A 53,816-nucleotide genomic window follows, 5' to 3' on the forward strand; every position below is an offset into this window, starting at 1 on the left:
ATTATATTTTTCAAGATTCAACAGAAGGACCTTTGGCATGGGTTGGTAGAGTTGCACCCGAAAAAGGTTTAGAGGATGCAGTTTATGTGGCAAATGAACTTGGCGAAAAACTAAATGTTTGGGGTTTTATGGAAGATGAGAGTTATGCTTTAAAGATAGAACAATCTTTTCCCCAAAGAACTATAAATTGGATGGGTTTTTTAGCAACTGAAAAATTACAAAAAGAACTTGGTAAATGTAGAGCGTTGTTAAATACTCCGAAATGGAATGAGGCATATGGAAATGTTGTTGTTGAAGCTTTGGCTTGTGGAGTTCCTGTTGTGGCCTATAAAAGAGGAGGACCAAGTGAAATAATTATGCATGGGGAAACAGGATATCTTGTAGAGCCTGATGATAAAAAAGCTCTAATTTCTTATTTGGAGATTATTTCAAAAATAAAACGTAAAAATTGTAGAGCTTGGGTAGAAAAAAATGCCTCTACAAATATATTTGCTAAGAAGGTTGTGAACTGGCTTAATGAGGTAATAAACGAATATAAGAAAAATTGATATTTAGTAGATGATTCTTTTAAATTCTAAAAATAGGCTAATTACCTTATTGATAGTATTAGTTTCTGGAATCATTATATTTACTCTAGGTTTAGGGACAACTGGACTAGTTGATGAAACTCCTCCTCTATTTGCCGCTGCAGCGCGATCAATGAGTGAATCTGGCGATTGGATAACTCCGAAAGTAAATGGAATATTTCGTTTTGATAAGCCTCCACTCATATATTGGCTAATGGGCTTTTTTTACTCACTACCAAAAAATGAGATTTGGGATAGTTTGGGGACAATATCAGCGAGGCTTCCATCAGCTTTGGGATCATTATTTTTAATGATGATGATTGCAGACACTTTGTTTCTTTGGCCTCAACAAGGGAATAGGCAATTTCTTACTCCAATAATTGCTGCACTTAGTTTTGCTTTATCACCACTAATAATTATTTGGAGTAGGACTGCTGTGAGTGATGCTCTTCTAACTGGAACTTTAGGGATTAGTTTGCTTTTGTTTTGGAGAAGAATGGCAAGTGAAAATAATGTTCAATGCATTTCAGCATGGGTTTTTTTGGGTTTTGCAATTTTAGCTAAAGGACCTGTTGCACTTGTTTTGGCAACATTTACTATTACATCTTTTTTATTTATTCAGAAGGATTGGAGAAGTTTGCTTTGTAAGATAAATCCAAAAAAAGGTTTTTTTTTAACGCTTCTTGTAAGTCTTCCATGGTATTTATTAGAACTCATAAAAGAAGGAAAGCCTTTTTGGGATAATTTCTTTGGATATCATAATTTTCAACGATATACATCAGTTGTAAATAATCATGTAGAACCGTTTTGGTTTTTTCTTTACATAATGGTACTGGCTTCATTACCATTCACCCCTTTTCTATACCACGGAATTTTTAGAACATTAAGAGATTTTCTACACAGCAAAAATCAAAGATTCAAGTTTTCCGAAACCCTACATATATATTCTCTTTGTTGGTTTATGTCTGTTTTAATTTTTTTTAGTATTTCTGCAACTAAATTACCAAGCTATTGGTTGCCAGCAATTCCAGCTGCAGCAATCTTAATTAGCAATAGCTTTATAAGTTTAAAAAATCCAAACAAAACTTATGCATTTTTATGGTTTTTTAACATCTTAATAATGTTCGGATTGTCTTTAGCATTCTTTTTCTCAAATATTTGGCTGGGTTCTATAAATGATCCTGAAATGCCTAATCTCGCATCAGAACTAATAAGCTCTAGGATAATTTTCAAAGCTAAATTTATCTTCTCTTCACTCACAATTTTTGCAATAATTTTATTTTGTCTAAAATCAAAAAATATATTTCTTTATCTCCAAATTTTTCTCTTAATTGGACAAATTTTTTTGATGTCGCCAATTAGAAAACTAGCTGATACTTCAAGGCAATTACCCTTGAGGAATATCTCAAAATTGATTTTAAGTGCTCGTGAAGGGAAGGAAACTTTAGCAATGATTGGGATAAGAAAACCTTCTTTACATTTTTATTCGAGACAGATTGTTTTTTATGAACCAAATACCAAAGAAGGGCTAATTAACCTTTCGGAGAGACTAAATACTGATAGGAGAAAAAATCATTTAGATCAACCTAATTATGAATACAAATCTTTATTGGTCGTGATAGATGAATACTCTTCGCGGAAATTGCATTGGTCAAATATCAATCATCAAAAAATAGGCGAATATGGGATTTATAATTTATGGCGTATTCAAAAAAGTGATTTAAATAAGTATTCAGAATTTTTAATTAATAGCGGTTATTCATCAGACTGGAAAAATAGAAAAGTTGAAAAGTTTTAACAAAGCTTTTTTTTAAGTATTGCGTTTTTCAAGTCATCGATGCTGCACTTATTAGGTATCTCAATTTTATTTAAATCTTCGAGTAACTCAAGATCAACTACTGAATCTTCAGCCAAAAAACTAAATACTTCATTAATGCTTATCCCCATGTCTTCAGCCATCTCTGAGATAAGTCTTAAGGTATCCCTCCTCACAGAAATCCTGAGATCTAACGGGATATATTCATTTTCAGGGTTTGCTGACTTCATATCCTAAATCTTAAGACATTATTTAGTTATCCGGACAATATCTTTACAATAATCATTAATCATGCGTTGGGATTAATATGATATTCTTCAAGGCTTTTAATTAAATGAATACATTAGAATTTTTAGAAGAGGAATTGTTAGTATTGAAATTAAAGTTGTGGTAAAAAGAATTTTTGAAGCGATCTTTTGATTCACTCCATAAGCTTCTGCCATTAAAATTGTAGATATTGCTGTTGGGGTTCCTGCTTGAAGAATTAAAGCTGACGATTCATAGAAGTCAAAATTTAAAAATTTGCTTACTAAAAAGACTATAAAAGGAAAGATAGATAATTTTAATAATATTGAGAATTTAATTTCTTCATTAAGATCAAAAATTTTACTTTTTTGATTTGTTATTAATCCAAGTCTTGTCCCTACAACTACTATTGCTAAACCAATCACTATTCTTGCAGGTATCCATAGATAATTGCCTAATATCCTATCTATTTTGAAAAGGTATACTATAAGTACACCAATGATCCCCCTTGATGCAGGACTATTTATTAATGCATTTAATAATCCTTTGATATTTGGGAAGCTTTTGTTTTGGGATTTATTTTGGAGAAGAAAAGGTCCAAATATCCAAGCAAAAAGTGTCGTTCCTAAATCAAATCCTATAGTTAAGTTAATTGTCTCTGAGGGGAGAATGGCTATTGCTATTGGTATACCAAGAAAAGATGTATTGCCTATTAGACCTGCCAGCTGCAACGTATAATTTGGAAGTCTGTTTCTAAAAATTGGTGATAAATTTATTAAAACTATTAAAAATCCTATAAGGGAGAATGCTAGGGATGCACTTTTAATAAGGTTTATATCTATGCCTTCTTTTAATAAGAGACCCATTACACTTAGTGGGATACCAAATCTTATTAAAGGTCTTGAAATATATTCTGATATTTTTGGTTTCCTTTTCCCAAGAAAAAAACCAAAAATTAAGAAAGGAATAATATTTATAAAAAGAGAGTAGATGGTATTTGTTGGTTACTTTACAGAGCAATATTAACTTGCTGGCGCATAGTCAAAGGGTTTTTTAATTAACTTTGAATAATTTAAATTATTTTCCAAATTGCGTTTTGTGGAATTAAAGGAGATTTGTTTAAATCTTCTGGTTCTGTAGTCACTACTCTCCAATTTGGAACTCTACAAGTTACGTAAGCAGGACTTTCTATCAAGACCCCTGGCTTCTCGTCAAAAGTACATGTAAAACCTTCTTTCCAAAAACCTCTATTATTAAGGCTACCCTTAAACCAAACCCAGCATTTTGAAGTTCTCAAGATTAGTAATATTTAAACTTATAATAATCAATAAATATTATTTCATCATAAATTTAATACTATTGAGCTATAAATCTTCTTTTTCAGTTATTTGAAAATATATTTTTGAAATTAATATCAAGAGATTTAGGACTAAGGTAATTAAATTAGCTATCAATATTGGCATAGACGAAATTTTGTAACCGTAAATAATCCAAGAAAAAACTCCGATAATAAACATTATTAAAGTTGTTAAAGAGACATCATCTGCTTTTTTTGTTTTTAAAGTTTTTATCAATTGGGGAAGAAATGCGGCAGTTGTTAAAATTGCTGCAAAATATCCGAATATGTCTATTTTCATATAAAGATTTAAAAACTATTTTTTTATAAAATCAGATAAAAATCTTAAAGGCTCCCTCATGTTTGATGAATATCCAAGTACATCTCTTGGAAAAAATTTATAAATCACTTTATTCTTATTATCTAAGATAAAAGAAGCCCCCCTTTGTGGAAGATATTTTTCATTAAGTATATAATCATTCCAATTTTGTATAATTTCATTCATATTATTTAATCTAAATGTTGCTAGTTCAAAGGGTCTTAAATAACCTTCCCCAAAAACCTTTTTGAAAGAACTACCTGAAAATTTGAGAAATTTTAAAACTTCAATTTTTTTAAATTCTGAATAAATTTGATTTGATTCACGATCTCCTGTATAACCTCTAATAACCTCTTTGATTGTCTTAAAAGAATTTATTCCAGAAAGCATCAACAACATATTGATCCATCCACCAAAACCTATATCTAATCCTCTGGAAACTTTTAAATTATTATGAATCTGGTTATCAGAAACAATTTCTAAATTTTCTTCTCTAAAACCAGTAAAGTTGCAGAATTTCTTTTTCCCATTTTTGTTTCCAATAGCAATTGCGAAAATATCTAAATTTGCATCTGGATTATTATCGATAAAATTTTTCAGATTTATTGCATATTCAAAGCTATCAAAATCACCTAATAAACCAAATAAAACAATTAATTTTAATTTTTTTTCACCTTTAAAGTTAAATTCTTTAACGAGATAATCGATTTTATTTTGCAATTTGTCAGTCACGATTTTTAAAATGTTTTTAAAGATTATTCCCAAAAAATTTTTCTTACCTTAATTAGTATAAAATTTTACATGAAAAGGTTTTTAAAGAAATTAATTTATTGTTTCTAGATTTTATTATCTTAATGTAAACATTTTGAAGTTATGACTGTAGGAATTTATTACGCGACTACAACTGGAAAAACTGAAGACGTTGCTGATCGTCTTCACAACTTTATTTCTTCAGCAGAGGCACCTAAAGATGTATCTGATGTGGATGATCTTTCAGAATTTGAAGGTCTTGATGGAATTATCTGCGGTATACCTACTTGGAACACTGGAGCAGATGAAGAAAGATCAGGAACTGCATGGGATTCAATCTTAGAGGATATTGGTGAACTTAGTTTATCAGGAAAAAAAGTTGCAATTTTTGGTTTAGGAGATTCTTCTACTTACACGGAAAATTATTGTGATGCTATGGAAGAACTACATAGCTACTTCTCTAAAGCAGGCGCCGAAATGGTCGGTTATGTAGATAAATCTTCTTACACATTTGATGAGTCTAAAAGTGTCATTGGAGAAAGCTTTTGTGGATTACCTCTTGATGAGGATAGTGAATCTGATTTGACCGATTCTCGTCTTGAAACATGGGCTTCTCAACTAAAGAGCGAAATCCCTTCATTGGCGTAATCTTTAAAGATATTTCTTCCTCTATTTTGTAACATTTGTTCTTTCTCAATATGTTTTTTTTACATAAGTAATTAAATCTGTAAAGAACATGTAAAAACAATACTGATAAGCAATATGCTCAATTTGCTGTTTACTTAAATCAAGTGTTACAAACTTACGGAAAATCTGATGTCACCTATGACTGGTATGCAGGGAATTCTGGTGTTGTTGGCCGTTCAGGTAAATTCATAGCTGCTCATGCTGCTCATGCAGGTCTAATGATGTTCTGGGCAGGAGCTTTTGGATTATTTGAATTGGCTCGTTATGACGCCAGTATTCCAATGGGTGCACAGAAAGCAATTGTTTTGCCTCACCTAGCAGGTATTGGAATTGGTGGTATTGAAAATGGTGTTATTACAGAACCATATGGAATTGTTGTAATTTGTACATTACATCTAATTTTCTCAGCAGTATTAGGTGCTGGAGGATTATTACATTCCAACAAATTTGCAGGTGATCTTGGAGACTACCCAGAAAATAGTAAGCCACAAAAATTTGATTTTGAATGGGATGACCCAGATAAATTAACTTTTATTCTTGGCCATCATTTAATCTTTCTTGGGCTTGGAGCAATTATGTTCGTTGAATGGGCTCGTATTCATGGAATTTATGACCCAGCAATAGGATCTACAAGACAAGTTATTTACAATTTAGATATTGCCGCTATTTGGAATCATCAATTTGATTTTTTAAAAATAGATAGTCTAGAAGATGTTATGGGAGGACATGCCTTTCTAGCTTTCCTCGAAATAATTGGGGGGGTTTTCCATATTTGTACTAAGCAATTTGGAGAATATACAGAATTTAAAGGCAAAGGATTACTTGGAGCTGAGGCAATTCTGTCATACTCAGTTGTAGGTGTTTCTTATATGGCTTTTGTTGCTGCTTTTTGGTGTGCTTCAAATACAACCATATATCCAGTTGATCTATATGGAGAACCCTTAAAGCTTCAATTTGAATTTGCTCCTTATTTTACTGATACAGTAGATTTAGGCTCAGGAGCATACAGCTCAAGAGCTTGGCTTGCAAATACACATTTCTACTTGGGTTTCTTTTTCTTACAAGGTCATCTTTGGCACGCACTAAGAGCAATGGGATTTGACTTTAAGAAAATTGGTCAAGCTTTTGACAACATTGAAAATACAAAAATTACCCAAAACTAGTTTAATCTAATAAAAAACCTCTCCTTTAACAGGGAGGTTTTTTTTTGTAGAATTATTTCAAATATTCACAAAATTAATGGATAATTTAAAAGAAATTAATTGTAAGGAGATTTTCAGAAAGGCTTATGAAAATCGGTACACCTGGAAAAATGATTTTCATGGTTACCGAGGAAGATGTATTTTTTTGACTGATAATAATATTCATAAAGGTAACTTTGTATTGGGTAAGGACTTTAAACCAAATATCCAAAAAATAGAAGATGAGAAAGTTGTTAAAAGTATTGCTTCTCAGTTATTTGAAGTGTGTATACATAGGGTAAAAAGAGACTTCGAATTAGTGCACTCAGAAAATAACTTTAATTTACTGAAAAATTCTGAAAATGGGATTGAAATGAGTGTTTCAGGTAAGAATCACGGCGATAAATATAGAGTTAAAAATAACTGTATTAATATGGTCTACAGAAAAATTCATGGAATTATAATTGAAATTTTTGTTGAAGAATTTTTAGATACTGGAACCGGTTCCCTTAGCAAAAAATACAGTAGTCAACAAATTAATCCAGATACATTTGAGGTAAATTCTCAAAAATTGGAATATGAGGATGAATTTCTAAATATTGGTAAAGACGATTATTGGATATTAAATTCGAGGACAATAAAATATATAAACCAAAATCAAGAAGAAGAAACACAAAAGTTTGTTTTCGAGGATCTATGCTTATTAAATTAGGGTTTTTTATTCAACCAATCTAAAACCTTTATCAAGTAGTTTTTGATAAAGGAGTCTTGCTCTAAAAGCAAGAATTTGCTCCTCATTTTCATTACTAATTACATGAAAATAATTATTATCTAATTTGTTTTTGCTAAAGCATACATTTGCTTCCCCTAATCTTAAAGTCCAGTTCTCTTCTTTGGCTAAATGTTGATTAGGCCCAAGATCCCAAGGACATTTTTCAGGATATTTTTCTCTTTTAGAACCCATATAGATAATTTTAACTACCCAATATTAGTAAAAATTTAAAAGTATGGCTATGGAGACTTTTTTCTAAATTTGTTAGCAAATGTGTAAAGGAATAATTTACTCTTTAGTCGCAATTAAGCAATAAAAAGGATCTTTTTTAAAAAAATTTAAGATATTAAGAGGTGGTTGATTAAACTTTTTAATTATTTTAGGTTCACTAAATCCGTTCGTGATTAAAACTTTTCTCACATATTTGACTCTCTCTTCCTCAGTAGAAGAAATCCATATATTAGGAGCTTTATGCCAAAACGCTCTATTAGAAAAAGCGATTAAAAACTTTCCTTGATTACTTAAAATCCTTGCTATTTCTCTAGTTAACTTTTCTGGATATTGTAAATATTGCCATGCTGCAACCATTAAACAATAATCAACACTTTTACTTGCAAGAGGAATTACTTGATTTGAATTGAAATTTTGTATCCAATAAGTATTAAAAATTTTGTTTTTTTCAAGTTCTTGTTTGTTCAATCCATGCCCAATTACCTTTTTATATTTTTTCTCTTCAGGTAAATAACTATCCCAACTAGACATTAAATCAAGAACAGTTGAATTATTTGCAATTTCATTTTTATATATATTTGATAAATATTGCCTAAAATTTTCATCTAAATGATAAACAAATTTTGGATCAGAATAAAATTCCTCATCGTTACTCTCATCAAGTTTTTTTCTTTGATAATTATTTAAAACTTCCAAAAGAATTCCTAATCAATACACTTTAAATTTAGTAAATGTATAATCATATTGTGTTTTAAATATTTATTTCGTTTTGCATTAATAAAAATTTTTAAAAAACCTAGACATATATTCAAAAAAAGTTAAATTATTAATTAATAATTTAATTAAAATGATTGGATTCAAAAAGGGTAAAAAAAATAGGTCTAAAAATTCCCTTTTCAATCCCTATAAAAACGGAATAAGTCCTTACGACATGGCATACCTTTCATCAAAAAAAGTTATAAAAACAAAATCTAATAATATTAAAAGTGATACTCAAAAAGATTATTTGGCTGCATAAATATGCCTTACATTAATTTATCCACTTCAATAAAAGTAGATGATAAGGAAAAATTACTTAAAGAAATTTCAATATTAGTTTCATCTTTAACAAATAAATCAGAAAAATTTGTTATGGCAAAATTAGAGGATGAAACCAAGATGTTTTTCGGAGATGAAAGCCCATGTTGCTTTTTAGAGATAAAGTCGATAGGTTCGATAAACCCTTCAGAAATGGCTAACCCAATATCTAATTTTGTATATGAGAAAATGGGAATTCCAATAGATAAGATTTATATTTCATTCGAGGATCTTCCAGCTTCAATGTGGGCTTGGAATGGAAGACCCTTTGGTTGAGAATTATTTTTTAGGTTATTAATTTAATGGAAATAAATAAGTTAGTCGATTTCAACATTTTTAGAACGGCTCCTGAATTAACTAAGAGTCAAGTAAAAACACTATTAGCAGAACTTGAAGTTAAGGTTTATAAAGCTGATTGGATCACAATTGGAATAATGGCACCTAGTGATACCAGGGCTAAAGAAGCATTGAAATCAATTTCTAGAAAATATTCTTCAATTAAATTTGGGAATTTAGATTCTATCTATGCTGATGGGAGTGTTTTTTTAAAAGGTAATCAAAAAACTGGTAATGTTTTTATTAGATCTGAAAATGGTCTTGGAGAAGGTATTTTAATAACATGTCAGTATGATGCAGACTCAGAAGAATCTAATACTTTTGGACCATTGCCGTTAGACTTTTTTACATAAAAATTTCAAATTTATGTCTTTATATTTGATTTAATTTATTTCAGCTTTTTACTAAGTAACACTTTGCAGAAATTAGATTTGAATTGTTTTTTAAAGCTTTGTTATTATATTTATCGGCATTGATCTAAATTTTCCCACTTTGTAAAATTTGATGTTTTTTCAGGATATAATTAAAAATCTAAATAATTTTTGGTCCAAAGAAGGTTGTTTGATTATGCAGCCTTACGATACAGAAAAAGGTGCTGGTACAATGAACCCTCATACTTTTTTGAGGGCCATTGGCCCTGAACCATGGTCGGTTGCATATGTTGAGCCTTGTAGAAGACCCACAGATGGAAGATTTGGGGATAATCCGAATCGTGCGCAACATTATTTTCAATATCAAGTAATAATTAAGCCTTCCCCGGATGAGATTCAAGAAAAATATTTAAAATCTCTGGAGTCTCTTGGAATAGATCCTAAAAATCATGACATAAGATTTGTTGAAGATAATTGGGAGTCACCAACTCTCGGAGCTTGGGGCGTAGGCTGGGAAGTCTGGTTGGATGGAATGGAAGTTACCCAATTTACTTATTTCCAACAATGCGGAGGATTAGATTGTAATCCAATTCCCATCGAGATCACTTATGGATTAGAGCGTATTGGAATGTTCTTACAGGACAAAGAAAGTATTTGGGACTTAAATTGGAACGACTCTTTGAAATATAGTGATATTTGGCTTCAATTTGAGAAAAGTCAATGTTCATATAATTTTAATGAATCTAGTCCTGATAATCTCAGGAAATTATTTGTAATTTACCAAGATGAATCACTTAATTTAATCGAAAAGAAATTAACTTACCCTGCACTTGATTATGTTCTGAAATGTAGTCATATATTTAATTTGCTTGATGCGAGAGGAGTTATTTCAGTTACAGATCGTGCTCAATTTATTGAGAAGATTCGAAACTTAGCGAGAGATGTCGCATCATCTTGGATCGAGGGAAGAGAATTCTTGGGATATCCATTAACAAAAAAATAAATTTAATTTTAAGAAATTTACCCCCACTTTATAAGCGACATTTTTGAGTATCAAAAGTTACACCTTATTGAAACTTTTATCCCAATTCCAATTGGATACATCCGATACAGTATAAATATCCCATTTAATGGGTTTTTTTCAGTGTGAGGTAAAATGAAACTCTTCCAACAAATGTTGGTGGCAGGAACGGCTTTGAGCTTGATAGCTCCAATTGCTGCTCAAGCTTCCGACTTTGTCAATATTGAAGAAATGAGCAGCTACATTCGTAGCAAAAAAAAATCTTCAAGACTTGACAGTAAATCATTCACTAACAAAGTTAGTGCAAATATTGAAAACCCTAAAGGAGGTTTTGATAGCCTTCAGGTTAAACCAAATCAATTTGAGGCCGGCGGCTTTTCAGATACTACTACCCTAGACGGGAAAGCAGTTATGTGGATAGGAGCTGTTGATGGAGCTGATGAAATAGGTGAAAGTGAAGCTTTATCGACAGGTTATACATACACAATGAACTTGAATACAAGTTTCACAGGTGATGATAATCTTTATATTCGACTTAAATCTGGTGCCAATGCTGATGTATGGGATGAAAGGTCTACTTACCATATAGAAACCAAAGATAACAATGATCAATTTAGGCTCGATAAAATGTGGTATACATTTCCTGTGGGCGACAAAATTACTGCTTTCGTTGGTCCAAGGATTGAAAACTATTACATGTACATCACTCCTTCTATATACAAACCAGGTGCACTAAAATCATTTAAGCTTGGTGGAAATAGCAACTTTGGAGCAAGTACTGACGTAGGTTTTGGATTTAAGTATGAGACCGATGGAGGATTTGGTTTTGCTTCCAATTTGGTTGATAAGGGTGCTGATGATCCTACTCAGGGTATGTTAACTCAAGAAACCGTGAGAAAATGGGATACACAAATTGCCTATACTGCTGATAGATGGCATATTTCAGCATTTGTATCAGATGAACAAAACTGGTCTTCGCATTCATACAACGCTACTACACTAGCTAGGCAAGTAGCTACAGACTCAATCGGATATTCTCTAAGAGGATATTGGATGCCAGAGGAATCAGGAACTGCCGTACCCGAAATCACTGTTGGTTATGATGTTAAATCTTATGATGATGTAGTTGCTCCAAACACCGTGACAGAAGCAAGTAGTTACATGGTGGGGTTGACTTGGAAAGATATGATCCAACCTGATGACAGAATTGGTTTAGCATTCACACAGCCGCTCAAAGCCACTGAATTTAGGGCTGGAGCTGCACAAAATGAAGTTGATCCTTTCATTTGGGAACTTTATTATGCTTTTAAACCAAATGATTCAATGGAAATAAGACCTGCTATCTTTGGTGGTACTGACGTAATGACGGATGAAGAAGATGACATCTTTGGTATTCTCACTACAGCAACTTTCAAATTCTAATTATCAGTTTTACTTACAAACTTATTTCTTTAAAACACCCTTATGGGGTGTTTTTTTTTGACTTTTTAAACTTAATAATTTACCAACAATTCTCTCCTTCACCGATAGGAATACAAATACTTGATTCTTTTGCTTCATCCGCCAATTCTTGCGCTCTAGCATCTAATTTGTAGTCAGCATCTAATGGCATATCAGTATTCCATTCTTTTAAACCCCCTAAATCATTCTCTGCAGCTTTTAGGTTTGTATTTTCTAAAGATGATATAGCTAGAGCGCTAGTTGCTGCTAAAAATATAGCGATTGAGCTTTTATTTTGCATTGAAAATATAAGAAATAATAAATTAATTCTAAGTATTAAAAGAAATTTTTTCTATCTAATGTATAAAATGATTCTAATCTAGCTTCCTAGTAATCTTAGAAAGTTTGAATAAGATTTAAAAATAAGATCTAATTCATCAGATCTCCCATTTTTCGCTAAGATCCCTCTCGCACCTGCATCAAGATCAAATAAATATTCTCTCTCTTCAATACTTTTGACATAACTTTCAATCCAACCAATAAATACAAGTCTTTCTCCCTGAGTAACTTCTTGTATAGAGTGAAGATATGTACTTGGGTATATTAATATTTGGCCAGCATTTAGTTTAAATGTATTTTTGGAATTAATATTTTCAATTATTAGTTCGCCCCCTTCATATGAATCTACATTACTTAGAAAGAGTGTAAATGATAAATCCGCTCTACCAGTAGACATAAAAGTGTTGTCTATATGTCGACCATATTTCATTCCCTTTTTTGATTTAGTAAAAATTGTTCCATGTATTTTCTTACTAAGTGAAAAACTTTTTATAAGTTGATCTTTATTTAACTTTTCAATTATGAATTTAGTAAATTTTTTTGAAACTTCAGATTCTCTACTAAGTTGGATATTATTCTTGACTTTAGATGCATGAGATCCTGCAGTTTTTCTTCCATCTTCCCAATCTTGATTATATTTATCTAATTCTTTTTTTATCAAATTTATTTCTTCAGTGGTCAAAAACTGATGAGTCAAATAGTTCATATTTTATATAAAATGATACAAGTTAATGTATAGAAGATAGCTTTAAAGATTCTTACTGTGTTGGTAGGTATAAAGTAACCATAGATACTAATTTAAAAAAGTGCAAAAACTTAAAAAATTTATTTATTCTGCTTTAGCTTGTACTTTTCTAGTGAATGTTTATTTACCTGCTAATTCAACAGAAAAAGAAGTTAGAGTTTATTCAGGCAGACATTACAATACAGATAGAAATGTTTATAAAAAATTTGCAGAGGAAACTGGCATTAAAGTTCGATTAATTGAGGCAGCTGGGATCTCATTATTAGAGAGATTAAAAAGAGAAGGTAGAAACTCCCAAGCTGACTTAATTTTGCTAGTTGATGCAGCAAGAATAACTAACGCCGCAAAAGCTGGTTTATTACAGAGCATTAATTCAACTAGTCTGGAAGATGATGTCCCTAATGGACTAAAAGATCCAAGAAAGCAATGGTACGCTTTAACAAGAAGAGTAAGAGTTATGGTGGCCAATCCAAAAGTTGTGGATGTGAGTAAAATAAAAGATTATACCGATTTGGCGGACCCTTCTTTAAAAGGAAAAGTATGTTTAAGGAATAGAAAAAGTCCTTATAATCAATCTTTAGTATCTAATCAAATAATTAATAAAGGTACAGAGTCTACAAAAAATTGGCTTAATGGGATGATTTCAAATGTTTCACAACCTTTTTTCCCAGGTGATATTTCAATTGTTAGAGCAGTTTCTAAAAGAAAATGTGGTATTGGAATTGTTAATCACTACTATGTAGCACGAATGTTAGCAGGCGTTAATGGCAGAAGAGATGCTTTATATGCAAAAAAAACAACAGTACTTACTCCTAACCCCGCGCATGTAAATATTAGTGCTGGAGGAATTGCAAAATATGCAGCAAATAAAGATAACGCAATTAAGTTACTTGAATTCTTAGCCTCTCCGGTAGGAAGTACAGGTTTAGCTGCTCCAACTTTTGAACATCCTTTGAGGGAAGTTAATCAGAATGAAATAGTAAAAAACTTTGGAGATTTTATGCCTGATAATGTGTCTATGGAAGAACTTGGAGAAAAGAATTCACTTGCAATTAAAATGATGAAAGACGCAGGTTGGGAATAAACCTAATCATTAGATAAAGTTAGGATTGTAAATATTAATTTTTTATATAGTTGTTGAATTTTGGAGAGGTGGCTGAGTGGTCGAAAGCGAACGACTCGAAATCGTTTAATAGGAAACTATTCGTGGGTTCGAATCCCACCCTCTCCGTATTAATAATTAATTCCTTATGTACCAGGAATCAAATTGAGTTTGCTGAGGGAAAAATCTTTTATAGTTGTTTTCCTTAAATAAATTATCTAGATTTTTTTGTGCAGATGTGAAATTATGTTCCACAGTTACAATTTTAGGACCATATTTTTCAAAGTTAAATTTTGACAGAATTAATAGCTCACTGCCCTCTGTGTCAACAGACATATAGTCTATTTTTTCACCGTTAAAGTGTTTAATGAAAACATCATTTAGTGAAATTGTCGGAACTTTTACTGTAAAGCCTTCTTCATTTCTTGCTTTTGTATTGCCTGGCATTGATTCAATGTCTGACTCTTTAAATTCGTTGATAGTTGAAAAAACCCCTTTGTTTGAAACAAAAAAGTCTATCATTTCTCCACTTTCTGAGTATATACATTCATTTATTATTTTTGTTCTTGGACGATTTTCTTTTAAGCTTTTTTTCCATTGAGGACTAGGTTCTGCAAGGACACCTTCCCATTCAAAGTTTTTTTCAAGTAAATAGCTATTTGAAAGCTCTTTGCCATTTGTTGCTCCAAATTCTAAAAATCTGCCCTTTCTCTTATTCCCTAATTTAAAAAGTACAAAGAGATCTTGAAATAATTGTGAATGGGATATTTCCCTATTTTTAAATATGAAACTATAAAAATCTAATAACTCTTGATTATACTTATTTAATGATTTAGTTAAATCATAGAATTTGGGAATGAATATTTGATTTTTTAATGCATTTTGCAAATTAATAATATATTTCAGAGTATTTTCATCAATGAAAGATGATTTCCCATCATTAAAGTTTATTTTGAATTTTTTAGCTTTTTTATCCATTTCAACTCTATTAATAAATAACAATAATGATATACCAACCTTATAGGTGAAAAGTTTTTTATGAAGTATGTTGTGGGATTATCAAATATGAGTTGATTTTCTTTCATTAATGTTCCCATAATTGATTATTTGTTCTGAGTTCTACTTCTAAACTCTCCGTATTTATATAAAGGCAAATTTAGTAAAATATAGTTTAGTCCAGCTTCTAAAATAATTGGTATGGAAAAGGAAAATCAGTAAATTGCCTAAGTCAGGCAAACATAAAACAAATCACAACTAATATTAAGAGTCTCAGAAGTAATATTATAGTATTAGAGAAATTTTTGAATACTAATATTTTGATTGGTTTTCTATTTTTCTTGCGATATTATTTTAAAATCTGAAATGAAAAATAAAGGGGAAGTCCTTACTCAAAATAGAATTGGATTTGAGAACATAAATGTTGCATTGGGTGTTCTTTATAGAGAGTGGTATGAACTTATAGCGCAACAACTTTCTAATGAACAGGGCATGAACCTTGAATTAGGTTGCGGAGCAAGCTTTATAGACGAAATAATTAAAAATATTAAAAAATCAGATATTTTTTTAAACTCAAATACTGATTTAAAAATAGATGCAATGGAGGTAGGAATAAGATTTGAGAATGAAATATCGAACTTAATTTTAATTAATGTTTTTCATCACATAAGTAATCCTGAATTATTTTTAAGGTCAGCAGAAAAATCTCTTGTTTCAGGCGGAAGAATAATTATGGTTGAACCTAGCAATAATATTTGGAGTAGATTGATCTATAAATTAGTTGGACACGAAAAGTTTGATACAGAACAAAAAACTTGGAAGTTTGAATCAAATGATCCTTTATTAGATTCAAATCAAGCACTTTCATGGATAATTTTTAAAAGAGACTTTAAAAAATTTAAAAAATTATTTCCTAAATTTTCTCTTCTCAAAAAGAAAAGTATGATGCCTTTTTCTTATTTATTAAGTGGAGGACATACTTATAATTCGAAAGTTGGTAAAGTGTTTATCAAAATAATTAGAAAAATAGAACAAATTCTTTTTGACAAGAAATTTGGAATTTTTGACCTTATATGCATAGAAAAGCACTGAATTTGAAATCGATAATCTTTAAGACCCTTTTTTTGTATTTAGTTATTTATTTTGTTGCACTTATATTTAGATATAGTTACGATTTTGATTCTTTATTAAATAATTTTCAATATAAATATTTAATATTTTTGAATGTGATCTCTATATCTTTAGGTTTACCTTTATCAATTATTTTTGACATTATATTAATTAAGTTTTTTGGTTTAGATTATGTTTTCTTTTTTTCTCCTGTATTAACATTTTTAGGAGTAGTTCAAGTTTTGATTTTAAGAAAAATTAAGTTTAAGATTTCTAGGAGCATATTATTTTTTAAAAATCCTAAAAAAAATAGCCTTTATAAATTTTTTAAAAAAGTTACCTTTAAACCGCTTTATATCTTAATCATAAGAACTTTCCCGGTTTTACCTTTCTTCTTAGGTAGTTATTTTATTGCCTCTTCTAAAAGTAAAAAAAGGATCATATTAATAAATTCATTTTTGGGTTCATTTTTTTATTATCTTTTTTTGTTTTTTATAATTTGGAGTGCTAACTAATGATTTATTCATGAAAATCTTTTGATTTTTGTTATTAATAATTAACCATGTGGAACTTTTTTTATTAATTGATATGTTCAACATTAATAAAAAATTGGTCATTATAAAATCTAATTTGAGAATGAATGAATAGGGACCGCATTAAACTTATCCATAGCTAATAGAAATAGCTCTGCTAAAGAGATATTCAACCTAGTTATAATTAATATTATGACTTTGTAAGTATAGGAAAATTAGTTTTCCCAAAAGGGATCTGTGGTTAAAGACACGCTTAAAATAGATTTGTTTTTACTTTTAATATCATTTATACAAGCCCTTATCGTCTCGCCATTAACATCTATTTCACAGGCACCACAACTTCCTGTTAAACAGCCAGAAGGAATTTCTAAACCTGCTTTTTTTGCAGTAGAGAACCAATCATCTCCCTCAGAAGCGTATGTCTCGTTATTATTTGGCCATCTGATCTTAATTTTTATTTTTTTCAACTTTGTAAGGATGAGATATTTAAATGTTTATCAAATTCATTCGCAAGTTTATTAATAATCAATTCCCTTTTCATTTTATAAGATATAGATTTTTCATTTAATATTGGTAGTTTTCTATGCCTTTTAATTAAATTTATGTATTGGTCTCTCCATTTGTCATTTTCAAAAATCCCGTGGATATATGTGCCAGCAACAGTACCGCCATCATTATTTTCTTTGTACCAACCTAGATCTAAGTCCTTGAAAATAGGATTAATCTTTGATGAATTTTGCTTTTTATCAAATTCAGTTTGACCATTATGAATTTCAAATCCATTAATTTTTGATCGGCATGGCCAAATTGATTCGGATTTTATTTGACGCGTTAATTTTTTTTCAAAAAAAGTCGTTTTTAATGGCAGTAACCCAATGCCTTTAATTTTTTGTTCAGAATAACTTTTGGGACCCTCCTTGCAATAAGGATCTTCTAGTGTTGTTCCTAACATTTGTAACCCTCCACATATACCAATAATATTTCCTTTGTTATTTGAATATTCCCTTATGTCCTTAGATAAGCCAGAATTTTCAAGAAATATTTGATCTTTAATAGTTTGTTTACTACCAGGCAGAATAATGAAGTCATACTTACTCAAGTTTTGTGATTCCCTAATCCATTCAATTAAAATTGTTTCTTCATTCTCCAATGGATCGAAATCTGAGAAGTTACTTATAGATGGTAATTTTATAATTCCTACTTTGATATCAGGATTTTTGAAAAGTGATTTTTTTTCTAGTAAATCTAGAGAATCCTCTGGAGGAAATGAATCATTCAGCCATGGAATAATTCCAATAACAGGGATTTTAGTTTTATTCTCTATCCATTTTTTCCCGTCTTCAAATAATGAGAGGTCTCCTCTGAATCTATTTATAATAATTCCTTTAATAAGTTTTTTTTCTTCTGGCTTCATTAATTCAAGAGTTCCGATTATTTGTGCAAATACTCCTCCCCTTTCAATATCAGTAACTAAAATACAATTTGCCTTTAAATACGTTGCAATTCTTAAATTAGTAAGATCTCTATGAATTAAATTCATTTCCACTGGACTGCCAGCTCCTTCGATAATCAAACGACAATTTGGGCTTTTTTTATAAATAGAATATAGACTTTTTTTAATAACTTCCCAACCTGGGATAAACCAATCTTGGTAGTAATTTATGGCGGTTGTTATTCCCACACTTTTTCCAAGGTGAATCACCTCGCTTATTGAATTGCCTTGAGGTTTTAATAAAATGGGATTCATCTCTGCAGAGGGATTAATACCACAGGCAAAAGCTTGAAGTGCTTGTGAATATGCCATCTCCCCACCTTCCCAGTCAACCCATGCGTTGTTACTCATGTTTTGACCTTTAAAAGGTATTGGTTCTTCTCCTGAATTTTTAAGAATCCTGCAAATAGCAGTAACTGTTAACGATTTTCCCGCTCCACTTGAAGTGCCTAGGACCATTATTGGTTTCTTTATTTCATGTAATTGTTCGTCTAATTCCATTAGTAATTTATATTAATTTTACAAATTATTAATTAGTAAATTGAATTATAATTTGATTAAAAATTTGTGTTAATTCTAGCCTCTGCTTCCCAATCTAGAAAGAAATTACTTGAAAATTGTCAAATTGAATTTATACAAATTTCAAGTGACTTTGATGAAACTACTATTAAAGAAAAGAATATATTTAATTTAGCTTTGGAATTATCTTTTCAAAAGGCTAATAGATTATCTGAAAATATTCAAAACATATCATTGCCCGAAGAATTTAATTATGGTCCTTTGGAAATACTTGGGTGTGATTCAATTTTTGAATTTAAAGGAGAAGCTTATGGAAAACCATCAAATAAAGAGGAGGCATTTATTAGATGGAAAAAAATGTCTGGAGAATCTGGATTTTTACATACTGGTCATACTTTAATAATTGGTAGTTTTAATTCAACTTCCAAAATTTTTAAAATTACTGAAATAAGAAAAAAAACAGTAAGTTCAAGAGTTTATTTTTCTTATTTGGAAGATTGGGAAATCAAGAGTTATATAGATACAAATGAACCTTTATATTGCGCAGGAGGATTTGCCTTGGAAGGGATAGGCGGCAGATATATAGAAAAAATTGAGGGTTGTTTCAGTAATGTAATGGGTTTAAGCCTGCCATGGCTCAGAGAAAATTTATATAGATAATAAAATTGAGCAAAAAAAAACCCTATCTATAGATAGGGTTTTTAAAATTGAGATAGAAATTAATCTAAATCTGGCATTTCTAGAGCCGGTTCACTCTTTCTGTCGATTCCTTTTTCAAAACCAGCAGCGGCTGCTCTAGCACGTCCAGCATGCCAAAGGTGACCAATGAAAGTAAACCATCCTAGGAAGAATTGAGCTGCAGCTAACCACTGTCTTAAGTTAACGAAGTTAACAGCATTTGGCTCTGTAATGATTCCACCAACGGAATTGATGGAAGCGTTAGGAGCATGAGTCATATATTCAGCAGCTCTTCTTACCTGCCAAGGCTGAATATCATTCTGGATTTTCTCAAGGCTCAATCCGTTAGGTCCTCTTAAGGGCTCTAACCATGGGCCTCTGAAATCCCAAAATCTCATTGTTTCACCACCAAATATAATTTCACCAGTTGGAGATCTCATGAGATACTTACCTAGACCTGTTGGTCCCATGGTTGAACCTACGTTAGCTCCAATTCTTTGGTCTCTCACTAGGAAAGTAAAGCTTTGAGCTTGCGAAGCTTCAGCATTTGTTGGGCCATAAAACTCTGATGGGTAAGCAGTGTTGTTAAACCAGATGAATGTTGAAGCAATAAAACTTGCTACACAAATTCCACCGAGAGCGTAACTTAATAGTCCTTCACCATTCCAGATGAATGCTCTTCTTGCCCATCCAAATGGTTTAGTAAAGATATGGAATATTCCTCCAATAATTGCAGTAATACCCACATAAACATGACCACCCACAATATCTTCTATGGAGTTAACACCGATTATTGAACCAGCGCCTCCCCATGGAGATCTGAATAGATAACCAAGAATAACTCTTGGATCTAACGTTGGGTTTACAAGTCTGACTTCCCCACCACCAGGTGCCCATGTGTCATATGCACCGCCAATAAAACACCAGTTTATTGACCATGCTAGTGCACCCACACCTAAAACAATCAAATGATATCCAAGGATATTTGTCATTTGATTTTTATCTCTCCAATCAGTAGAGAAAAATGGAAAATCTTCTTCAAGTTTTTCTGGACCTGCTAATGAATGGTAAATACCACCAAAACCAAGTACAGCGGAAGCTATCAAGTGAACCACGCCTGCTTGGAAGAAAGGCATAATATCAGTAACTTCACCACCTGGGCCTATTCCATAGCCAAACATTGCAACGTGTGGCATACAGATTAAACCTTGCTCCCACATAGGCTTATCAAAAGTAAAATGATTAACCTCAAAGAGCATCATTGCTCCCGCCCAAAAGACTATTAGTCCAGAGTGAGCAATGTGAGCTCCTAATAAACGTCCAGATAAATTGATTAATCTAGCGTTGCCTACATACCAGGCATAACCAGTTTCCTCAATACTTTGGTTTGGAGCTCTTAATAAATTATTAAAGGGCGTTTCCACGTGGAAGAACCTCCTCAGGGAATACAAAGTTTTCGTGTGGTTGATCCACAGAAGACATCCATGCTCGCATACCTTCGTTCAAAAGTATATTTTTTGTATAGAAAGTTTCAAATTCTGGATCTTCTGCTGCACGGATTTCTTGACTTACGAAATCATAAGCTCTTAAGTTTAGTGCTAATCCGACAATACCAATTGAAGATGTCCACATGCCCATAACAGGTACGAACAACATCAAGAAATGTAAGAAACGCTTGTTTGAGAAAGCAATACCGAAGATTTGACTCCAGAATCTATTTGCTGTAATCATTGAATAAGTTTCTTCTTCTTGAGTTGGGTCAAAAGCTCTAAATGTTGAACTTTGAACCTTACCATCAGTGTAAATACTTGTATCTTCATACAAAGTATTTTGTACTGTAGCTCCATGGATAGCGCAAAGTAGAGCACCACCAAGAATCCCAGCAACTCCCATCATGTGGAATGGATTTAAAGTGATATTATGAAAACCTTGAATGAACAGTATGTAACGGAAGATTGCTGCAACACCGAATGAAGGTGCGAAGAACCAACTATGCTGTCCTAAAGGATAAATAAGGAAAATACTTGTGAATACTGCAATTACTGCTGAGAAAGCTAATGCATTGTATGGTCTAATTCCAACAAGGCCAGCAATTTCAAACTGACGAAGCATAAAACCAATTAGGCCAAATACTCCATGTAATGCAACGAAGTTCCAAAGACCACCAAGTTGTAGCCATCTTACGAAACTACCTTGGGCTTCAGGACCCCATAAAAATAGAAGACTGTGTCCCATGGCATCGCCAGGGGTGCTTACAGCTGCTGTTAAAAAGTTGCAACCTTCAAGGTATGAGCTTGCAACTCCGTGTGTGTACCATGAGGTAACAAATGTTGTTCCGACGAACCAACCGCCTATAGCAAGATATGCACAAGGAAGTAGAAGTAATCCGGACCAACCAATAAATACAAAGCGGTCGCGCTTCAACCAATCATCAAGGACATCAAACCATCCTCTTTGTGGGGCGCTTCCAACTGCGATCGTCATGAGAAATCGTTTTTAGCTTCGGGATACGCAGTGACTGTAACAAAGATTGAGAGTAATGTGGGGAAATATTCGTATATCTGAAATGCCTTGTAAAGCTTTCCTGACTTTTTTATTAAAAATTAGGTAAGAATACCCCCTTAATTTGTTAAGTTATCTTAATTAGGCTCTAAAAATAAAAATGAATTCAGACCTTAAGTCATTCGATAAAATCGAGCAAAAAATTGGTGGATCAAGAAAAATTTCAAATTACATTATTGGTGGAATGCTGACGATAGGAGGAATTGGTTTTGTATTGGCCTCTATATCTAGCTATACAGGAAGGGATCTATTACCTTTAGGAAATCCTTCAAGTTTATTATTTATACCTCAAGGAATAATAATGGGAGCATACGGAGTAATAGCCAATTTATTGAATTTTTACTTATGGTATTTGGTTTACATAAACTTTGGTTCGGGAAGTAATTCTTTTGATAAATCATCAAAATCTGTTGAAATAAAAAGAAAAGGTTTTTTTAAAGATATTGAAGTTAAATTGAATTTCGATGAAATAAAATCAGTAAAGTTGGATATAAGTGAGGGATTCAATCCTAGGAGGAGAATTGCATTAGTTCTCAAAGGTAGAAAAAAACCTCTCCCTCTAAGCGGAGCAGGTGAACTTAAACCACTACTTCAAGTTGAAGAAGAAGGAGCTCGGCTGGCTAAATTTTTGAATGTTAATTTGGAGGGTCTAAAATAAAAAAAAATTATTTATTAAAAGCATTTGCTTATATACAAGTTTTAATTTTGTTGCCAGCATGTAGTAATAAAAATGAGATTATTTCAAATTACCACTGCCAAAAACTTCAATTAACTTGCATCAAAAAAAATAAAATAGCTCTTTTTAAGACTTCAAAAGGTAATTTTGAGGTCAAATTATTTGGAAAGGATAACCCATTAACAGTATCAAATTTTGTAGAAAACATAGAAAAAAATATTTATGAAAACCAAAAATTTTATAAAATAATAAATTATCCTCAACTAAAATTTGTTCATAGTGGTGTTAATCCTAAAAATACATTTTATATTGAAGGAAATAAGAAACTAAATAAGAAAAATCCTTCAATCCCCTTAGAAATAAAATTCCAAAAAGAAATTAAACCCAGATATAGCTATCAAATAAAAAATCCTTCCGAAACTGAGAATTTAGTTAATTCTTTTGAGAGAGGTTCTATCGCAATGGTAAAAAGCGGTAAAAATAACTCTTCTTCTACTGAATTTTTTTTTGTAACTAATAAGCTTCCAGAACTAGATGGAAGATATTCAATTTTTGGAAAAGTTATTAAAGGAATAGATATACTTGAAAAAATTAAGAAAGAAGACTTTATTAAAGAAGTCAAGATAACTAATTAAATTTCTAGAGAATATTTGTTGATTTTTAACATTTCTGTATTAACACCTGAAGAACGTTTTAGAGCTACTTTACCAGTTCTTGCAATTTCAAGTATTCCATAAGGTTCGAGTAATTTCTCTAAAGCAACTAATTTTCCGGGGTCTCCAACAACTTCAAGGGTCAATGCTATATCTGAAACGTCAACAACTTTTGCTCGAAATATTTGAACTATATCTAGGATATTACTTCTAGTATCTTCTTTCGATGAAACTTTTAGTAACATCAATTCTCTTTCCACAGCAGCTAGATTAGTGAAATCAACAACTCCAAGAACATTAAATAACTTGTTAAGTTGCTTAGTCATTTGTTGAAGAGTTTCGTCGTCACCTTCTACAACCATAGTTAATCTCGAAATCCCTTTGGACTCTGCAGGCCCTACTGCAAGACTATCTATGTTGAATCCCCTTCTAGCAAAAAGACCTGAGATTCTACTCAAAGCTCCAGATTCGTCTTCTACAAGAACCGAAAGTGTATGTTTCATATTTTAAAAGGTTTTTAAATCTCTAATCCATTCATAAGAAATCTTATTGAAGACTGAAGGATCTTCATCATGGATACAATGTCCTGAATTGGATACTATTTTTAATTTTACCCATCTATGGAAATTTGCAATCTTTTTACCAAGAAACAAAGGTATGAAATTATCTTTATCCCCCCAAATCAATAGAAAAGGGACCTTTTTTGAGGTGCTAAGTTTTCTTAAAAGGTATGAAGATTTTAATTTTTCATCTCTTGTGGACATTCCAATACACATTGCCCTCAATGATCTAGCTGAAGTTCTCCTTAAAACTGGTTTTTTCACCAAATCTATTAGTTCGCCATCAATATTGTCTTTTTTGAAATAGGCAGAATTTAATCCCAGTTTTATAACCCCTAATTTAGTTATTAAAAATAAAATAATCTCCAAAGGGAAAAACAAAAAAAATATTGTTATTAATCCATCTTGAAATTTCTTTAGTGGTGATTTTTTTATTTTTGACTTTTTATTTTCTTGAATTTGATCTGGCAAAGGCGATGCAATAACAGTTGCAATCTGATCCTCTAATGAAACAGCACATGTTAAAGCAACTAGTGATCCAAGGGAATTGCCAATAAGAATTACTTTCCCAGAATTCTTTGGTCTTATTACCTGTGCAATAAAGTCTTTCACTTGATCACACCAAATCTCATTATTTAATTTTCCAATTTGTCTAATCCCAGGTTGATCTGAATCCCCAAATCCTATTAAATCCAATGAATAAGAGGCAAAATTCTTTTTCGCAAAATACTCTAAATTGTTTCTCCAATGTTTTCGACTTGCTCCAAATCCATGGAGAAAGATAATTGGAATCTCATTCTCTTCGCCTGTAACACTCCAACAAATTTTAAAACCATTCCAATTCCAGTAGTTAGGAATGTTTATATTTTTTTTAAAATTATTATTCATATATTCAAAAATTTTCAAGATATTTGAATTATCTACATTTTTAACAAATAAATGTATTTTGAATGTAAATTATAGTAATGATTCAATTTTACTATGGCTAAAGAAATTTTTAGTATTGCAGCAGTTTTTTGGATACTGATACCAATAGGATTAGTTGGTGGCGCTTTGTTATTAAAGTTTCAGGGAGACTGATTCTCACGGATACATCACAATTTGAGTTATGGTCTTAAAGTTAAGTAAATCTTAAGTATGAAGATTCTTTTAGTAGGAGCAACAGGTACACTTGGTAGACAAATAGCGAAGCAAGCTATAGAAGAGGGACATGAAGTAAGATGCTTTGTAAGAAATCCAAGAAAAGCTTCCTTTCTACAAGAATGGGGTTGTGAACTAACAAAAGGTAATTTATTAAATTCTTCTGATATCGAATATGCATTGCAAGATATTGAAGTAGTTATTGATGCAGCGACTAGTAGGCCAGATGATCCTAAAAGTATTTATGAAATTGATTGGGATGGAAAACTTAATTTATTCAATGCTTGCGAATCTTTAAACGTAAAAAGGGTAATATTCCTTTCTATCCTCTTAACAGAAAAGTTTAGAAATGTTCCTTTAATGGACATTAAATTTTGCACTGAAAAACTTCTTGAAAAATCTGATTTAGACTATACAATTTTCAAATGTGCTGCTTTTATGCAAGGAGTTATTGGTCAATTCGCAATCCCAATCTTGGATAGCCAGGCAGTTTGGATGAGTGGGACTCCAACTAAAATTGCTTATATGAATACTCAAGATATGGCGAAAGTTGTTGTAGCAGCAGTAAATAATCCAAAAACTCACAAAACATCATTACCATTAGTAGGTCCCAAAGCATGGGATTCAAATGAAGTTATATCTTTATGTGAAAAATTTAGTGAAAAAAAAGCGAAAATTTTTAGAGTTTCCCCCTTCCTTATAAGTGTCACTCAAAAAGTAGTTTCCTTTTTCCAAGATTCTCTTAATGTTGCTGAGAGATTGGCTTTCGCTGAAGTAACTAGTAGTGGTGAATCATTAGATGCTGACATGAGCAAAACTTACGAAATATTGGAACTTAAAAAAGAGGATATGACCTCACTAGAGAGTTATATAAAGGAGTACTATCAACAAATACTTAAAAGATTAAGGGAAATGGAAGCAGATCTTAATATTGAGGAAAAAAAGAGATTACCTTTTTAATGTTGCAATTTTAGAATCAGATAGTATATTTGTACTATATTAAAATTTATTTACCTATGTCTGTTTCTAAGTCTAAAAACCTTGAACGAAAACTAGATAATTTTGCAAAAGAAGCAAAAAATGAATTGAATAATGTTTGCGGATCTTCATTATGGGAAAGCCTTGGGTTTGTTTTTTTTGATCAATTAGAAGATTCTGAAAAAATTGCGAAAGCAAATTTTTACTATGGACAACTTCAAATAATTAATGAAATTAAATTTTCAATTTGAATTGAATTGCATATTTTTACGTATGTAATTTTTTTTAATCAATTTTGGCCAATCTTTTTCTGATAATATGTACTTAGTAAAAGATTAATTAATGATTGAAACTTCAGGTGTAATAGAAAAAGAGCAGGGGAATGGATTTTATTTGGTTACCTTAGAACAACCTGAAGGACATCAATGTTTATGTCGAGCTGCAGGTAAATTGACTAAATTTAGAATTAAATTATTAGCTGGAGACAAAGTGTTAGTTGAGATAAGTCCTTATGATCTTTCTAGAGGAAGGATAACTTATAGAGAGAGGAATGCAGGCGGTGCTAGACCTACTACTAATAAAAATAATCCCAAGAGAAATAATAAATAAAAAGTTAATTTAGATAATATTTTTTATCGCTTCTTTAAACTCACTTCTTTGTTTAACACCTTGCCATTGTTTTTTTAATAATTTTTCTTTAAAAAGTTGAACTGTTGGTGTGCCATTAATACCAGCTTGTTTTGCAATATCTTGATCTTTTTCAATATCTATTTCAACGCCAAGAACTGCACCATCAAGTTCTTTAATTACCCTTTTTAGCTGAGGTTTCAAAACATGACATGGACCGCAACTTGGAGAACTAAAAATTACTAAGATAGGTTTTTTACTCTCGTGATAAAGTTTCCTTAATGCATAACTGCCTTTTTGCCATTCAGAATTTGAATTGAAAGTATCTTCATTAACTTCTTCTTCATTAAAATCTGATGAATTAAGCTTTTTTTCTGGTTCTGGTGTTTCTCTGACTATAGTTTTTGCTAAGTTTTTCTCGGCTAGCCATCTTTCAGTAGCTAATGCTGCCATGCATCCAGTTCCTGCAGCGGTAACTCCTTGTCTCCACTCAGAATCAACAACATCACCTGCAGCATAGATGCCTTCAATAGATGTTTCTGGCCTTCCTGATTTGCAAGCAATATAGCCTTTATTATCTAAATCAATTTTGTTGCCCAAGAATTTCGTATTAGGTGTGTGCCCTATCGCGTAAAAAAGACCTTTTATATTGATTTCCCCTTTACCTTCTTGAGAGTTAATAGTTTCTATTCTCTCAAGCCATTCAGTACCATCCGCTTTATCAACTTTTGTGTTCCAATGAATTTCTATCTTCGGATTAGCTTTTACTCTATCAACCATTGCTGCGCTAGCCCTTAATTTTTCTGATCGAACAATCAAATGCACCTTGCTTCCATACTTTGTGAGATATGCTGCTTCTTCACATGCAGAGTCGCCCCCTCCAATAACAGCTAATTCTTCATCTCTAAATTGTGGGGTGGCTCCATCACATATTGCACAAGCACTTATTCCTTTACTCCAGAATTTATCTTCATTAATTACGCCTAATCTATTTGCACTTGCTCCAGTTGCAATAATAATTGAGTTAGATTTTATAGTTCCTTCTAAAGTTTTTAATTCAAAGGGATGTGAATCGGTATTAATTGAGACTACATCACTTTCGTATAAATTAGTGCCCCATCTTTCTGCTTGAGCCTTCATTAGATCCATCAATTCAGGACCCAGTACACCATCTGGGAACCCTGGATAATTTTCAACAAATGTTGTAGTCATTAATTGCCCACCAGGAATTCCACCAGAATTAAATCCTGTTACAAGTAATGGTTGAAGATTTGCTCGTGCGGCATATATAGCAGCGGTGTATCCTGCAGGTCCCGAACCTATAATTACAACATTTTCTACGTTTGAAATCTTCTCTTTATTTTCCATTTATTTGCTAATTTCTTTATTAATGATAATAAACTAACCCAAATAATGTAGGGCGGATTTCACTCGATAGATTTATTACTCAATCGTTGACTTTTTGGTCTAATAACTTTTTTAATTCCTTTGGGAAATTTAAAACAGAATCTTTTAAATTTTCCTTCTTTTCTCCAATATGTAATATCCACTCTCTAAATTCTTCTGCGATTGCATAACTATCTTCATACCTTTCTAAAGTGTCCATTGCAGAAATTCTATTGGTTGCCCAACAGGTGGCTATGTCGATCCTTTTTCTTATGAAATTGTCCATCGAAAGATTTAAGTTGTATATAGATAAACACATTAGAGAACCAATGTATTGTCTAATAAGTTACAACTTTGTATTTCCAAACAATAATTTAATCTTTAATTTATATTTGAGCCAATATTTGAGTGAATTAAAAAGAAAATATAAAGAAATAGGTTTAAACTGCCTCGCTGTGATTTGCGAGTAATCTTTCAACTTCCTCAAAACCCTCTTTAGCTGAATTTATTGCAAGTTCCTCACTAACTTTTTCTTCTGAAATTAATTTTGCGGATATTTTTTTTAAAAGAGATTCTTTCTTTTCTCTTAATGAAATGACAATTTCCTCTTCAATGATAGATTTTATTGCTTTAGAAATTATTTTTTTGTCATTTGCTTCCTCAAATGTGCCCTGGACTAATTCCTGAATAAATAATCGATGCACCTCACTACTTCTTAGAAAGCTTTCAGTGGCATTAATAATTCCTTCAACAAGAGCTTCATCAGGTTCAGAATCATTTTCTGCGAGCTTAAATTCCCAATCTAAATGTCTTCTTTGCCAACCTGCTGAGTGGAGACTAGGCATGACTGTCTGTGAATAAGTATCAACCGACATTTCATAAATTCTCTCTGCTAATTTTTCGCACCAGTCCTTACCATGCTTTTCTAGATTTTTCTGCATAGCTTGTCTTGGAACAGCATGACCACCATGATGACTGTGACATACTCCATCTGGACATTCGATTGCTTTTATACTCATTGGAATGTTTAGTACCTATATATTCTAGATAGCTATTTTTTATAGAAAAGAAAATATATTTTTAACAAAAATCCAAGACTTTTGACTTTCTTCAATTTATATTTAGTATGTTAAAAAAAATAAATAAATTGACAAAGATACTTATTCCTTCCGAAAAAAGCTCTGGTGAAAAGAGAGTTTCAGCTACTCCAGAAGCGGTAAAGAAATTAAAAAGCCTTGGATGTGATGTTTATATTGAAAGTTCAGCGGGAAAATTATCAGGATTTAGTGACTTGTCATATGAAGAATCGGGTGGAACAATAATAAGTAACTTAGATCAAAAAATTTGGGGTGAAGCTGACCTAATATTTTGTGTTCAAACTCCATCAGAGGATAATTTAACTAAATTAAAGAAAGGTGCGGTTCTTCTTGGTCTTCTTAACCCATATGGTAATAAGGAGCTTCTCAAGATTATAAATAGTAATAAGATTTCAGCTTTATCACTAGAATTGCTTCCGAGGATTAGTAGAGCGCAATCTTCTGATGTTCTTTCTTCACAGGCCAATATCGCTGGATATAAAGCAGTTCTTTTAGCTGCAAGTGAGTTAGATAGATATTTCCCAATGCTTATGACTGCAGCAGGCACAGTACAACCTGCTAAAGTAGTGGTTCTTGGTGGTGGCGTTGCAGGATTGCAGGCAGTCGCTACAGCAAAAAGACTTGGTGCAATAGTATTTGTATCTGATATTAGACCTGCTGTTAAAGAACAAGTTGAGTCCCTCGGAGCAAGATTTATAGAACTTCCTGAAGTGGATGAAAAACCTGGAGAAGCTGGAGGTTATGCAAAAGCTGTAACACCCGAATTCCTTTCAAAACAGAAGGCTACTTTAACTAAATATTTATCTGAAGCTGATGTTGCTATATGTACTGCACAAGTTCTAGGTAAAAAGGCCCCTGTTTTAATAGACGCTCCCATGATTGAAAAAATGAGACCTGGTGCAGTAATTATTGATTTAGCAGTTTCTCAGGGAGGTAACTGCGTAGGAACAAAATCAAATGAAACTATTATCAAAGATGGGGTAAAACTGATAGGAGCGGGCGAATTACCCTCTTCAGTTCCTTATGATGCAAGTTCACTTTATGCTAAGAACTTAACATCTTTGATTACACCATTTATAAAAGATGGTGTAATTAAATTAGATAAAGAGGATGAACTCATTTCTGGATGTTTATTAAGCGATGAAGGAGTTGTTCTTCAAAATAAAGTTTTTGAAAATTGAGGTTTTAAAATTATGTCTTTTATAAGTCTTCTTTGGGTTCTTTTGCTTGGTAGTTTATTAGGCCTTGAGTTAATTGGAAAAGTTCCTCCTACTCTTCACACACCTCTAATGAGTGGAGCAAATGCCATTTCGGGAATAACAATGCTTGCAGCCTTGACTTTAATTGTAAAAGCAGAAGGTAACTTACCACTTTTAATCATTGGTTCAGTTTCTCTTGGATTTGCTCTTTTCAACGTTGTAGGCGGTTTCTTTGTAACTGATCGAATGCTCGCGATGTTTAGTCGTAAACCATCAAATAAGAAGTAATTTTTAAAATGAATCTACCTGTAATCATTAAATTCGTTATTGACCTTCTAGCAGTACTTTTACTGGCTTTAGGGATAAAAGGATTGTCAAAAGTAAAATCAGCAAGGGATGCCAATAGATTAGCTGCATTTGCAATGTCGCTATCAGTAGTAGGACTACTTTCTTATTATTTAGGCACTTCTGGAATTGCTGTACAGTCTTGGATTTGGATAATAATTGGATCAATCATAGGTAGTTTATTCGGAGCAATTCTTGCAAAAAAAGTACCTATGACCTCCATGCCTGAAACAGTGGCATTATTCAATGGCTGTGGAGGAATGTCATCACTTTTGGTGGCCTTAGGAGTAGCTATTTTCCCTATTTCTAATAGTTTAGAAAATCTTGATTTTTTTAAGTCACTGATTAACGAAGTTTCAATATCTATTTCTATATTTGTTGGTGCCATAACTTTCACAGGTTCAATTGTGGCGATGGCAAAGTTACAGGGTTGGTTGTCAACTCCAGGATGGACTCAGAGCAAAGTTAGACATTTTGTAAATATTGTTTTTGCAGTTGCTTCCTTGATAGCCTTTTTTGATTTGATAAACGGCAATACAATTTCTATTTGGCTTTTAATTATAGTTTCTTCTTTATTAGGTATTGGAGTTACTTTGCCAATTGGTGGAGCTGATATGCCAGTCGTTATATCTTTATTAAATAGTTATTCAGGGATTGCAGCAGCAGCAGCAGGTTTCGTTGTAGATAGTCAGCTTTTGATAGTAGCAGGCGCAATGGTTGGAGCGGCAGGTCTAATACTTACTCAAGTAATGTGCAAGGGTATGAATAGATCATTGGTCTCAGTTCTTTTTGGAGGATCTTTATCGGCACAAAGTACAGCCTCTTCTGGTTCAGGAGAATATACAAATATAACTTCTTGTAGTGTTGAAGAATGCGCATTGACTTTAGAGGCAGCCAACAAGGTAATTATTGTTCCTGGTTATGGTCTGGCAGTAGCTCAAGCTCAACATACTCTAAGGGAAGTAACAAAAAAACTAGAGCAAAATGGTATTGAAGTTGTTTACGCAATTCATCCTGTAGCAGGGAGGATGCCTGGACATATGAATGTACTTTTAGCAGAAGCAGATGTTCCTTACGAACAACTTAAAGAGATGGACGTTGTAAATCCTGATTTTCCAGCAACGGATGTTGTCTTAGTTTTAGGAGCAAATGATGTGGTTAATCCTCAAGCTAAAAATGATAGCTCTTCTCCTTTATATGGCATGCCAGTTCTTGATGTGCAGGAAGCAAGAACTGTATTTGTAATTAAACGTGGTATGAGTGCAGGTTACTCCGGAATAAAAAATGATTTATTTGATCTGCCAAATACCTCAATGGTCTTTGGTGATGCAAAAAAGGTGCTGAATGATTTGATTGGAGAATTAAAGGATCTTGGAGTTGGGGAGAAATAATAGTATATCTTTTAGTTTTTCAGATTACTTAAAAAATAAGCCATTTCGAGAAGTCTTACCTTGGATAGGTGGCGACTTACAAACTTTGAGAGATACTTTTGTTATTGATTTTGGTAAATCAAAAAAAAATAAAAAAATATTCTTTCCGATTAATAAAATTCTTTCTAAAAAATTTGAATGTGATTATCTTTTAGGTTTTTTAGAATTACCTGAAAACTTAAACTTACTTAGGGGTTTTGTAATCGTTACCCATGGTTTAGGGGGCTCAACTAAACGGTTTGGTTTAAGAAGAATATCTAGGAAATTAGCAAATAATGGTTTTGGAGTTCTTAAATTAAATCTAAGAGGATCTGGATCAGCGAGATATTTGGCTAAAGGAAATTATTGTGCTAGATGCTCCAGTGATGTTATTTCAGCAATTAATAATTTTAAAAAATTGATTAATTTAGAATTCAAAGATCTTATGAAAAGGAATAATAATCTTCCAATTTATGGAGTTGGATTATCTTTAGGCGGAACAATTCTTTTAAATGCCTGCCTAGATTACGATGAAAACAAAGGAGAAAAACTTTTAGATGGCCTTGCCTGCGTGAGTACCCCTTTAAATTTATCTTCATGTAGTCTCTGTATTGAAAAACCTAGAAATTCTATCTACCAAAAATGGTTACTTCACCGCTTAAAAAATCAGTTATGGGAGGGATTTAATGATGAAGGCAAACTCCTTGATAACGAGAAATTAAGAATAAAAATTAGAAATTTAAAAAGTATAAGAGAATTTGATCAGAAATTTACAGCTCCTAGTTGGGGATTTAATTCTTTAGAGGATTATTATATTAAAGCTTCTCCAATTTTTAGAATCCAAAACTCAATAAAAAAGTTACCTCCAATGCTTTTTATTCATGCCAAGGATGATCCCTGGGTTCCATATAAGGATACTTTGAATTTAAGAAAAGAATCTATTGATAAATTAACTATTTTTATAACTGAAAAAGGAGGTCATAATGGTTTTCATTCGATTAATGGCTGCTGGTCAGACGAAGTCGTAAAGAACTGGTTCATAAGTATCTAGGACTATTTAAAAATGGTGTTTTTTTGAAAATCCATTTTTCTATTGGCTTACCGTTAATAATATGTGAGGTAAAAATTTCAGAAATTTTTTCTGGAGAAACCTTCTCATACCAAATACCATCAGGCCAAATAAGAAGAATTGGGCCGTTCTTACATACCCTTAAACAGTCAGCTTTTGATCTTAATATATGAACGTTTTTTGTAGAGGGATCATTTTCAAATTTTTTTAAAGTCTTTTTCAGACATTCCCATGTTTTTTGACCTTCATTGCCTTTAAAGCATTTCTGTTTTGTGGGAGTTGCGCATAGTAAAAGATGTTTTTTTATATTCACTTTTATCCAATACTTACGTATTTTTTCCCTTTTTTAATTTCTTGCTCAACAAAAAGTCTGGCCCAATTGTCTACTTCAAGAATATCCTCCAATTCGGGACTCAAATTCAAATTCTCCATATGTGATTCACAAGCTTTACTTATAAAAGTTGGAATTTCTTGAAAAGAAATTTTTTCTTTGAGGAATTGTTCAACAGACATTTCATTAGCAGCATTTAATACTGCAGGCATAGTTCCAGAAGATTTTCCTGCAGCATAGGCAAGTCCCATGCATGGATATTTAAACTCGTCTGGCTCTTTAAAAGTTAATTTTCCAATTTCACTTAGGTTTAATCTTTTCCAATTTGTTTTAAATCTCTCAGGCCAACTCATTGCATATAAAATAGGTAGTTTCATATCTGGCCAACCTAATTGAGCTAATACTGAAGAATCTTCCATCTCAATCATTGAATGAATAATACTTTGAGGGTGGATAACTATTTCGATATTTTCGTAAGAGGTCCCAAATAAATAATGAGCTTCTATAACTTCTAATCCTTTATTCATAAGAGTTGCAGAATCTACAGTTATTTTTTTCCCCATATCCCAATTAGGATGTGAAGTCGCATCTTCCACTGTGACATGCTTTAAATCCTCAACGGCCCAATCTCTGAAAGCACCACCAGAAGCTGTTAAATGTATGGCTTTTAAACCTTTAGGCATCTCTCCTGTTGAAAAATCTGTATTTTCATAATTAGGTAATCCTTGTAAACATTGAAAGATAGCAGAGTGTTCTGAATCAGCAGGTAAAAGCCTACTATTATTTTTCTTTAGTGCAGGAATAACAATTGGTCCTGCCGCAATTAAAGTTTCTTTGTTAGCAAGTGCAATATTTTTCCCCGCATTAATTGCTGACATTGTTGGAATTAAGCCTGCACAGCCTACTATCCCTGTTATCACAGTATCTGCCTTATCCCATGCTGCAACTGCGTTAATCCCTTGCTTTCCACCTAAAACCAAGGGAGCATCATCCAAATCTAAGTTATTAATATTATCTTTTAAATCTTCTATAAGACTTTCATCCTGAATTGCAACTACCTCTGGTTTATGTGTTTTAACTTGTTCAGTTAATAAATTAATATTTCTTCCTGCAGAAAGAGCTACGGCTTTAAACTTATCAGGCTGCTCACTAGCTATTTCGAGAGTTTGAGTCCCTATTGAACCAGTAGAACCAAGCACAGTAATGTATTTCAATTTTCTCTGATATTTCTTATATCTTCCCATTTAAAGGTGTATTTAAAAAACAAAAATTTCAAATTGGCTTTTTTCTTAAAATTTAGACCCTTATCCATGTTGTTATTTCCTTTGATTGATCAATAAGTTCAATACCTTTTTCTTTTAACAAATTTCTTATTTCATCGGCCTTCGCATAATTCTTTTCCATTTTTGCTTTCAATCTTTCATTAATAAGAGATGATATTTCTTCTTCTGTTATTTTACTTTCTTTTACTAAAACTTCTTTTTTAAGACCAAGTACCTCTGTCAACTTCTCAAGAGTTTTAAAATTTTCAAGTAGAAAGAATTTTTGATTTGGGTCTATTTTAAAACCTTCAACCCTTTGAAATTGGTTTAAAAAGTTTTTTAATGGTTTCGCTAAATCGTAAATAATTGCAATAGCACCTGCTGTATTGAGGTCATTTCCCAGAGCCTCAGAAAATTTAAGCTTTTTTTGTGATAATTCAAAACTTATTTTCTCTTTATATTCTTCTTCGATAGATTCATCTTTATCAATAGATCTAAAAACACCTTTTGTAAGATCCATAAAAGAAAGGGCTACATTAATGTTTTTCCAAGCTTCTGAAGCACTCCTTAAAGCTTCTTCAGTAAAATCAAGTGGTTTTCTATAATTCACAGTCATAACAAAATATCGCAAAGTCATAGGGCTTATACCTGACTTAATTAGCTCTCTGATAGTTTTAAAATTTTTAAGGGATTTACTCATCTTTTGTCCATTTACATTCACCATCCCATTGTGTAACCAATAGTTAGCTAGCTTTTTGCCATTGGCTGCTTCTGATTGGGCGATTTCATTCTCATGATGTGGAAAAATCAAATCAGAACCACCTAAATGGATATCTATAGTATCTCCTAATTCATCTTTAACCATCGCCGAACATTCAATATGCCATCCTGGCCTACCTTTACCCCATGGCGAATCAAAAAATGGTTCATCATCTTTGGCTTTTTTCCAGAGCGCAAAATCCTGCGGATTAAGTTTTTTACTATTTTCCTCATTAACCATTCTTCCTTGCTGATTTATATTTTGTTCTTGTAAATTTTGATTACTTAGCTTTCCATAATTTTTATTTTTGAAAACAGAATAATAAACGTCTCCATCTCTAGAGTATGCATAACCTTTGTCCTCAAGGATTGTGATGAAGGAGCAGATATTGCATATATGATTCGTTGCTCTTGGCATACTATCCGGACGCATTATCCCTAAAGAATCCATATCTTCATGAAATTCAATGATATTCTTTTCAGATACTTCCTTCATTGAACTGCGTTCTTCTTTCGCTCTTTTTAAGATCTTGTCATCAATATCTGTAAAATTTTGAACATACTTTACTTTGAAATCACTGTAAATTAAGAATCTTCTCAATACATCCCAAGCGATATAACTTCTGGCATGACCAAGATGACATAAATCATAAACAGTTACCCCACAACAATAAATTTTTACTACATCATCAATAGGCTTAAAAACCTCAACTTTTTTGCTTAAAGTATTAAAAAGTTTGATCATCTTAAAATAAGTATTTCATGAGGTTTATTTTGTCTCCATCCAATTGTCTCCAATTCCAATATCAACTAAAAGAGGCACATTTAATTTTACACAATCTTCCATAGTCTTCTTTACTAATTTCGTCGTAATTTCCAAAGAATCTGGTTCAACTTCAAACAATAATTCATCATGAACTTGTAAAAGCATTTTTGCTGGAACATTCATTTCTATGAATTTTTTATTTAGTTGAACCATTGCAATTTTAATAATATCTGCACTTGAACCCTGAATTGGGGCATTGGCTGCGGCTCTAAGTGACTGTGCTTCCATGCCAGCTCTTCTTGCGGCTTGCAAGTCAATTTCGTAAGGATCTTTTCCTAGTAATCTTCCAAGTCCATTTTTATCAAACTTAAATTCTCTCTTTCTTCCAAAAATTGTTTTTACATAACCTTTTGATAAGGCAAGCCTTTCTTGAAGTTCAAGAAATTTGAAAATTTTTGAATATCTTTCTTTGTATTTTATTAGGAATTCTTTTGCTTCTGGAATACTTACTCCGGTAGAACGTGCAAACTTTTTAATTCCCATACCATAGATAACTCCGAAATTTATTGTTTTCCCAACTCTCCTCTCATCAGAGGAAATTTCTTCTTTCTCAAAAATTAATCTTGCAGTCAAAGAATGAATGTCTTCATTTTTATGAAATGCATTTATTAGTATTTCTTCATCCGCTAAGTGAGAGAGTATTCTTAATTCGATCTGAGAATAATCAGCTGATAAAAGTTTCCAATTTTTTTCAGGTAAGAATGCTTTTCTGATTCTTCTACTAAATTCAGTCCTAACCGGGATATTTTGAAGATTAGGATTGCTACTACTTAGTCTCCCAGTCGCTGTAGCAGCTTGATTAAAGTTTGTATGAACTCTTCCTGTCTTTTCGTTAATAAGATTTGGAAGAGCATCAATATAGGTACTAAGTAATTTGCTAAGAGTTCTATGTTTTATTAAATGTTGGATTATTTCATGTTCGTCGACTAATCTTTCCAGAACTACTGCATCTGTGCTCCATCCTGTTTTTGTTTTCCGTGATTTTTTCTTATCCAAATTTAATTTTTCAAACAAGATCTCACCAAGTTGTTTTGGTGAGGATAAATTGAAACTTTCCTCTGCTAACTCATAAACTTTAATTTCAATATCTTCTAAGGTACTTTTTAATTCTTTTGAGAGTTTATCCAAATAAGGTATGTCGATGGTTATGCCATTCATTTCCATTTGGGACAATACCGGCTCTAAAGGCAGCTCGATTTCTTCGAACAATTTGGTTAATTCATCTTTTTCCTTTGAAAAAATTTCTTTAAAAATTTTGACAATCTTAAAAGTTAGAAAAACATCATAACCACAGTAAATACTTGCTTCATCAATATCAACAAATGAAAAGTCTTTATTTTTTCCAACTGTCTCCTTAAATGAAGGAGGCTTAAATCCAAATAATCTAAAACTAATTTCACTTAATCCATGTTTCTCCTGATTATTAAGAAGGTAGTCTGCTAACAAGGTGTCAAAGGTTACGCCTTTAAGATCAAGTCCATGATTAAAAAATATTTGCCTATCAAATTTAGAATTTTGGAGTGCCTTTTCTTTTTTTGGATCTTCTATCCAATTTCTTAGCTTTGAGAAAACATCTTCAATTGATAATTGATTGGAGGTCTCCTTTTTTGTTTGATGACCAAGAGGTATATAAAATAAATCATCATTTTCTTCTCCAAGACATAACCCTATCCCAACAAGTTCCGCATCGATTGGATTCAAACTATTGGTCTCTGTATCTAAAGAAACTATTTGATTAGTCTTGTCTAATCTTTGAATTAATTTATCAAGTAATTCGAAATCATTTACAACAGTTACGTTGATTTTAGGGATTTTATTTTCACTATTTTCTAATTCACTTTTGCTTGATACCTTTGGATCTTTCTCTTCCTCTTTAGCTACATTATTTTTGTCAAAACCACCTTTGCTGAAAGTTGAATTGAAAATATCAATTTGTCTAAGAAGTGTTGATAGTTCTAATTTTTTCAGTGACTCTGAAAGTAGTTCTTGATTTATATTTTTTAATTCATAACCGTTACTTAAAATTAAAGGCACCTCAGTATTTATTTTTGCTAAATCTCTGGAAAGAAAAGCATTATGTTTATCGTTCCTGAGCTTTTCTATGACTGAACCTTTGATGAATCCTTTATATTTCTTATCGTTGTTCTGCTGAATCTTGTCCAAAGCCTGATAGATTCCATCAAGCGTGTCGTTCTCTTTTAGTAGATTAATTGCAGTTTTTGGACCTACCCCTTTAATACCTGGAATATTATCAGAACTATCACCAGTTAGGGCTTTGAGATCAACTACTCTTTCTGGCGCAACACCTAATTTTTCTTTTACTCCATTTTCATTCATAAGAGTTGGATTTCCACTTTTCGCATATGGACCACCACCCATATAAAGTACATAAATATCTTTTTGATCATCTACTAATTGAAATAAGTCCCTATCTCCAGAAAGAATATTCACGCACCATCCTTTAGAAGAAGCATCATTTGCAATTGTGCCTAGGAGATCATCTGCTTCGTATCCTGGAGATTTAAAAATTGGTAAATTAAGGCTTTCTTCTAAAATGATTTCTAGTTGTTCAATATCCTGAAAAAAAACATCTGGTGCTACATCTCTATTGGCTTTATAATTTGGATCTAATTCATGTCTGAAAGTAGGTTTTTCTGTATCAAACGTAATACAAACACCCTCAGGACTAATATTTTTACAATTATCCAGAAGGCTTTTTAGAAATCCATAAGTGACACTTGTTGGAAATCCCTCTTTAGTGGTTAAACCTCCATCAATCCCCTTGCTAAATGCATAGAAACTTCTAAAAGCAAGTGAGTGGCCATCGACTAAAAGTAAAATTGGTTTTTTAGAGTTTTCAGATTTTAAACTCATTTTCTCTTCTTAGCCCAAGGTGGGATATCAATAAAGATTTGCTCTCCAGGTTCTAATCCATCAATTACTGAAGTTTTATTTCCACTACTAATACCAATTTCGATTTTTTCAAATTTGGGAGAATTGTTTTTATCAACTTTCAAAATTCCTTTTTCACCTTTTTCTGTGACAATAGAAACTGTTGGAACTAGGATTTTTTCTTCATTACCTTCGACTCTAAATTCAAGATCTGCAGTCATTCCAATTTTGATTTCTTCAGAAATATCTCTAAAATTTAAAGTTACTTCGAATGAGGTTACATTATTATCTTTTACAGCTCTTGTAGCTATTTTTTTAACTATGGCATTATATTTTTTTGAGGGGTAAGCCTCAATTCTTACTGAGGCTTCTTGACCTATTTTTATTCTGCCAATGTCACTCTCAGGAACTTTAGCAACAATTTCTAGCCCCTCTGATAGTTCAAAAATAAAGTTTTTGGTTTTAGGGTCTGAACTTAAGTTTGTACTTGGTGTGACATAAGATCCTATCTCAGCATATTTTGCAGTTATCTTTCCTCCATAAGGAGCTTTAATTAGATAGAAACTTTTTTCAGCTTTTGCATCATTAAGTTTTGCGCTACTAATGTTGTAGTTATTTTTATAACTTTCATAGTCTTCTTTACTTACCGCACCTTCTTGATATAAATATTCCCTTCTTAAAAATTCAGATTTTTGTTTTTCTACATTTAATTCAAGTTCTTCAATTTTATAGATAAAGTCTTCATCATCAAGAGAAGCTAAAACCTGATCTTTTTTCACAAGATCGCCCTCATCTACTTTGATTTCTTTTATTACGCCTTGCTTCCGAGGCCCAATATTGCTTGTCCTTATTGCTTTTACTTCACCACTCGTATTAATTGAATCTGAGAGGATTCCTTTTTCAACTTGAACTACAAAATCAGAAATGTCTTTTGATTTATTTTTCTTGAAGGAATTGGTTATGACAACGAAGAATATAGTTAAAAAAAGTAATATAATTCCACTTCTTAGATTTATATTTTTTTTTATTAAATCAAACATTTCTTTTGAAAAAAAGTAATTGAGAATATTTGGGAACTAAATAAATAATCAAGTAGATTATAAATAACTTATCCAAGATTGGTTAAGTAAATACTATATTACTAGAAGATGTTTTCTGAATAGTTTTTCCATAAATTTTTTCAAATGTTAAAAGCCGGTATTATTGGATTACCAAATGTTGGAAAATCAACTTTATTTAATGCACTTGTAGAAAATGCTAAAGCTCAAGCGGCTAATTTTCCCTTTTGTACGATAGAACCTAATAAAGGCATAGTTTCTGTCCCAGATCAAAGGTTACAAGAGCTAGGTAATTTAAGTTCAAGCCAAAATATTATCCCAACAAAAATTGAATTTGTAGATATTGCAGGATTAGTAAAAGGAGCTAGTAAAGGTGAAGGTTTGGGAAATAAATTTTTGTCAAATATCAGGGAGGTTGATGCAATAGTTCATGTTGTAAGGTGCTTTGAAGATAGTGATGTAATTCATGTTTCCGGTAAGGTAGATCCCTTGGATGACATTGAAATAATTAATCTGGAATTGAATTTAGCTGATTTATCTCAACTCCAAAAAAGAAGAGAAAGAATTAAAAAACAGGTTAGAACTAGTAAAGAGGCAGCAAAAGAAGATAACTTACTAGAAAAAATTGAAGAAGAGCTACAGAAAGGACTTTCAGTTAGATCAATATCTTTGAGTGAAGAAGAAAATTTAATAATCAAGCAACTAGGCTTCCTTACTGCTAAACCAATCATTTACGCAACAAATTTGAATGAAAATGATTTAGCTGAAGGTAATGATTTCTCATCAAAAGTTCAGAGTTTTGCAAGTAATGAAAATACAGAATGTATAAAAATTTCAGCGCAAGTCGAATCTGAATTAATAGAGTTAGAAGCAGAAGATAAAAAAGACTACCTTATTGGCTTAGGAGTAGAAGAAGGGGGATTAAGTTCATTAATTAGATCAACATATAAATTATTGGGATTAAAAACTTATTTCACTACCGGAGAAAAGGAGACAAAAGCTTGGACAATAAAAGATGGGATGACTGCGCCACAGGCAGCAGGAGTAATTCATACTGATTTCGAAAAAGGATTTATAAGAGCTCAGACTATTTCTTATCAAAATTTAATTGATTCAGGTTCAATTGCCAATGCAAAAACTAAAGGTCTTTTAAGAAGTGAAGGTAAGGAATATATTGTTAACGAAGGTGATGTAATGGAGTTCTTATTTAACGTTTAGTAAGTCTCTTAAGGCTTACTATTTTGCTTTTTTGAATTTAAATTCAAAAAATGAAATTAATAAAATTAAGATACATCCTAAGCAGCTTCCTATTAACCCAAAAACAATGGTTGTAAAGCCATCATCGTAGCCATATTGTAGTTGTGGTAAGTGAGGGGGTATTGGCATTATTTTTCAACAGAATTTTCAATATCTTCTAGTAAATGTTTAGTTGATCTACTAAAACCATTAGTTTTTAAATAGTTTTGAGCCTCTCTAAATTTTTCAGCTACTCTTTTTGCATAAGGAGTATTCATGGAATTTTGAATCATGTTGAAAATGCGACTGATTTTATAATCTGATTTAGGTAACCCCTTGATAAGTATTCAAAAATACAAGAATATAAAAATAGGATTTTTTACTTACTAAGCAATTTATTGTGAAAAGTTCTTGATTCTCCAAATAAAGTTTTTTCAAATTAGAAAAATTGACAATGACAAATATATTATTAATTCTTTTTTTTGTACTTTTATTTTTATTACTTTTTTATTCAAAACGAAATAGAGGGTTAGCTCAAAAAACAACAACTAGTCCAACTTATGTACCTTTCTTAAAAGAACAAGAATTTAATCCTGACATAAGCACTGATAATTGGGATTTACACAAACTTAGATTAGATAAATTTAAAAGATCACAATATAAGGGATTAACTTTCTTCGTAAGTTCAGAAAATAAAATTTACTATCTTTCTGAAGAAGGGGATAAGGTTTATTGCTAACAGGTGAAATTAATTTTATAAATAAGAAAAGCTGATAGAAATTAATAATATTAATGAAGTATTTTTTTTTATTATCAGAAAAGTTCTATAAGTTTATTGAATGGGAGTGGAATACTTTAAAAAATCTAAGAAGAACAAAAAGAAAGAATTTTTTTCTAAGAGGATCATTTGCGTTATTTAGTTTATTCTCTATTCTTTTTGTAATATTTTCTCCACCTATTGCTTTTGGATTGTTATTTGGAGAGGGATTGAAATTTAGTACTTTTTTTATTTGGATATGGATTTTAAATTTAAAGTTTTTTTGAAAATGTATAATTTATTTCCCGAGATTATTTAAAATTAAGAATATAAAAAATTTATTTTATGCCAAAAATATTCAAACAAAATAAGTTCGCTTTGCTGGGAGCAAATATATTAATAATTTTACTTTGGGTAACTATATCTTCCTTTTTGATGAATTTATTTCAAAGTGAAAATGCCCCATTTTATATTTATAAAATTTCTTTTTTAATCAGATTCCTTCCTCCTATTTGGGTTACATGGTTCCTTTGGATAAAAAGAGGTGGTTTAAAAAGATAAATTACAAAAGCATTTTTACGGATTTACTATAAAAACAAATCAGTTAAGCTTTGAAAGCTTACTTGAAATTTTCATGTAAAAATTAGGTAATTGAGAGATTGTTTTTAGCTAAGAAACAATCTCTTTTTTTTTACAATTATTTTTTCTCATAAAGAAGTGTTTGTCAGTATCCCTATTGACAAACACTCATGACGATCATTTTCTTAAAAATTAAACGGGCAATCTATTATCAATTTCTACTACTCCAGAATCCATAAGACGGCCGATCTTAATAACTAAAGCCATATCTAACCTTGAAAATTCAGATTGATGGTTAGTTATCCAATCAAGTTCAGAAAGAGTTATAACTCCCAAAGTATTTACTTTAAGAAAAAGTAAGCCTAAATTCATTTTAAAAAATTCCTGGGATTATCCATCCGAATAAGCCATAATTTACAACTAATGCAAATAAGCCCATCATTGCCATTCTTCCATTAGTTCTCTCGGCGTTTTGCCAATAAGTTGTTTTTGAATTTTCCATTTTTCTGATTTGTTGAAATGTTAAATAGTAGGTTTTTAAACGAAACCAGGAATTATTTGACCTGTTGTTAGGTATGCTCCAACAGCAGCAATTAATCCAAGCATTGCGAATCTGCCGTTAAGAGTTTCAGCAACAACTTTTTCTTTTTCGATTGTTTTGACTTTTGTGTTTGTGTTTTTCATTTGATTAGAAGATGAATAGTTTAAATTTTCTTTTTGAAATTGCTTGGTTAAATAAGCAACGAGGATGGCTGTAAAGAATACAATTACGGCTAAGAAACCTGAAAGTGGACTCATTAAAAAATCCCAGGAATAATTTGCCCGGTTGAAACGTAAGCACCTACTAACGCAACAAGGCCAATCATTGCCCAACGACCGTTAACTTTTTCTGCATTTTGTGGGTAGCTGTCGTAAGAAACAGACTCATCTATGTAAGGACGTGTCTCAGTAGGAAACATATTCTGTCTGCCACCTGATTCAGTAGTAACGTTTGAATTAGCCATTAAAGTTGTGTAATTGTTAATTAATGTAACACTTCTATTAATAAATGTAAAGTATTAAGCTAAAACTAAGTTATTTTCAAGATATTTACTACATAAATGTTACAGATCAGTGACATATACATTTAAATAGTTGTTTTTTAGGCTTGCTACGCTTTACATATTTGCTGGAACTCTATTAAGAGTTCAATTCGTTGTTTAAGTATTTTATTTAAAATCCTTAGAAAGATATCAATTTGGTAGAAAAAACTACATCATTCTAAAATTTGAATAATTAGTTTTTAGATATAATTTATTTCACTTTGTTATGGAATTCGCAAAAAAAATCATGACCGAAAAAGCTGAAAAGCTTAATGGTAAAGCAGCAATGCTTGGAATGTTCGCTCTTGTGGGGGCTTATTATTTTACTGGTCAAATTCTTCCAGGAATTTTCTAGGTGAATTCCTTTTTAATTTTTTTTCAGGGCTTTATCAAGCCCTTTTTACTGGATGATTATATTATTCCCTTTTTAATTATCTAATAATTCAAATAATTTATTTATTAAAAGCTTTCTTTTGAAAAAAGTTTTATCAATATATTTTTTATTCTCTTCTTTTAAAATTTCCTGACCATTCGAGCCCAATCCTTTAAAGACAAATTCTTTATCTTCTTTAATCCACTTATTTATCATTCCTCCCATTGTCTCTATATGGAATTGTAATCCATAAGCAAAATTACCAATCCTAAAAAATTGTTCCTTACAACGTGCACTACTAGCAATGAGTACTGCTTTATTAGGTAATAAAATCCTATCTCCATGCCAATGCAGTACATGAAAAGGATCTTCAAATAGTGCTTTAAAGTCTTTATTCGATTTGTCTATAAAAATTTGAGACCATCCAATTTCTGGTAATGCTTTTGGAGGTGATCCATATTTAAGAATTTCTACATCTCCTCCAGCAGCACTCGCAAGTAACTGAGCACCTAAGCAAACACCGATTATAGGTCTCTCATTTTCTAATTCTTTTTTTATAAAATCTCTTTCTAACTTAAGCCATGGATATCTGTCACTTCCAATATCTTTAACTCCCATTGGTCCACCCATAATTAAAATTAAGTCACCATTTTTTGTTTGAGGCAGAGGATTTTTATTATCTAAACGAATTATTTCAATTTTTAAATTTCTTTCTTTAGCAAATTGTTCAAAAAGACCTGGCCCCTCTATTTCTAAATGCTGCAAAACTAATAGGCGTCTTATTCCCTTCATTCACTTTCCATTATTTCAGCTGATTCAGAACAGACATTAACGCTAAACCACTTAATTGCCGTCCAAGCATCTTCTTGGTATGTACCTGCTGCAATACTTACAAAACAATCATTTTCATACCAACTTCGATAACTGGGGGTTACTCCCGTTCCTTTTAATCTATTTTCTAGGCCTTTTCCATATTTTTTAATGACAAGATTTATAGCTTCATTTTCAATTTCTCTTTGCTTTTCATCAGCAAAACCTCCTAGTGGTATAAAAAAAAGAATTGATGCAATAAGTAAACGTATCATTGAGTCTTTTTTATATGTAGCTGATTTCATTTAGATTAATTAGTTTTTTAAAATCATCAACTCTATTTTGTCCATTTTTTAATGGTCTTGAGGAGTCAAGAACTGCTGCACAGCATAAATGCCAACAAGATTTTTCATCTAGTCCTAATTTCTTGCATATTTTTTTAGGGGCTTTGATTACTGTATTTATTTCTGCGATATGTTGCGTAGTTTCCCATAATTCTCCTTCAAGAAAGTCAAGTTCAATATTTGATAATAATTCTGTAGCAACATAATCCCTAATTAGCTCAGTTAATTCCACAATATTTCATTGAAGCAGAAGAAGTTAAATCATCTTTTATTATTTGTATAGCAAGATAAAAAAAAAGGAGCTATTTTGCACCTCTCATCTATAAAGGCTTTTTCTTGCCTGGATCACTTATCCGTAATTATGAGATACTTCAGTCCATCCTTTTTGGTGCAGTTCGTGCCACTTTTCCCAGGCTGAGTCTATGTTGAGTTTTTCAGAGGATTTATACCCACCTGGTTCGCCAAGGTGATTTGTAAAGAAAAGATGAGTATGAATTTTTGAATTAGGTTCAAGAGAATTTTTGCATTCTTCGAAAAAGATAAGTCTGCTACCTTCAGGATTTAGTAAGCATCCGTTGGGTTTGCTCGTGCTACAACCAAATGAGTACCTAGGCTCCATACTTTACTCTTAATTGGCTGGTTGATTATTAATACGTTTGTACTATAAATTATATCCTCCTTGTTTTGCTGTCAATCCTTTTAAGGTTAAGTACTTATTTACTAATAATTATTTTGTTTTTTAATAAATAAGATAATTTCTTTAAGCTTATGAATTACAGGGAAGATCTAGAAATCAAACTACAAAAAGTAACACTTGCAATACAGGAAGTTGTAGATGATATCCATAAAACAGATCCTGAGAAGCAAAGAATAATTTCCAAACTTATTGAATTTAAAGAAGCAATTATTTCAAAGGGAATTGAACTTAACATTGAATTAGAGGCAGCCTAGAAATATTGAATATCTCATGAATGTTTAATAACTTTTAGAATAATATTTTTTAGCAAAGAAGAATTATTTATCAAATGCAGCCTGGTACTTTTGAATTATTGATCCTAGTATTTATCTTTTTAGGTCTTCAAGCCTGGTGGATTATCCCAATAGTTATTAAAAATAATAAATTTAATAAGAGAGGTAAGGATTTAACAGAAGAAATTAAGCAATTAGAAAAGTTATATAAAAAATAAATTAGTTATTATTTTTGCAAAATACCTATTATTTATGAAAATCAAATATCTAATGAAATTAAAAAATTTATTCCATTTTGCTTCCTTTTTATTGCGAATTTAGCTTTACCACAACCTTCTTTTGCTGAAGAAAAGATTGAAGTTATACCTATTATTCAAAGTTCAAAAGGACTTAGTGGGAAAAATTTTAATTATCTCGAGGGTAAGCCTGAATTAAGACTCTTAAAAGTAAACATTCCAGTTGGCTTGAAAACTCCGATTCATACTCATCCTTCCCCAATGTTGATTCATGTCACCAGAGGAAGATTAAAACATGTGAGGGGTGAAGAAATTAATTTCTTTAAAGCGGGTGATGCATTTATAGAGAGTAATAATGGAGGGAGCCACTATGTGAAAAATGTTGGGAAGAAGCCGGCCATACTTCAAGTGGGAGTTGTATCTGTTGTTGGAATGCCTACGGCCATAAATGATTAAAATTTTCTCTAAGTTATTCAATCTGCATTTTTAGGATTCACCTTTTACGAAGAACAACTGTAATGAGATACTCCTCCATAGTTAAAATACTGGCTTGGCTTTAGTCGATTATATTTTTGATCTATTTCTGGGGGTTGTTCTACATATGGATTGCTAAAGACATCCTGTAGCTCTTTTATTTTTTTGTAATTTCCCTTCTCAGCTTCTTCATATGCGGAAACGACAATCCATTCGCGCCAAGTATAGACTGGATTAAGGGATTTCATTAATGCCGATTTTGCTTTAATATTTCCCTCTTTCTTCAAGACTGATTGCCAGTTTTTAAGCCATACTTCCCACCTATTATTGAGCTCGTCATTAATTGGTAAATAGAAACAGTCTTTTAAAGAATCTAAGTTATCCGGGATTTCAGAGAGTTTACGGAACAAAATTGTATAGTCTGCTTTTGAAATGACCATGAGATTAAAAAATTCATTTATTAGAGTTTCGTTGTAATGTTCTAAACCAAGCTTGTTTGCCCACATTTTCATCAATTCATTATTCATTAATTCTGAAAAGTCCTTTTCGATTTGTTCTAGCTTTTCAAAATCATGTTTACTTTCTGAGAGTAACGGGCTAAGAGAAGAACAAAATGTTTTAAAGTTAATTTCCGCAGCAGAAGGTTGGTTAAAAAATGAGAAATGCTCACCTCCTCCTGTCCATGGTTGAAATCTTGGATCAAATAATTCGCAGAATCCAAAGGGTCCATAGTCCAATGTGTAGCCACCAGCAGCACAATTATCACTATTGAAATTACCCTGGCAATAACCAACTCGCATCCAGTTAGTTACAAGAGATATAAGTCTGGATCTATACAAGCAAGCCAGTTTTATTACCTTACTTTCAAGTGAAATCTCATATTCAATTTCATCTTTATAGTTTCTATCAATAAGATGTTGAACTATCATCTTTAGTTCATTAAGAGCTTCATCATGAATATTATTGCGAACTCGTCTTGAAAAAAGTTCAAGCTGTCCAACTCGTAAAAAAGATGGAGCGACTCTTGTAGTAATTGCAGCTTGATTATCAATCATGATGTCAGGTTCAAAATATCTAGAGCCTTTGGAATACCATGGCCTCCTAACTTTTTCTGATCTTGATACAAAAAGTGTTAAAGACCTTGAGGTAGGAATTCCAAAGGCATCCATTAATTCCTGTGCAAGAAATTCTCTAACGCTAGATCTTAAGACAGCCCTACCATCTGCTCCACGACAGTAGGGAGTTGGACCCCCTCCTTTAAGTTGCATCTCCATTCTTTTCCCATTGAATAAACCTTCAAAAACAGAAATTGCTCTGCCATCACCATAACCATTCCCTGTGCCAAAAGGACATTGTTGGGTATATTCAGTCCCGTAAATTGATAATGCATAACCTGTTGCCCAACCAACAGGACTCATTGGATGATTAGCGGCAGAAATATCACCTGAGAAAAAACGACAAAAATTCTTGTCTTTAGTGAGATCTGAGCTTAGTCTTAGTTCTTTAAAAAGTTTTTTGCTATGGGCAATATATTCTGGTTCTGGAATAGCGGTTGGAACAACTGGTACGTAATGACCTGAATATACTGAACGCGGTTTATGATCATATCCATCTTTTGTTGATTGAGGATCTGCTTTAAGAGAATTCATAAAAGAATAGTCAGATAGTTGAGAAAATTCAGAAAAATTTTCTATAAGTTTTTCTTTTAATGAATCAGATTTGGTTGACATCAAATTTTTATCTATTCTTGTCGGTGTTGTAATTTCTTTAAATTAAACACCTAAATGTATCTTATATAGATTCTATTAGGGATTGTTTTTGCTAGAACTTTTTAGATAAAATAGAAGTTAAAATTTAATATTAAAAAAAAGGTTCCAAAGAATAACATTTTTTTTGGAAAAATTTTAGACTTTTAAAAACAAAAATAATTTCTCCTTTTTATTAACTCTTAAAACATGAAGCAATTGCAAATATAAATTTATTGACGAGTATTTTTTAATTTTGCTTAAAGATAATGTGAAAAGTTCAAAAATTAAATTTTTATCGACTTATAGGTCCCCCCTTTATTCCTACACTATATTACTTTTAAAAACTTTTCTAACTAACCCAGCCTTTTAGCAAATCAAACACACTAATAAATAATCCAAAACCAATAATTGGGGGCGCAACCCATCTTGTCATGAATTTCAAATAACGTGTCGTTTTGGTTCCAACTTTTGAACCACTAAGTTCTTCATTAAATTTTCCAGGGACTACCCATCCCATGAAGAAAGTAACTAAGAATCCACCAAAGATTAGCAATACCCCTCCAAAAATCGAATCAACTGTTCCAAGAATATTTAAATTTAATGCGGAAGGGATGCCTGCTAAGAATAGGAAAAGAGTTATCAACCAAACCGCTTTTTCTCTTTTGAAGCCGAATTTATCCATTAAAGAGGAAACTGGAACCTCTAATAATGAAACAGATGAAGTTATTGCTGCGATATAAGCTAGTGCAAAAAAAGCAACAGCTACGATTCTTCCAGCTGTACCATATGAACCTAGACCTGTTGGAATTGAGATGAATAAAGCACCAACAGTTGATTCAGAAATAGCGTCACTTAAACCGAATGTTAAAACTATTGGGAAAGTTATAAATCCAGCCATAAGTCCAACCAAAGTATCTAGTGATGCAACTCCAACACTTAGTTTTGGGAGATTACTTTTTTTATTCAAATAGGATGCGTAGGTAACCATAATTCCAATCCCTAAGCTTAATGAAAAGAATGCTTGTGTAAAAGCGTTTCTTATTGTTTGAGGATTTCTCAATTCATTAAAATCAAACTTAAGTAGAAATGTTTTATATCCTTCCCATGCTCCTGAAAGTGAAGTAGCCCAAATAGCAAGAATCACAATAATTATGAAAAGTATTGGCATGAAATATCTAGTAACTTTTTCTATTCCTTTTTTTATACCTGATGAAACTATTATTGCTGTAAGTACAAGACTTAATAAGTGCCCCAACAAAACACTGCTGCCACTACTAATAGAACCAAAGAAGGTTTCTGCTTCAGTTAAATTCTTCGGTAATCCAAAAAATAAAGAATGGAACAAAGTATCTGCAGTCCATCCCATTATCACTGAATAATATGATGCTATTCCTAGGGGAGCTATGAAGAAAAGAATTCCTAATGGATACCAATTCTTACCAGCCAACTTAACAGGAGCAAGCAATGTGCTTGCTAATGCGTTTCTCCCTAGAGCCATTTCAGCAACAAATACTGGAAGACATACAATTAAAACGATCAATATATATAAAAGTACAAAGGCCGCACCTCCACCTTGAGATGCTCTATAAGCAAAACCCCAAAGGTTGCCTAGGCCTACTGCACTCCCAGCAGCAGCGAGAATGAATCCTAGCTTACTAGTCCATTGTTCTCTCTGAGAAATTTTTGAGTCCAAAATTAAAATCGTTTTTTATAGTTGATTTATAACTCATAAATGAAAATTAGTTAACACTTTGCTTAATAAAAACTAATTTTTTTAGGTTAATTTTTTTGTTAAAGATTTAGAATTAAAAAAATTTTATTATTCTTATGACTATTGAAACGACTATTTTAGATTTTCAACTAAGTAATACCTATGAGGAGTATGAGTCTCATATGAATGCAAAAGAACAGCAGAAGATGTTTAAAGAAATGGGAGTTAAAACATTTTATATTGGCAAATCATTAGATGATCCTCAAAGGGCGACTGTAATTTTTCAAGGACCAGAAAATGTTTTATACGATATTTTTATGAATCCCGAAACAAAACCTATAGTTGAAGCTTCAGGACATATTTATGTGGGGACAAAAATCACTCGCTGGATTTCTTGAAAAAATAAATCTTTTATGAATTATCAACTTTTAATTGAATCATATTCTTTTGGGTCATCCCTTTCTGAGCAGGAAATAGAACTCTTAAGCCTGGAACTTGAAACTCAAATTATGAACATTAATATATCAACAGAATTTGGCTGTTTTAAATCGGCTCCATCGCATATTTGCGAAGGTCTTAATTTAAAAAAAGATACTTATTGGATAATGTGCCTTGCCGAAATATTAGATCTACATAAGCCCCCCCAATTCGGCAAAACGAAAAGTGTGGAGGTTTTCGATTTACTTCTTGAAAAAGGACTTGTTATTGGCTAATTAATTATTTATTTGATTATCAAAAATGAATTCTTTTTTTTCTTTATGCTGATAGGATTAATTTTAGGTTAGAAAAAAAAAAAAAAAATGGAAGATTCTGGGCGATTGTTATTGAAAAATCTTATTAAGCTATCTAGATCAAGTGAAAATAAATTTAAACGAGGAAATTTTAAAGGCGCTTTAGACGACAAAATTATGGCTAATGCAATATTGAAATCTAAATCTTGTGATGAAAAAATGATTGAAAAATATAGAAAAGAATTATCTAGTTTGTATTCCTCAAAATTCGATCTTATATTCGATCATAAACTGAAAATTGATGAAATAAGGATAAATGAAATAGTGAAAATGTTGGAAAGTAAAAGTGAGGAAAAATTAAAAAATCTTGATTATAGAGGTGCGATAAAAGCATTAAGAAGGGCAGAAAAATATATATCAAATTAAAAAAATCCAAACTACGTTGAGTTTTAAGAAGTTTTGCTTATTGTGTTTTTTTTAGCTCATTTTAAAGTTAAAATACTTTAGTAATAATTTATGCAAAAACAAAATAAAAATAAAATAAAAAGTTTAAAAAAAAAGGAATTAGATGTTTTAGATAGGTTTTTGATGATCTTATGGAGAAAAGAGGTTGAATACAAAATAAATATCTCATAAAAGCATATTTAAAGGAGATATCTTATGAAGGTTCAAATAGGATTACTAATTATAATTTTAATTTTTCACTCATTATCACTTTTTGGGGTTAAAAAAAGAGTATTAATAAATAATTTAGAAGGGCTCAAAAAGTAAATTAAATCATTTGATTAAAATCATGAATTTAACAAAAGGAATACAAAAAAGTTTAGGTCCAGGAATTTTGCTAGCTGGAGCAGCAATTGGGGGTTCTCATTTATTGTCTTCAACTACTGCTGGTGCGAGGTTTGGATTTTCATTAGTTGGCCTCATCCTTCTTACTAATCTTTTAAAATATCCATTTTTGTTGGTTGGGACTAGATTTACAGCATCTACTGGTAAATCATTATTAGAAGGTTTTAAAGAAAAGAATACTTTATATCTTCCTTTATTTCTAATAGTTAGTCTAATTACAGGTACTTTCACAATAGCGGCTGTAAGTTTTGTTTCTGGTGTTCTATTAACTAATATCCCCTTTTTCTCAGGGTTCCCAGCGATGGATTTGTCTATAGGAATCCTAATTGTTTCTGGAATGATATTAATTCTTGGAAAATACAAAGCCCTTGATAGAATTTCAAAATTTTTAGTATCTCTTCTAACTTTTTTAACATTATTCGCAGTTTTATCGCTTTTGTTCAAAGGTTCAATAAATGAGTCTCTTAATAAAAGTTTTTTTGAGCCAGAAATCAGTCCATGGAAATTAACAAATTTAGCTTTTTTGATCCCTCTAATGGGATGGATGCCTTGCCCAGTAGAGTTATGTGTTTGGCCTTCTTTATGGATGTTTTCTCGAGCAAAAGATTCAAATCATAAACCAAATATTAGTGAAGCAGAATTTGATTTTAATCTCGGTTACGTAATAACTGTTGTAACTGCTATTTTCTTCCTTACTCTTGGAGCTATAACAATGTATGGTACCGGGGATGGAATGCTTTCCGGAAGTGGAGTCTCCTTTGCTCAAAAATTAATACTCCTTTACACTAAATCCATTGGTAGTTGGGCTAAATGGATCATTATACCTGCAGCATTTGCCGCAATGTTTAGTACCACAATTACTTGTCTAGATGCATACCCAAGAAGTATTTCTGCTATTCAAGGTTTATTGAGAGGAACTGATTTTGGACATATGGATTCCAACGCAGAGCGAAATAGATTTCAACTTTGGATGATTGTACATATCTTTGCATCATTAATAGCTTTGCTGATTGCAAGGTCTGGAGGTATAGGAGTAAAAGATTTTGTATTTGCTGCAATGACTGGAAGTTTTCTAACTGCCCCTTTATTTGCATGGATGGCAATGGATACTATAAATAGCAAATTAGTACCAATTAAAAATAGATATGGATTTTTTCTACAAACAATAAGTTGGATAGGATTAATTTTTTTAACATTATTTAGTTTATTGTTTATTGCAAATTCATTCTTTGGGATTGGGATTTATTAATATGGAAATAAAAAATAATTAAAGGGTTGATTTTTCCTCAGAATTCGTTTTTGTAGAAATGTATTATTTTTGGTACTTATTATGGTTATGCCTCAATCTACTTTAGAGAGCTTATTATTTTTTTTAATACTATCTCTTATTGCAACTTACATTGTTAATTTAAAGTACTCTTCAAA

68 protein-coding genes and 1 tRNA gene (1 of these 69 only partly in view) are annotated in these 53,816 nt (G+C 31.7%); 34 read left to right on the forward strand and 35 right to left on the reverse strand.

Features of this window, described 5'->3' with window-relative positions:
• On the forward strand, positions 1 to 548 hold the 3' portion of the coding sequence (locus EU91_RS02760) for a glycosyltransferase family 4 protein (protein ID WP_032524747.1). The gene continues 535 nt to the left of window position 1, outside the view; the window shows 548 of its 1,083 coding nt (coding positions 536-1,083); its start codon lies beyond the left edge, outside the window; it ends in the stop codon at positions 546 to 548.
• 10 nt (positions 549 to 558) lie between these two features.
• A complete protein-coding gene (locus EU91_RS02755) occupies positions 559 to 2,364 on the forward strand; it encodes an ArnT family glycosyltransferase (protein WP_032524748.1) in 1,806 nt (601 codons plus the stop codon).
• Here EU91_RS02755 and EU91_RS02750 read toward each other — a convergent pair.
• The 5 genes from EU91_RS02750 to EU91_RS02735 all read right to left on the reverse strand — a co-directional run bounded on the left by EU91_RS02750 (position 2,361) and on the right by EU91_RS02735 (position 5,015).
• A complete protein-coding gene (locus tag EU91_RS02750) occupies positions 2,361 to 2,612 on the reverse strand; it encodes a hypothetical protein (RefSeq protein ID WP_032524749.1) in 252 nt (83 codons plus the stop codon). The two genes, EU91_RS02755 and EU91_RS02750, sit on opposite strands and share 4 nt — an antisense overlap.
• A 96-nt stretch (positions 2,613 to 2,708) precedes the next feature.
• On the reverse strand, positions 2,709 to 3,494 hold the full coding sequence (locus EU91_RS0108740) for an AEC family transporter (RefSeq protein ID WP_032524750.1): 786 nt from the start codon (positions 3,492 to 3,494) through the stop codon (positions 2,709 to 2,711).
• 206 nt (positions 3,495 to 3,700) lie between these two features.
• Entirely contained in the window at positions 3,701 to 3,925 is a 225-nt protein-coding gene (locus tag EU91_RS02745) for a hypothetical protein (protein ID WP_032524751.1), read from the reverse strand.
• A 67-nt stretch (positions 3,926 to 3,992) separates the two neighbouring features.
• Complete coding sequence (locus EU91_RS02740; protein ID WP_032524752.1) at positions 3,993 to 4,265, reverse strand: SemiSWEET family sugar transporter; 273 nt, start codon at positions 4,263 to 4,265, stop codon at positions 3,993 to 3,995.
• A gap of 15 nt (positions 4,266 to 4,280) precedes the next feature.
• Entirely contained in the window at positions 4,281 to 5,015 is a 735-nt protein-coding gene (locus tag EU91_RS02735; RefSeq protein ID WP_032524753.1) for an AhpC/TSA family protein, read from the reverse strand.
• Between the two features lie 141 nt (positions 5,016 to 5,156).
• On the opposite strand from EU91_RS02735, the gene fldA reads away from it, so the two are divergent.
• The 3 genes from fldA (at position 5,157) to EU91_RS02720 (ending at position 7,613) form a co-directional block, all read left to right on the forward strand.
• Entirely contained in the window at positions 5,157 to 5,681 is a 525-nt protein-coding gene (fldA, locus tag EU91_RS02730; protein WP_032524754.1) for a flavodoxin FldA, read from the forward strand.
• Between the two features lie 143 nt (positions 5,682 to 5,824).
• Positions 5,825 to 6,883: a chlorophyll a/b binding light-harvesting protein gene (locus tag EU91_RS02725; protein WP_011818785.1), complete on the forward strand. Its 1,059-nt coding sequence runs from the start codon at positions 5,825 to 5,827 to the stop codon at positions 6,881 to 6,883.
• A 76-nt stretch (positions 6,884 to 6,959) separates the two neighbouring features.
• Complete coding sequence (locus EU91_RS02720; protein WP_032524755.1) at positions 6,960 to 7,613, forward strand: DUF3386 domain-containing protein; 654 nt, start codon at positions 6,960 to 6,962, stop codon at positions 7,611 to 7,613.
• Between the two features lie 6 nt (positions 7,614 to 7,619).
• On the opposite strand, the gene EU91_RS02715 is transcribed toward EU91_RS02720, so the two are convergent.
• A complete protein-coding gene (locus EU91_RS02715) occupies positions 7,620 to 7,865 on the reverse strand; it encodes a hypothetical protein (protein WP_002807817.1) in 246 nt (81 codons plus the stop codon).
• 96 nt (positions 7,866 to 7,961) lie between these two features.
• Entirely contained in the window at positions 7,962 to 8,600 is a 639-nt protein-coding gene (locus EU91_RS02710) for a methyltransferase domain-containing protein (protein WP_032524756.1), read from the reverse strand.
• A gap of 151 nt (positions 8,601 to 8,751) precedes the next feature.
• On the opposite strand from EU91_RS02710, the gene EU91_RS09430 reads away from it, so the two are divergent.
• The 5 genes from EU91_RS09430 (at position 8,752) to EU91_RS02690 (ending at position 12,131) form a co-directional block, all read left to right on the forward strand.
• Positions 8,752 to 8,922, forward strand: coding sequence for a hypothetical protein (locus EU91_RS09430; protein ID WP_193741624.1), 171 nt, complete (start codon positions 8,752 to 8,754; stop codon positions 8,920 to 8,922).
• A gap of 2 nt (positions 8,923 to 8,924) precedes the next feature.
• A complete protein-coding gene (locus tag EU91_RS02705) occupies positions 8,925 to 9,257 on the forward strand; it encodes a phenylpyruvate tautomerase MIF-related protein (protein ID WP_032524757.1) in 333 nt (110 codons plus the stop codon).
• Between the two features lie 26 nt (positions 9,258 to 9,283).
• Positions 9,284 to 9,670, forward strand: coding sequence for a DUF1824 family protein (locus EU91_RS02700; protein ID WP_032524758.1), 387 nt, complete (start codon positions 9,284 to 9,286; stop codon positions 9,668 to 9,670).
• Between the two features lie 151 nt (positions 9,671 to 9,821).
• Positions 9,822 to 10,691 carry a glycine--tRNA ligase subunit alpha gene (gene glyQ, locus EU91_RS02695; protein ID WP_032524759.1) on the forward strand — a complete coding sequence of 290 codons (870 nt, stop codon included), beginning with the start codon at positions 9,822 to 9,824 and terminating at the stop codon, positions 10,689 to 10,691.
• 153 nt (positions 10,692 to 10,844) lie between these two features.
• Complete coding sequence (locus EU91_RS02690; RefSeq protein ID WP_032524760.1) at positions 10,845 to 12,131, forward strand: carbohydrate porin; 1,287 nt, start codon at positions 10,845 to 10,847, stop codon at positions 12,129 to 12,131.
• Positions 12,132 to 12,210: 79 nt separating this feature from the next.
• On the opposite strand, the gene EU91_RS02685 is transcribed toward EU91_RS02690, so the two are convergent.
• Entirely contained in the window at positions 12,211 to 12,450 is a 240-nt protein-coding gene (locus EU91_RS02685) for a hypothetical protein (RefSeq protein WP_032524761.1), read from the reverse strand.
• A 78-nt stretch (positions 12,451 to 12,528) separates the two neighbouring features.
• Positions 12,529 to 13,194: a Fe2+-dependent dioxygenase gene (locus EU91_RS02680; RefSeq protein WP_032524762.1), complete on the reverse strand. Its 666-nt coding sequence runs from the start codon at positions 13,192 to 13,194 to the stop codon at positions 12,529 to 12,531.
• A gap of 100 nt (positions 13,195 to 13,294) precedes the next feature.
• Here EU91_RS02680 and EU91_RS02675 point away from each other — a divergent pair, with 100 nt between their 5' ends.
• Both EU91_RS02675 and EU91_RS02670 read left to right on the forward strand, forming a co-directional pair.
• A complete protein-coding gene (locus EU91_RS02675) occupies positions 13,295 to 14,317 on the forward strand; it encodes an extracellular solute-binding protein (RefSeq protein ID WP_032524763.1) in 1,023 nt (340 codons plus the stop codon).
• Positions 14,318 to 14,379: 62 nt separating this feature from the next.
• Positions 14,380 to 14,464, forward strand: a tRNA-Ser gene (locus EU91_RS02670).
• Between the two features lie 9 nt (positions 14,465 to 14,473).
• Here EU91_RS02670 and EU91_RS0108745 read toward each other — a convergent pair.
• Entirely contained in the window at positions 14,474 to 15,313 is an 840-nt protein-coding gene (locus EU91_RS0108745; protein WP_152556175.1) for an FkbM family methyltransferase, read from the reverse strand.
• A gap of 384 nt (positions 15,314 to 15,697) precedes the next feature.
• Here EU91_RS0108745 and EU91_RS02665 point away from each other — a divergent pair, with 384 nt between their 5' ends.
• On the forward strand, positions 15,698 to 16,423 hold the full coding sequence (locus EU91_RS02665; protein ID WP_152556176.1) for a hypothetical protein: 726 nt from the start codon (positions 15,698 to 15,700) through the stop codon (positions 16,421 to 16,423).
• A 766-nt stretch (positions 16,424 to 17,189) separates the two neighbouring features.
• Here the strand turns inward: EU91_RS02665 and EU91_RS02655 are convergent.
• Both EU91_RS02655 and EU91_RS02650 read right to left on the reverse strand, forming a co-directional pair.
• Positions 17,190 to 17,441: a 2Fe-2S iron-sulfur cluster-binding protein gene (locus EU91_RS02655; protein ID WP_032524766.1), complete on the reverse strand. Its 252-nt coding sequence runs from the start codon at positions 17,439 to 17,441 to the stop codon at positions 17,190 to 17,192.
• Positions 17,438 to 18,967: a cobyric acid synthase gene (locus EU91_RS02650; protein WP_032524767.1), complete on the reverse strand. Its 1,530-nt coding sequence runs from the start codon at positions 18,965 to 18,967 to the stop codon at positions 17,438 to 17,440. Before EU91_RS02650 ends, EU91_RS02655 begins: the two co-directional genes overlap by 4 nt.
• Positions 18,968 to 19,033: 66 nt before the next feature.
• On the opposite strand from EU91_RS02650, the gene EU91_RS02645 reads away from it, so the two are divergent.
• A complete protein-coding gene (locus EU91_RS02645; RefSeq protein ID WP_032524768.1) occupies positions 19,034 to 19,645 on the forward strand; it encodes a nucleoside triphosphate pyrophosphatase in 612 nt (203 codons plus the stop codon).
• A 59-nt stretch (positions 19,646 to 19,704) separates the two neighbouring features.
• Here the strand turns inward: EU91_RS02645 and psbC are convergent, their stop codons facing one another.
• Together psbC and psbD are read right to left on the reverse strand one after the other, a co-directional pair.
• Entirely contained in the window at positions 19,705 to 21,087 is a 1,383-nt protein-coding gene (psbC, locus tag EU91_RS02640; protein WP_032524769.1) for a photosystem II reaction center protein CP43, read from the reverse strand.
• On the reverse strand, positions 21,071 to 22,147 hold the full coding sequence (gene psbD, locus EU91_RS02635; RefSeq protein ID WP_002807316.1) for a photosystem II D2 protein (photosystem q(a) protein): 1,077 nt from the start codon (positions 22,145 to 22,147) through the stop codon (positions 21,071 to 21,073). Before psbD ends, psbC begins: the two co-directional genes overlap by 17 nt.
• A 178-nt stretch (positions 22,148 to 22,325) precedes the next feature.
• Here psbD and EU91_RS02630 point away from each other — a divergent pair, with 178 nt between their 5' ends.
• Both EU91_RS02630 and EU91_RS02625 read left to right on the forward strand, forming a co-directional pair.
• Complete coding sequence (locus EU91_RS02630; protein WP_032524770.1) at positions 22,326 to 22,883, forward strand: photosystem I assembly protein Ycf4; 558 nt, start codon at positions 22,326 to 22,328, stop codon at positions 22,881 to 22,883.
• Positions 22,884 to 22,930: 47 nt separating this feature from the next.
• Positions 22,931 to 23,536 (forward strand): peptidylprolyl isomerase, encoded by a 606-nt coding sequence (locus tag EU91_RS02625; protein WP_032524771.1) that lies wholly within the window; start codon positions 22,931 to 22,933, stop codon positions 23,534 to 23,536.
• On the opposite strand, the gene ilvN is transcribed toward EU91_RS02625, so the two are convergent.
• Together ilvN and EU91_RS02615 are read right to left on the reverse strand one after the other, a co-directional pair.
• Positions 23,533 to 24,057, reverse strand: a complete 525-nt coding sequence (ilvN, locus tag EU91_RS02620; protein ID WP_012008031.1) for an acetolactate synthase small subunit — start codon at positions 24,055 to 24,057, stop codon at positions 23,533 to 23,535. The genes EU91_RS02625 and ilvN overlap by 4 nt on opposite strands.
• Positions 24,058 to 24,060: 3 nt before the next feature.
• Positions 24,061 to 25,002: an alpha/beta fold hydrolase gene (locus EU91_RS02615; protein WP_032524772.1), complete on the reverse strand. Its 942-nt coding sequence runs from the start codon at positions 25,000 to 25,002 to the stop codon at positions 24,061 to 24,063.
• A gap of 93 nt (positions 25,003 to 25,095) precedes the next feature.
• Here EU91_RS02615 and petM point away from each other — a divergent pair, with 93 nt between their 5' ends.
• The 4 genes from petM to infA all read left to right on the forward strand — a co-directional run bounded on the left by petM (position 25,096) and on the right by infA (position 26,841).
• Complete coding sequence (gene petM, locus EU91_RS0108750) at positions 25,096 to 25,194, forward strand: cytochrome b6-f complex subunit PetM (RefSeq protein WP_011132786.1); 99 nt, start codon at positions 25,096 to 25,098, stop codon at positions 25,192 to 25,194.
• Positions 25,195 to 25,251: 57 nt separating this feature from the next.
• Positions 25,252 to 26,214, forward strand: coding sequence for an NAD(P)H-binding protein (locus EU91_RS02610; protein ID WP_032524773.1), 963 nt, complete (start codon positions 25,252 to 25,254; stop codon positions 26,212 to 26,214).
• A gap of 56 nt (positions 26,215 to 26,270) precedes the next feature.
• The gene (locus EU91_RS02605) at positions 26,271 to 26,483 is read left to right on the forward strand and encodes a hypothetical protein (RefSeq protein WP_002807551.1); all 213 of its coding nucleotides are present in this window, start codon (positions 26,271 to 26,273) and stop codon (positions 26,481 to 26,483) included.
• Between the two features lie 91 nt (positions 26,484 to 26,574).
• A complete protein-coding gene (infA, locus tag EU91_RS02600; protein WP_025906690.1) occupies positions 26,575 to 26,841 on the forward strand; it encodes a translation initiation factor IF-1 in 267 nt (88 codons plus the stop codon).
• 9 nt (positions 26,842 to 26,850) lie between these two features.
• On the opposite strand, the gene trxB is transcribed toward infA, so the two are convergent.
• The 3 genes from trxB to EU91_RS02590 form a co-directional block, all read right to left on the reverse strand.
• Positions 26,851 to 28,227 (reverse strand): thioredoxin-disulfide reductase, encoded by a 1,377-nt coding sequence (gene trxB, locus EU91_RS02595; RefSeq protein WP_032524774.1) that lies wholly within the window; start codon positions 28,225 to 28,227, stop codon positions 26,851 to 26,853.
• 79 nt (positions 28,228 to 28,306) lie between these two features.
• Positions 28,307 to 28,531, reverse strand: a complete 225-nt coding sequence (locus tag EU91_RS0108755) for a hypothetical protein (protein WP_032524775.1) — start codon at positions 28,529 to 28,531, stop codon at positions 28,307 to 28,309.
• A gap of 154 nt (positions 28,532 to 28,685) precedes the next feature.
• Entirely contained in the window at positions 28,686 to 29,264 is a 579-nt protein-coding gene (locus tag EU91_RS02590; RefSeq protein ID WP_025906688.1) for a hypothetical protein, read from the reverse strand.
• A 128-nt stretch (positions 29,265 to 29,392) separates the two neighbouring features.
• Here EU91_RS02590 and EU91_RS02585 point away from each other — a divergent pair, with 128 nt between their 5' ends.
• From EU91_RS02585 to EU91_RS02570, 4 genes are read left to right on the forward strand one after another with little or no spacing between them, the layout of a single operon-like run.
• Complete coding sequence (locus EU91_RS02585) at positions 29,393 to 30,523, forward strand: Re/Si-specific NAD(P)(+) transhydrogenase subunit alpha (RefSeq protein ID WP_032524828.1); 1,131 nt, start codon at positions 29,393 to 29,395, stop codon at positions 30,521 to 30,523.
• 12 nt (positions 30,524 to 30,535) lie between these two features.
• Positions 30,536 to 30,829 carry an NAD(P) transhydrogenase subunit alpha gene (locus EU91_RS02580; RefSeq protein ID WP_025926772.1) on the forward strand — a complete coding sequence of 98 codons (294 nt, stop codon included), beginning with the start codon at positions 30,536 to 30,538 and terminating at the stop codon, positions 30,827 to 30,829.
• Positions 30,830 to 30,837: 8 nt separating this feature from the next.
• A complete protein-coding gene (locus EU91_RS02575) occupies positions 30,838 to 32,277 on the forward strand; it encodes an NAD(P)(+) transhydrogenase (Re/Si-specific) subunit beta (RefSeq protein ID WP_032524776.1) in 1,440 nt (479 codons plus the stop codon).
• On the forward strand, positions 32,258 to 33,346 hold the full coding sequence (locus tag EU91_RS02570; protein ID WP_032524777.1) for a YheT family hydrolase: 1,089 nt from the start codon (positions 32,258 to 32,260) through the stop codon (positions 33,344 to 33,346). The genes EU91_RS02575 and EU91_RS02570 overlap by 20 nt, the downstream gene beginning before the upstream one ends.
• On the opposite strand, the gene EU91_RS02565 is transcribed toward EU91_RS02570, so the two are convergent.
• The 5 genes from EU91_RS02565 to EU91_RS02545 form a co-directional block, all read right to left on the reverse strand.
• Positions 33,333 to 33,677 (reverse strand): (2Fe-2S) ferredoxin domain-containing protein, encoded by a 345-nt coding sequence (locus EU91_RS02565; RefSeq protein WP_032524778.1) that lies wholly within the window; start codon positions 33,675 to 33,677, stop codon positions 33,333 to 33,335. The two genes, EU91_RS02570 and EU91_RS02565, sit on opposite strands and share 14 nt — an antisense overlap.
• Positions 33,678 to 33,679: 2 nt before the next feature.
• Positions 33,680 to 34,909, reverse strand: coding sequence for a 1-deoxy-D-xylulose-5-phosphate reductoisomerase (locus EU91_RS02560; protein WP_032524829.1), 1,230 nt, complete (start codon positions 34,907 to 34,909; stop codon positions 33,680 to 33,682).
• Between the two features lie 82 nt (positions 34,910 to 34,991).
• Entirely contained in the window at positions 34,992 to 36,461 is a 1,470-nt protein-coding gene (gene cysS / locus EU91_RS02555) for a cysteine--tRNA ligase (RefSeq protein ID WP_032524779.1), read from the reverse strand.
• A gap of 24 nt (positions 36,462 to 36,485) precedes the next feature.
• Positions 36,486 to 39,416 (reverse strand): DNA polymerase I, encoded by a 2,931-nt coding sequence (gene polA / locus EU91_RS02550; RefSeq protein WP_032524780.1) that lies wholly within the window; start codon positions 39,414 to 39,416, stop codon positions 36,486 to 36,488.
• Positions 39,413 to 40,474, reverse strand: a complete 1,062-nt coding sequence (locus EU91_RS02545) for an efflux RND transporter periplasmic adaptor subunit (RefSeq protein ID WP_032524781.1) — start codon at positions 40,472 to 40,474, stop codon at positions 39,413 to 39,415. The genes polA and EU91_RS02545 overlap by 4 nt, the downstream gene beginning before the upstream one ends.
• A gap of 144 nt (positions 40,475 to 40,618) precedes the next feature.
• Here EU91_RS02545 and ychF point away from each other — a divergent pair, with 144 nt between their 5' ends.
• On the forward strand, positions 40,619 to 41,710 hold the full coding sequence (ychF, locus tag EU91_RS02540) for a redox-regulated ATPase YchF (protein WP_032524782.1): 1,092 nt from the start codon (positions 40,619 to 40,621) through the stop codon (positions 41,708 to 41,710).
• Positions 41,711 to 41,877: 167 nt separating this feature from the next.
• Here ychF and EU91_RS09435 read toward each other — a convergent pair whose 3' ends face one another.
• Entirely contained in the window at positions 41,878 to 42,021 is a 144-nt protein-coding gene (locus EU91_RS09435; protein ID WP_193741631.1) for a hypothetical protein, read from the reverse strand.
• Between the two features lie 161 nt (positions 42,022 to 42,182).
• On the opposite strand from EU91_RS09435, the gene EU91_RS02535 reads away from it, so the two are divergent.
• On the forward strand, positions 42,183 to 42,467 hold the full coding sequence (locus EU91_RS02535) for a hypothetical protein (RefSeq protein WP_032524783.1): 285 nt from the start codon (positions 42,183 to 42,185) through the stop codon (positions 42,465 to 42,467).
• A 789-nt stretch (positions 42,468 to 43,256) separates the two neighbouring features.
• On the opposite strand, the gene EU91_RS02520 is transcribed toward EU91_RS02535, so the two are convergent.
• The 4 genes from EU91_RS02520 to EU91_RS02505 are packed head-to-tail and all read right to left on the reverse strand — an operon-like array spanning position 43,257 to position 44,068.
• Positions 43,257 to 43,436 (reverse strand): hypothetical protein, encoded by a 180-nt coding sequence (locus EU91_RS02520; protein WP_011818732.1) that lies wholly within the window; start codon positions 43,434 to 43,436, stop codon positions 43,257 to 43,259.
• A 1-nt stretch (position 43,437) separates the two neighbouring features.
• Positions 43,438 to 43,566 (reverse strand): chlorophyll a/b-binding protein, encoded by a 129-nt coding sequence (locus EU91_RS02515; RefSeq protein WP_002807157.1) that lies wholly within the window; start codon positions 43,564 to 43,566, stop codon positions 43,438 to 43,440.
• A gap of 35 nt (positions 43,567 to 43,601) precedes the next feature.
• Complete coding sequence (locus EU91_RS02510; RefSeq protein WP_012008011.1) at positions 43,602 to 43,862, reverse strand: chlorophyll a/b-binding protein; 261 nt, start codon at positions 43,860 to 43,862, stop codon at positions 43,602 to 43,604.
• Positions 43,862 to 44,068 carry a high light inducible protein gene (locus EU91_RS02505; RefSeq protein WP_011376777.1) on the reverse strand — a complete coding sequence of 69 codons (207 nt, stop codon included), beginning with the start codon at positions 44,066 to 44,068 and terminating at the stop codon, positions 43,862 to 43,864. Before EU91_RS02505 ends, EU91_RS02510 begins: the two co-directional genes overlap by 1 nt.
• A gap of 304 nt (positions 44,069 to 44,372) precedes the next feature.
• On the opposite strand from EU91_RS02505, the gene EU91_RS02500 reads away from it, so the two are divergent.
• Positions 44,373 to 44,501 (forward strand): high light inducible protein, encoded by a 129-nt coding sequence (locus tag EU91_RS02500; protein WP_011863249.1) that lies wholly within the window; start codon positions 44,373 to 44,375, stop codon positions 44,499 to 44,501.
• 72 nt (positions 44,502 to 44,573) lie between these two features.
• Here the strand turns inward: EU91_RS02500 and EU91_RS02495 are convergent, their stop codons facing one another.
• From EU91_RS02495 to EU91_RS02480, 4 genes are all read right to left on the reverse strand, one after another.
• Positions 44,574 to 45,311, reverse strand: coding sequence for a type 1 glutamine amidotransferase (locus EU91_RS02495; protein ID WP_082303035.1), 738 nt, complete (start codon positions 45,309 to 45,311; stop codon positions 44,574 to 44,576).
• Positions 45,308 to 45,634: a heat-labile enterotoxin alpha chain gene (locus tag EU91_RS02490; RefSeq protein ID WP_241433942.1), complete on the reverse strand. Its 327-nt coding sequence runs from the start codon at positions 45,632 to 45,634 to the stop codon at positions 45,308 to 45,310. Before EU91_RS02490 ends, EU91_RS02495 begins: the two co-directional genes overlap by 4 nt.
• A complete protein-coding gene (locus EU91_RS02485) occupies positions 45,615 to 45,905 on the reverse strand; it encodes a hypothetical protein (protein ID WP_032524785.1) in 291 nt (96 codons plus the stop codon). Before EU91_RS02485 ends, EU91_RS02490 begins: the two co-directional genes overlap by 20 nt.
• A 117-nt stretch (positions 45,906 to 46,022) precedes the next feature.
• A complete protein-coding gene (locus EU91_RS02480; protein WP_032524786.1) occupies positions 46,023 to 46,292 on the reverse strand; it encodes a DUF1651 domain-containing protein in 270 nt (89 codons plus the stop codon).
• A gap of 149 nt (positions 46,293 to 46,441) precedes the next feature.
• Here EU91_RS02480 and EU91_RS02475 point away from each other — a divergent pair, with 149 nt between their 5' ends.
• The 3 genes from EU91_RS02475 (at position 46,442) to EU91_RS09600 (ending at position 47,334) form a co-directional block, all read left to right on the forward strand.
• Positions 46,442 to 46,624 carry a hypothetical protein gene (locus tag EU91_RS02475; RefSeq protein ID WP_032524787.1) on the forward strand — a complete coding sequence of 61 codons (183 nt, stop codon included), beginning with the start codon at positions 46,442 to 46,444 and terminating at the stop codon, positions 46,622 to 46,624.
• Positions 46,625 to 46,698: 74 nt separating this feature from the next.
• On the forward strand, positions 46,699 to 46,860 hold the full coding sequence (locus EU91_RS09440; protein WP_193741625.1) for a hypothetical protein: 162 nt from the start codon (positions 46,699 to 46,701) through the stop codon (positions 46,858 to 46,860).
• 234 nt (positions 46,861 to 47,094) lie between these two features.
• Positions 47,095 to 47,334 (forward strand): cupin domain-containing protein, encoded by a 240-nt coding sequence (locus EU91_RS09600; protein ID WP_275040668.1) that lies wholly within the window; start codon positions 47,095 to 47,097, stop codon positions 47,332 to 47,334.
• 44 nt (positions 47,335 to 47,378) lie between these two features.
• On the opposite strand, the gene EU91_RS02470 is transcribed toward EU91_RS09600, so the two are convergent.
• Both EU91_RS02470 and EU91_RS02465 read right to left on the reverse strand, forming a co-directional pair.
• Positions 47,379 to 49,082 (reverse strand): protein adenylyltransferase SelO family protein, encoded by a 1,704-nt coding sequence (locus EU91_RS02470; protein ID WP_032524832.1) that lies wholly within the window; start codon positions 49,080 to 49,082, stop codon positions 47,379 to 47,381.
• A 367-nt stretch (positions 49,083 to 49,449) separates the two neighbouring features.
• The gene (locus EU91_RS02465) at positions 49,450 to 50,793 is read right to left on the reverse strand and encodes a sodium-dependent transporter (RefSeq protein ID WP_032524789.1); all 1,344 of its coding nucleotides are present in this window, start codon (positions 50,791 to 50,793) and stop codon (positions 49,450 to 49,452) included.
• 134 nt (positions 50,794 to 50,927) lie between these two features.
• Here EU91_RS02465 and EU91_RS0108765 point away from each other — a divergent pair, with 134 nt between their 5' ends.
• From EU91_RS0108765 to EU91_RS02450, 4 genes are all read left to right on the forward strand, one after another.
• Positions 50,928 to 51,209 carry a DUF3764 family protein gene (locus EU91_RS0108765; RefSeq protein ID WP_032524790.1) on the forward strand — a complete coding sequence of 94 codons (282 nt, stop codon included), beginning with the start codon at positions 50,928 to 50,930 and terminating at the stop codon, positions 51,207 to 51,209.
• Positions 51,210 to 51,224: 15 nt separating this feature from the next.
• Positions 51,225 to 51,524, forward strand: coding sequence for a hypothetical protein (locus EU91_RS02460; protein ID WP_032524791.1), 300 nt, complete (start codon positions 51,225 to 51,227; stop codon positions 51,522 to 51,524).
• Between the two features lie 87 nt (positions 51,525 to 51,611).
• On the forward strand, positions 51,612 to 51,968 hold the full coding sequence (locus EU91_RS02455) for a hypothetical protein (RefSeq protein WP_032524792.1): 357 nt from the start codon (positions 51,612 to 51,614) through the stop codon (positions 51,966 to 51,968).
• 367 nt (positions 51,969 to 52,335) lie between these two features.
• On the forward strand, positions 52,336 to 53,640 hold the full coding sequence (locus tag EU91_RS02450; protein ID WP_032524793.1) for an NRAMP family divalent metal transporter: 1,305 nt from the start codon (positions 52,336 to 52,338) through the stop codon (positions 53,638 to 53,640).
• Positions 53,641 to 53,816: the final 176 nt, after the last annotated feature.

Origin of the sequence: Prochlorococcus marinus str. GP2 (genome assembly GCF_000759885.1) — a bacterium.
In the GTDB taxonomy this organism is placed as follows: Bacteria; Cyanobacteriota; Cyanobacteriia; order PCC-6307; family Cyanobiaceae; genus Prochlorococcus_A; species Prochlorococcus_A marinus_J.

What these genes read in the sequence shown, in the direction of transcription:
- EU91_RS02755 (WP_032524748.1), top strand. Translation starts at nt 559, where the DNA reads ATGATTCTTTTAAATTCTAAAAATAGGCTAATTACCTTATTGATAGTA.
- EU91_RS02750 (WP_032524749.1), bottom strand. Translation starts at nt 2,612, where the DNA reads ATGAAGTCAGCAAACCCTGAAAATGAATATATCCCGTTAGATCTCAGG.
- EU91_RS0108740 (WP_032524750.1), bottom strand. Translation starts at nt 3,494, where the DNA reads ATGGGTCTCTTATTAAAAGAAGGCATAGATATAAACCTTATTAAAAGT.
- EU91_RS02740 (WP_032524752.1), bottom strand. Translation starts at nt 4,265, where the DNA reads ATGAAAATAGACATATTCGGATATTTTGCAGCAATTTTAACAACTGCC.
- fldA (WP_032524754.1), top strand. Translation starts at nt 5,157, where the DNA reads ATGACTGTAGGAATTTATTACGCGACTACAACTGGAAAAACTGAAGAC.
- EU91_RS02720 (WP_032524755.1), top strand. Translation starts at nt 6,960, where the DNA reads ATGGATAATTTAAAAGAAATTAATTGTAAGGAGATTTTCAGAAAGGCT.
- EU91_RS02715 (WP_002807817.1), bottom strand. Translation starts at nt 7,865, where the DNA reads ATGGGTTCTAAAAGAGAAAAATATCCTGAAAAATGTCCTTGGGATCTT.
- EU91_RS09430 (WP_193741624.1), top strand. Translation starts at nt 8,752, where the DNA reads ATGATTGGATTCAAAAAGGGTAAAAAAAATAGGTCTAAAAATTCCCTT.
- EU91_RS02705 (WP_032524757.1), top strand. Translation starts at nt 8,925, where the DNA reads ATGCCTTACATTAATTTATCCACTTCAATAAAAGTAGATGATAAGGAA.
- EU91_RS02700 (WP_032524758.1), top strand. Translation starts at nt 9,284, where the DNA reads ATGGAAATAAATAAGTTAGTCGATTTCAACATTTTTAGAACGGCTCCT.
- glyQ (WP_032524759.1), top strand. Translation starts at nt 9,822, where the DNA reads ATGTTTTTTCAGGATATAATTAAAAATCTAAATAATTTTTGGTCCAAA.
- EU91_RS02690 (WP_032524760.1), top strand. Translation starts at nt 10,845, where the DNA reads ATGAAACTCTTCCAACAAATGTTGGTGGCAGGAACGGCTTTGAGCTTG.
- EU91_RS02685 (WP_032524761.1), bottom strand. Translation starts at nt 12,450, where the DNA reads ATGCAAAATAAAAGCTCAATCGCTATATTTTTAGCAGCAACTAGCGCT.
- EU91_RS02680 (WP_032524762.1), bottom strand. Translation starts at nt 13,194, where the DNA reads ATGAACTATTTGACTCATCAGTTTTTGACCACTGAAGAAATAAATTTG.
- EU91_RS0108745 (WP_152556175.1), bottom strand. Translation starts at nt 15,313, where the DNA reads ATGGATAAAAAAGCTAAAAAATTCAAAATAAACTTTAATGATGGGAAA.
- EU91_RS02665 (WP_152556176.1), top strand. Translation starts at nt 15,698, where the DNA reads ATGAAAAATAAAGGGGAAGTCCTTACTCAAAATAGAATTGGATTTGAG.
- EU91_RS02650 (WP_032524767.1), bottom strand. Translation starts at nt 18,967, where the DNA reads ATGGAATTAGACGAACAATTACATGAAATAAAGAAACCAATAATGGTC.
- psbD (WP_002807316.1), bottom strand. Translation starts at nt 22,147, where the DNA reads ATGACGATCGCAGTTGGAAGCGCCCCACAAAGAGGATGGTTTGATGTC.
- EU91_RS02630 (WP_032524770.1), top strand. Translation starts at nt 22,326, where the DNA reads ATGAATTCAGACCTTAAGTCATTCGATAAAATCGAGCAAAAAATTGGT.
- ilvN (WP_012008031.1), bottom strand. Translation starts at nt 24,057, where the DNA reads ATGAAACATACACTTTCGGTTCTTGTAGAAGACGAATCTGGAGCTTTG.
- EU91_RS02615 (WP_032524772.1), bottom strand. Translation starts at nt 25,002, where the DNA reads ATGAATAATAATTTTAAAAAAAATATAAACATTCCTAACTACTGGAAT.
- petM (WP_011132786.1), top strand. Translation starts at nt 25,096, where the DNA reads ATGGCTAAAGAAATTTTTAGTATTGCAGCAGTTTTTTGGATACTGATA.
- EU91_RS02610 (WP_032524773.1), top strand. Translation starts at nt 25,252, where the DNA reads ATGAAGATTCTTTTAGTAGGAGCAACAGGTACACTTGGTAGACAAATA.
- EU91_RS02605 (WP_002807551.1), top strand. Translation starts at nt 26,271, where the DNA reads ATGTCTGTTTCTAAGTCTAAAAACCTTGAACGAAAACTAGATAATTTT.
- infA (WP_025906690.1), top strand. Translation starts at nt 26,575, where the DNA reads ATGATTGAAACTTCAGGTGTAATAGAAAAAGAGCAGGGGAATGGATTT.
- trxB (WP_032524774.1), bottom strand. Translation starts at nt 28,227, where the DNA reads ATGGAAAATAAAGAGAAGATTTCAAACGTAGAAAATGTTGTAATTATA.
- EU91_RS0108755 (WP_032524775.1), bottom strand. Translation starts at nt 28,531, where the DNA reads ATGGACAATTTCATAAGAAAAAGGATCGACATAGCCACCTGTTGGGCA.
- EU91_RS02590 (WP_025906688.1), bottom strand. Translation starts at nt 29,264, where the DNA reads ATGAGTATAAAAGCAATCGAATGTCCAGATGGAGTATGTCACAGTCAT.
- EU91_RS02580 (WP_025926772.1), top strand. Translation starts at nt 30,536, where the DNA reads ATGTCTTTTATAAGTCTTCTTTGGGTTCTTTTGCTTGGTAGTTTATTA.
- EU91_RS02575 (WP_032524776.1), top strand. Translation starts at nt 30,838, where the DNA reads ATGAATCTACCTGTAATCATTAAATTCGTTATTGACCTTCTAGCAGTA.
- cysS (WP_032524779.1), bottom strand. Translation starts at nt 36,461, where the DNA reads ATGATCAAACTTTTTAATACTTTAAGCAAAAAAGTTGAGGTTTTTAAG.
- polA (WP_032524780.1), bottom strand. Translation starts at nt 39,416, where the DNA reads ATGAGTTTAAAATCTGAAAACTCTAAAAAACCAATTTTACTTTTAGTC.
- EU91_RS02545 (WP_032524781.1), bottom strand. Translation starts at nt 40,474, where the DNA reads ATGTTTGATTTAATAAAAAAAAATATAAATCTAAGAAGTGGAATTATA.
- ychF (WP_032524782.1), top strand. Translation starts at nt 40,619, where the DNA reads ATGTTAAAAGCCGGTATTATTGGATTACCAAATGTTGGAAAATCAACT.
- EU91_RS09435 (WP_193741631.1), bottom strand. Translation starts at nt 42,021, where the DNA reads ATGATTCAAAATTCCATGAATACTCCTTATGCAAAAAGAGTAGCTGAA.
- EU91_RS02535 (WP_032524783.1), top strand. Translation starts at nt 42,183, where the DNA reads ATGACAAATATATTATTAATTCTTTTTTTTGTACTTTTATTTTTATTA.
- EU91_RS02520 (WP_011818732.1), bottom strand. Translation starts at nt 43,436, where the DNA reads ATGAATTTAGGCTTACTTTTTCTTAAAGTAAATACTTTGGGAGTTATA.
- EU91_RS02515 (WP_002807157.1), bottom strand. Translation starts at nt 43,566, where the DNA reads ATGGAAAATTCAAAAACAACTTATTGGCAAAACGCCGAGAGAACTAAT.
- EU91_RS02510 (WP_012008011.1), bottom strand. Translation starts at nt 43,862, where the DNA reads ATGAGTCCACTTTCAGGTTTCTTAGCCGTAATTGTATTCTTTACAGCC.
- EU91_RS02505 (WP_011376777.1), bottom strand. Translation starts at nt 44,068, where the DNA reads ATGGCTAATTCAAACGTTACTACTGAATCAGGTGGCAGACAGAATATG.
- EU91_RS02500 (WP_011863249.1), top strand. Translation starts at nt 44,373, where the DNA reads ATGGAATTCGCAAAAAAAATCATGACCGAAAAAGCTGAAAAGCTTAAT.
- EU91_RS02495 (WP_082303035.1), bottom strand. Translation starts at nt 45,311, where the DNA reads ATGAAGGGAATAAGACGCCTATTAGTTTTGCAGCATTTAGAAATAGAG.
- EU91_RS02490 (WP_241433942.1), bottom strand. Translation starts at nt 45,634, where the DNA reads ATGAAATCAGCTACATATAAAAAAGACTCAATGATACGTTTACTTATT.
- EU91_RS02480 (WP_032524786.1), bottom strand. Translation starts at nt 46,292, where the DNA reads ATGGAGCCTAGGTACTCATTTGGTTGTAGCACGAGCAAACCCAACGGA.
- EU91_RS02475 (WP_032524787.1), top strand. Translation starts at nt 46,442, where the DNA reads ATGAATTACAGGGAAGATCTAGAAATCAAACTACAAAAAGTAACACTT.
- EU91_RS09440 (WP_193741625.1), top strand. Translation starts at nt 46,699, where the DNA reads ATGCAGCCTGGTACTTTTGAATTATTGATCCTAGTATTTATCTTTTTA.
- EU91_RS02470 (WP_032524832.1), bottom strand. Translation starts at nt 49,082, where the DNA reads ATGTCAACCAAATCTGATTCATTAAAAGAAAAACTTATAGAAAATTTT.
- EU91_RS0108765 (WP_032524790.1), top strand. Translation starts at nt 50,928, where the DNA reads ATGACTATTGAAACGACTATTTTAGATTTTCAACTAAGTAATACCTAT.
- EU91_RS02460 (WP_032524791.1), top strand. Translation starts at nt 51,225, where the DNA reads ATGAATTATCAACTTTTAATTGAATCATATTCTTTTGGGTCATCCCTT.
- EU91_RS02455 (WP_032524792.1), top strand. Translation starts at nt 51,612, where the DNA reads ATGGAAGATTCTGGGCGATTGTTATTGAAAAATCTTATTAAGCTATCT.
- EU91_RS02450 (WP_032524793.1), top strand. Translation starts at nt 52,336, where the DNA reads ATGAATTTAACAAAAGGAATACAAAAAAGTTTAGGTCCAGGAATTTTG.